General features: G+C 66.2%; 42 protein-coding genes. 28 read left to right on the forward strand and 14 right to left on the reverse strand.

Features of this window, described 5'->3' with window-relative positions; genetic code table 11:
- Positions 1-126, forward strand: a 126-nt coding sequence (locus EG854_RS02855) for an integrase core domain-containing protein (RefSeq protein ID WP_164461734.1), incomplete at its 5' end; no start/stop codon positions are given.
- On the opposite strand, the gene EG854_RS02860 is transcribed toward EG854_RS02855, so the two are convergent.
- From EG854_RS02860 to EG854_RS02885, 6 genes are read right to left on the reverse strand one after another with little or no spacing between them, the layout of a single operon-like run.
- On the reverse strand, positions 123-299 hold the full coding sequence (locus tag EG854_RS02860) for a Flp family type IVb pilin (RefSeq protein ID WP_123286230.1): 177 nt from the start codon (positions 297-299) through the stop codon (positions 123-125). The genes EG854_RS02855 and EG854_RS02860 overlap by 4 nt on opposite strands.
- 18 nt (positions 300-317) lie before the next feature.
- Positions 318-722 carry a (deoxy)nucleoside triphosphate pyrophosphohydrolase gene (locus EG854_RS02865; RefSeq protein WP_123286231.1) on the reverse strand — a complete coding sequence of 135 codons (405 nt, stop codon included), beginning with the start codon at positions 720-722 and terminating at the stop codon, positions 318-320.
- Positions 719-970, reverse strand: a complete 252-nt coding sequence (locus tag EG854_RS02870) for a hypothetical protein (RefSeq protein WP_183211117.1) — start codon at positions 968-970, stop codon at positions 719-721. Before EG854_RS02870 ends, EG854_RS02865 begins: the two co-directional genes overlap by 4 nt.
- A gap of 43 nt (positions 971-1,013) precedes the next feature.
- A complete protein-coding gene (locus EG854_RS02875) occupies positions 1,014-1,280 on the reverse strand; it encodes a ribbon-helix-helix domain-containing protein (RefSeq protein WP_123286233.1) in 267 nt (88 codons plus the stop codon).
- 18 nt (positions 1,281-1,298) lie between these two features.
- Entirely contained in the window at positions 1,299-2,684 is a 1,386-nt protein-coding gene (gene argJ / locus EG854_RS02880) for a bifunctional glutamate N-acetyltransferase/amino-acid acetyltransferase ArgJ (protein WP_123286234.1), read from the reverse strand.
- Positions 2,681-3,592, reverse strand: a complete 912-nt coding sequence (locus EG854_RS02885) for a peptidylprolyl isomerase (protein ID WP_123286235.1) — start codon at positions 3,590-3,592, stop codon at positions 2,681-2,683. Before EG854_RS02885 ends, argJ begins: the two co-directional genes overlap by 4 nt.
- A 293-nt stretch (positions 3,593-3,885) precedes the next feature.
- Here EG854_RS02885 and secA point away from each other — a divergent pair, with 293 nt between their 5' ends.
- Both secA and EG854_RS02895 read left to right on the forward strand, forming a co-directional pair.
- Positions 3,886-6,735: a preprotein translocase subunit SecA gene (gene secA, locus EG854_RS02890; protein WP_123286236.1), complete on the forward strand. Its 2,850-nt coding sequence runs from the start codon at positions 3,886-3,888 to the stop codon at positions 6,733-6,735.
- Between the two features lie 169 nt (positions 6,736-6,904).
- Positions 6,905-8,095 (forward strand): aminotransferase class V-fold PLP-dependent enzyme, encoded by a 1,191-nt coding sequence (locus EG854_RS02895; RefSeq protein ID WP_123286237.1) that lies wholly within the window; start codon positions 6,905-6,907, stop codon positions 8,093-8,095.
- Here the strand turns inward: EG854_RS02895 and EG854_RS02900 are convergent.
- From EG854_RS02900 to EG854_RS02915, 4 genes are all read right to left on the reverse strand, one after another.
- Positions 8,092-8,970 carry a hypothetical protein gene (locus EG854_RS02900; RefSeq protein ID WP_123286238.1) on the reverse strand — a complete coding sequence of 293 codons (879 nt, stop codon included), beginning with the start codon at positions 8,968-8,970 and terminating at the stop codon, positions 8,092-8,094. The two genes, EG854_RS02895 and EG854_RS02900, sit on opposite strands and share 4 nt — an antisense overlap.
- Before the next feature lie 115 nt (positions 8,971-9,085).
- Positions 9,086-10,588, reverse strand: coding sequence for a CoA-acylating methylmalonate-semialdehyde dehydrogenase (locus EG854_RS02905; RefSeq protein WP_123286239.1), 1,503 nt, complete (start codon positions 10,586-10,588; stop codon positions 9,086-9,088).
- Between the two features lie 46 nt (positions 10,589-10,634).
- Positions 10,635-11,507 carry an alpha/beta hydrolase gene (locus EG854_RS02910; RefSeq protein WP_241153102.1) on the reverse strand — a complete coding sequence of 291 codons (873 nt, stop codon included), beginning with the start codon at positions 11,505-11,507 and terminating at the stop codon, positions 10,635-10,637.
- Positions 11,508-11,530: 23 nt separating this feature from the next.
- Complete coding sequence (locus EG854_RS02915) at positions 11,531-12,022, reverse strand: Fur family transcriptional regulator (RefSeq protein ID WP_123286241.1); 492 nt, start codon at positions 12,020-12,022, stop codon at positions 11,531-11,533.
- A gap of 116 nt (positions 12,023-12,138) precedes the next feature.
- On the opposite strand from EG854_RS02915, the gene EG854_RS02920 reads away from it, so the two are divergent.
- The 6 genes from EG854_RS02920 (at position 12,139) to EG854_RS02945 (ending at position 19,298) form a co-directional block, all read left to right on the forward strand.
- Positions 12,139-14,211 carry a TonB-dependent receptor gene (locus EG854_RS02920; RefSeq protein WP_123286267.1) on the forward strand — a complete coding sequence of 691 codons (2,073 nt, stop codon included), beginning with the start codon at positions 12,139-12,141 and terminating at the stop codon, positions 14,209-14,211.
- A 90-nt stretch (positions 14,212-14,301) separates the two neighbouring features.
- Complete coding sequence (locus EG854_RS02925; protein WP_123286242.1) at positions 14,302-15,105, forward strand: SapC family protein; 804 nt, start codon at positions 14,302-14,304, stop codon at positions 15,103-15,105.
- A 148-nt stretch (positions 15,106-15,253) separates the two neighbouring features.
- On the forward strand, positions 15,254-16,438 hold the full coding sequence (locus EG854_RS02930; RefSeq protein ID WP_123286243.1) for an acyl-CoA dehydrogenase family protein: 1,185 nt from the start codon (positions 15,254-15,256) through the stop codon (positions 16,436-16,438).
- Positions 16,439-16,441: 3 nt separating this feature from the next.
- Positions 16,442-17,563 carry an acyl-CoA dehydrogenase family protein gene (locus EG854_RS02935; protein ID WP_123286244.1) on the forward strand — a complete coding sequence of 374 codons (1,122 nt, stop codon included), beginning with the start codon at positions 16,442-16,444 and terminating at the stop codon, positions 17,561-17,563.
- Positions 17,564-17,633: 70 nt separating this feature from the next.
- The gene (gene hmgA, locus EG854_RS02940; RefSeq protein WP_183211119.1) at positions 17,634-18,926 is read left to right on the forward strand and encodes a homogentisate 1,2-dioxygenase; all 1,293 of its coding nucleotides are present in this window, start codon (positions 17,634-17,636) and stop codon (positions 18,924-18,926) included.
- A gap of 18 nt (positions 18,927-18,944) precedes the next feature.
- Entirely contained in the window at positions 18,945-19,298 is a 354-nt protein-coding gene (locus EG854_RS02945) for a hypothetical protein (RefSeq protein WP_123286246.1), read from the forward strand.
- A 110-nt stretch (positions 19,299-19,408) separates the two neighbouring features.
- On the opposite strand, the gene EG854_RS02950 is transcribed toward EG854_RS02945, so the two are convergent.
- Entirely contained in the window at positions 19,409-21,991 is a 2,583-nt protein-coding gene (locus tag EG854_RS02950; RefSeq protein ID WP_123286268.1) for a TonB-dependent receptor, read from the reverse strand.
- Between the two features lie 426 nt (positions 21,992-22,417).
- On the opposite strand from EG854_RS02950, the gene EG854_RS02955 reads away from it, so the two are divergent.
- From EG854_RS02955 to EG854_RS02990, 8 genes are all read left to right on the forward strand, one after another.
- On the forward strand, positions 22,418-25,282 hold the full coding sequence (locus EG854_RS02955; RefSeq protein WP_206423370.1) for a monovalent cation/H+ antiporter subunit A: 2,865 nt from the start codon (positions 22,418-22,420) through the stop codon (positions 25,280-25,282).
- Positions 25,279-25,626: a Na+/H+ antiporter subunit C gene (locus EG854_RS02960; protein ID WP_277424043.1), complete on the forward strand. Its 348-nt coding sequence runs from the start codon at positions 25,279-25,281 to the stop codon at positions 25,624-25,626. Before EG854_RS02955 ends, EG854_RS02960 begins: the two co-directional genes overlap by 4 nt.
- Complete coding sequence (locus tag EG854_RS02965) at positions 25,623-27,164, forward strand: monovalent cation/H+ antiporter subunit D (protein WP_123286249.1); 1,542 nt, start codon at positions 25,623-25,625, stop codon at positions 27,162-27,164. The genes EG854_RS02960 and EG854_RS02965 overlap by 4 nt, the downstream gene beginning before the upstream one ends.
- Positions 27,161-27,652 carry a Na+/H+ antiporter subunit E gene (locus tag EG854_RS02970; protein WP_123286250.1) on the forward strand — a complete coding sequence of 164 codons (492 nt, stop codon included), beginning with the start codon at positions 27,161-27,163 and terminating at the stop codon, positions 27,650-27,652. Before EG854_RS02965 ends, EG854_RS02970 begins: the two co-directional genes overlap by 4 nt.
- The gene (locus EG854_RS02975) at positions 27,649-27,930 is read left to right on the forward strand and encodes a K+/H+ antiporter subunit F (RefSeq protein ID WP_123286251.1); all 282 of its coding nucleotides are present in this window, start codon (positions 27,649-27,651) and stop codon (positions 27,928-27,930) included. Before EG854_RS02970 ends, EG854_RS02975 begins: the two co-directional genes overlap by 4 nt.
- Positions 27,927-28,328 (forward strand): Na+/H+ antiporter subunit G, encoded by a 402-nt coding sequence (locus tag EG854_RS02980; protein ID WP_123286252.1) that lies wholly within the window; start codon positions 27,927-27,929, stop codon positions 28,326-28,328. Before EG854_RS02975 ends, EG854_RS02980 begins: the two co-directional genes overlap by 4 nt.
- A gap of 45 nt (positions 28,329-28,373) precedes the next feature.
- A complete protein-coding gene (locus EG854_RS02985) occupies positions 28,374-29,783 on the forward strand; it encodes a protein adenylyltransferase SelO (RefSeq protein WP_123286253.1) in 1,410 nt (469 codons plus the stop codon).
- A 184-nt stretch (positions 29,784-29,967) separates the two neighbouring features.
- Positions 29,968-30,399 (forward strand): DoxX family protein, encoded by a 432-nt coding sequence (locus EG854_RS02990; RefSeq protein WP_241153103.1) that lies wholly within the window; start codon positions 29,968-29,970, stop codon positions 30,397-30,399.
- Here the strand turns inward: EG854_RS02990 and EG854_RS02995 are convergent.
- Positions 30,396-30,557, reverse strand: coding sequence for a DUF2256 domain-containing protein (locus EG854_RS02995; protein WP_123286255.1), 162 nt, complete (start codon positions 30,555-30,557; stop codon positions 30,396-30,398). The two genes, EG854_RS02990 and EG854_RS02995, sit on opposite strands and share 4 nt — an antisense overlap.
- A gap of 44 nt (positions 30,558-30,601) precedes the next feature.
- On the opposite strand from EG854_RS02995, the gene EG854_RS03000 reads away from it, so the two are divergent.
- The 5 genes from EG854_RS03000 (at position 30,602) to EG854_RS03020 (ending at position 34,824) form a co-directional block, all read left to right on the forward strand.
- Positions 30,602-31,123 carry a MerR family transcriptional regulator gene (locus EG854_RS03000; protein WP_123286256.1) on the forward strand — a complete coding sequence of 174 codons (522 nt, stop codon included), beginning with the start codon at positions 30,602-30,604 and terminating at the stop codon, positions 31,121-31,123.
- A gap of 3 nt (positions 31,124-31,126) precedes the next feature.
- The gene (locus tag EG854_RS03005; protein WP_123286257.1) at positions 31,127-32,911 is read left to right on the forward strand and encodes an acyl-CoA dehydrogenase C-terminal domain-containing protein; all 1,785 of its coding nucleotides are present in this window, start codon (positions 31,127-31,129) and stop codon (positions 32,909-32,911) included.
- Positions 32,912-33,055: 144 nt separating this feature from the next.
- On the forward strand, positions 33,056-34,222 hold the full coding sequence (locus EG854_RS03010; RefSeq protein ID WP_123286258.1) for an acyl-CoA dehydrogenase family protein: 1,167 nt from the start codon (positions 33,056-33,058) through the stop codon (positions 34,220-34,222).
- Positions 34,223-34,267: 45 nt separating this feature from the next.
- Entirely contained in the window at positions 34,268-34,495 is a 228-nt protein-coding gene (locus tag EG854_RS03015) for a DUF433 domain-containing protein (protein WP_206423371.1), read from the forward strand.
- Complete coding sequence (locus EG854_RS03020) at positions 34,492-34,824, forward strand: DUF5615 family PIN-like protein (protein ID WP_123286259.1); 333 nt, start codon at positions 34,492-34,494, stop codon at positions 34,822-34,824. The genes EG854_RS03015 and EG854_RS03020 overlap by 4 nt, the downstream gene beginning before the upstream one ends.
- Before the next feature lie 6 nt (positions 34,825-34,830).
- Here EG854_RS03020 and ppk2 read toward each other — a convergent pair whose 3' ends face one another.
- Entirely contained in the window at positions 34,831-35,589 is a 759-nt protein-coding gene (ppk2, locus tag EG854_RS03025) for a polyphosphate kinase 2 (protein WP_375782310.1), read from the reverse strand.
- A 69-nt stretch (positions 35,590-35,658) separates the two neighbouring features.
- Here ppk2 and EG854_RS03030 point away from each other — a divergent pair, with 69 nt between their 5' ends.
- From EG854_RS03030 to EG854_RS03055, 6 genes are all read left to right on the forward strand, one after another.
- On the forward strand, positions 35,659-36,378 hold the full coding sequence (locus tag EG854_RS03030) for a 16S rRNA (uracil(1498)-N(3))-methyltransferase (protein WP_123286261.1): 720 nt from the start codon (positions 35,659-35,661) through the stop codon (positions 36,376-36,378).
- Positions 36,379-36,438: 60 nt separating this feature from the next.
- Positions 36,439-37,800, forward strand: a complete 1,362-nt coding sequence (locus EG854_RS03035) for a glutamate--cysteine ligase (protein WP_123286262.1) — start codon at positions 36,439-36,441, stop codon at positions 37,798-37,800.
- 57 nt (positions 37,801-37,857) lie between these two features.
- A complete protein-coding gene (locus tag EG854_RS03040) occupies positions 37,858-38,205 on the forward strand; it encodes a hypothetical protein (protein ID WP_123286263.1) in 348 nt (115 codons plus the stop codon).
- Between the two features lie 74 nt (positions 38,206-38,279).
- Positions 38,280-39,029 (forward strand): DUF72 domain-containing protein, encoded by a 750-nt coding sequence (locus EG854_RS03045; RefSeq protein ID WP_241153104.1) that lies wholly within the window; start codon positions 38,280-38,282, stop codon positions 39,027-39,029.
- Positions 39,026-39,400, forward strand: a complete 375-nt coding sequence (locus EG854_RS13060; protein WP_164461799.1) for a GFA family protein — start codon at positions 39,026-39,028, stop codon at positions 39,398-39,400. The genes EG854_RS03045 and EG854_RS13060 overlap by 4 nt, the downstream gene beginning before the upstream one ends.
- Positions 39,401-39,460: 60 nt before the next feature.
- The gene (locus tag EG854_RS03055) at positions 39,461-40,519 is read left to right on the forward strand and encodes an NAD(P)-dependent alcohol dehydrogenase (protein ID WP_123286266.1); all 1,059 of its coding nucleotides are present in this window, start codon (positions 39,461-39,463) and stop codon (positions 40,517-40,519) included.
- Between the two features lie 10 nt (positions 40,520-40,529).
- On the opposite strand, the gene EG854_RS03060 is transcribed toward EG854_RS03055, so the two are convergent.
- Positions 40,530-40,714 (reverse strand): integrase core domain-containing protein (locus EG854_RS03060; RefSeq protein ID WP_164461801.1); only part of this gene is annotated, 185 nt, incomplete at its 5' end.

Raw genomic sequence — 40,714 nt, forward strand, 5'->3', positions numbered from 1 at the left:
TCGGACGAGCGCGCCGCAGCCATCAAACCCTGGACCGAAAACTACAACCTGCGCCGACCACACTCCGGAATCAAAGGCCTCACCCCTTGGTCAAGGGTGAACAACCTTCTTGGAAACGACACCTAGCCGCCGATCGCGGTCTTGAGGCTATTCATGGCGGTGTTGAAAATGCCGGAGCCGGTCCCGCCGAAAGCGGTCAGCGCCGACAGGATCACCAGAAAGATCAGCGAGATGATCAGGCCGTACTCCAGCGAGGTGGCCCCGGACTCATCAGTGAGGAAGCGGCGGAGTGTCGTCACGGCCCCCTCCCTCGGTGGCTAGAGCAGGTCGCGCAGCCAGGCGACCAGGGGTTCATCGGCGGGCGGCATGGGCCAGTCTGACAACTGGTTCGGCCGGACCCATTTGAGCGCGGCATGCTCGTGCGCCACGACCGTGCCCTCCCAGCGACGGCACAGATACAGTGGCATCAACAGGTGAAAGCTTTCGTAAGCGTGGCTGGCGAAGACAAAGGGGGCCAGACAGGCCTCTTTCGTTTCGATGCCCAGTTCCTCGCGCAGTTCGCGGATCAGGGCCGCCTCGGGGCGCTCGCCCGGCTCGACCTTGCCGCCCGGAAACTCCCACAGACCGGCCATCTGCTTGCCCTCGGGCCGCTGCGCGATCAACACCCGCCCGTCGGCATCGATCAGGGCCACGGCGACGACGAGGACGGTGGGGAGGGTCATGAGAGGCTGTCTCGTACGGCATCAAGGTCCTGGCGTGCGTAGAGGACGCGAAGGACGATCAGGCGATGGCTGTCGAAGGTGTAGAGCACAGCTGCTATGCGGCGGATGGTCAGGATACGCAGTGTGGGTCGATCAATGTCGAACAGGGGTGCGCTTTCCGGGAAGACGTATACGCGGTCTATCGACCGGTCCATGGCAGCCTCGACAGCACGAGCTCCCTGCGGGCTTTCCAGGGCAATGCCCGTCAACAGGGCAATGCGTTCCGAGAGCGCTCTGCGACGATAGACGATCTCACGCGCCACGTTTGGCGGCGGCCCCGTTGATCGCTTCATCTGACAGGGTGCGGACGGTCGGGAGGTCCACGAGGTCACCCATGTCGGCGAGGGCTTCGTCGGCAATGGCGTTCAGATACGAAACGGCGCGATGGCGCGTGTCCAGCGCGCGAACGGCATGACCGAGCGCCTCTTCGGTCGAAGTGAAACGGCCGGAGGCGACGGCGTTGTCCAGAATGGAGGCGGTCTCGGGGTCGACCGCCACGGTGCGAGGCTTTGCGCTCATGGCCTGATCCTACTCCAATCAGCTCCGATAGTCGCCGTTGATCTCGATGTAGCGTTTGGTCAGGTCGCAGGTCCAGACGGTGGCGGAGGCGCGGCCGGCACCGACGTCGACGGTGATGTCGATCTCGGCATTCTTCATATAGGCGCTCATCCTCGCCTCGTCGTAGGACGGGGACGGCGCGCCATCGACGGCGGCGACATGGGGGCCGAACCGGATCGCCAGCCGGTCGCGGTCGACGGGCTCCTCGGTCTTGCCGACGGCCATGACCACCCGTCCCCAGTTGGCGTCCTCACCGGCAAGCGCAGTCTTGACCAGCGGGCTGTCGGCGATCGACTTGGCCAGCTTGCGGGCCGAGGCGGGCGAGGCTGCACCGTCCACGGTGACCTTGACGAATTTGGTCGCGCCCTCGCCGTCACGGACCAGCTGATGGGCGAGGTCGAGCATGACGCCGTCGAGGGCGCGGGAAAAGTCCTTGAGCCGACGATCACCGACCCGGCCTATGCGCGGCGCGCCCGAAGCCCCGGTCGCAAACAGCAGGCAGGTGTCATTGGTCGAGGTGTCTCCGTCGACCGTCACCGAATTGAAGGTGGTCCGCACATGCAGGCCCAGCATAGCGCGAAGCACGTTCGGGTGGATGTCGGCGTCGGTGACGATGAAGGCCAGCATGGTCGCCATGTCGGGCGCGATCATACCCGAGCCCTTGGCGATCCCGGCGATGCGGACGGTGTGGCCCTCGATCCTGCATTCCGCGTACGACCCCTTGGGGAAGGTGTCGGTGGTCATGATGCCGCGCGCGGCGGCGGTCCACTGGTCGGACGCAGGGGTGTCGGCGTCGAGCCGGGTCTCGACCTCGCCGAGGCGGGTGGCGATCTTGCGGTCGTCGAGGGTGACGCCGATCACCCCGGTCGAGGCCAGCATGACATCGCGCTGGCGACAGCCGAAGCGTTTGGCGACTTCGGAGGCCGTGCGCCGGGCGGCATCCGCGCCGGGCTTGCCCGTAAAGGCGTTGGCGCAGCCGGCATTGACGACCAGGGCGCGGACGTCCTTGCCGCCCTCGTCACCGTCCAGATGGCGGCGGCACCAGTCGACCGGGGCCGAGCCGATCTTGTGGCGCGTAAAGACCCCCGCGCAGCTGGTGCCCCGGGCAAAGCGGAAGACCACCAGATCGTCGCGCTGGTGTTTGTAGAAGCCGGCCCGGGCGGTGGCGATCTCGACCCCGCCAACGGTGCCGATGACCGGGAAGGGGACGGCCAGCGGCGAGATTTCCAGCCCTGGCTTGCCCGGTGCTGCGGGCGCAGGGGTCGGGTCGGCCGGTTTGGCGCCGCGCTTCAGGGCGGCGGTGAAGGGATCAAAGGCCTTTTCCAGCGAGGAGCGGCCGGTGGATTTCGGCTTGGGTGGCTTCATTCGCCGGTCCCTGCGGACGGGGGCGCAGAGGCAGGCTCTTCGACCGTCGACTCCGGCTCGGCGCCGAGCAGGAATTCGACATCGGCCCGGCCGCGCAGCCCCTCCAGCAGCTGGCGCACGCCCTCATAGGTCAGATAGCGGACGATCTGGGGGCGGGCCTGTTCCAGTGTGGGCGGGGTCTCGCGCCGGCGATCCTCGACCCGGACGACAGCCCAGCCACCTTCGGTCTGGAACGGGCCAACGGTCGAGCCCGCGGGCTTGTCACGCAAGGCGTTGGCGAAGGCTTCGGGCAGGACGTCGAGGGTGCGATAGCCCAGATCGCCGCCCGAGAAGCGGGTGGCCTCATCGATCGAGCTTTCGGCGGCCACGGCCTCGAAGGCGGCACCGGTGCCCAGCACGCCCATGACGGTCTCGGCCTCCTCGCGGGTGCGGGACAGGATCAGGCGGATGCGGACTTCTTCGGACGACCGGGCCAGCCGGAGCTGTTCCTGATAGAGCGCCTCGACGGCCTGGTCGGTGATGGTGCCGTTGACCACCGCCTCGACCAGAACATCGCCGAGGATGCGGTCGCGGGTGACCTCCAGACGGCGCTGCACCAGAGGGCTCTCGTCCAGACCCCGGCGTTCGGCCTCGCGGGCCAGCAGTTTCTGGTCGATGACCTCGTCCAGAACGCGGCGGAACAGGCTGGAGGTGACGTCCAGGGGCTCGCCCTCGCCGATCAGGCCCTGGGCCACGGCCTCGCGCTTGACGTCCGAGGCCCAGATGGTTTCGCCCGCGACCCGGGCCACGGCCTGGTCACCCGGTTCCGGCGGGCGGTCGCTGCCCCGATCCCCGCTACAGGCCGCAAGGGTGAGAGCCAGCATCAGGGCGGTCAAAAGAAACACAAACGGATTGGACGACAGTCGCATGCGGCGCTCCTCGGCCCGGGCGAAGGGAATACGGCCTTTGGGGCGTGTCCGGGAGTGCCCGGCTGAATGCCCCTCGCGTTGACAGGGATAAGGCCGGTGCTTAAGTCCCGCCTGCGCCCAAGTCGAGGGGTTTCCACCGTTCGCGTGGCCGGGTTTCGGGGTTTTTGCCCTTCCGGCGCCGGATGATGCGAAGGCCCCCGCCGGGATGGCGTGTATCGCTGCTCGCCCAAGCCCCCACAGACAGGGCCCCACAGACTGAGCCTGTCCGCTCACCGTAGTTTTCCGGATCCTCCATGCTCGGCTTTGCCAAGAAATTTATCGGTTCCTCGAACGACCGCAAGGTCAAGGGCTTCATGGCCCAGGTTCAGAAGATCAACGCCCTGGAGGACAAGTTCGCCGCCCTGTCCGATGGTGAGCTTCGGATGATGACCGACGCCTTCCGGGACCGGCTGGCCAAGGGCGAGTCGCTGGACAAGCTGCTCAACGAAGCCTTCGCCGTCGTGCGCGAAGCGTCCAAGCGGGTGCTGGGCCAGCGCCAGTATGATGTGCAGCTGACCGGCGGCATGATCCTGCACGAAGGCGGGATCGCCGAGATGCGCACCGGCGAGGGCAAGACGCTGGTGGCCGTGGCGCCGGTGTATCTGAATGCGCTGGCGGGTAAGGGCGTGCACGTCATCACCGTCAACGACTATCTGGCCAAGCGTGACGCCGAATGGATGGGCCGGGTCTATCGCTTCCTCGGCATGGAAGTGGGTGTGATCGTCAACGGCCTGTCGGGCGGACAGCGCCAGGCCGCCTATGCCGCCGACATCACCTACGGCACCAACAACGAATTCGGCTTCGACTATCTGCGCGACAATCTGGTCTATGACCGGCGCGAGATGGTCCAGCGCGGCCACCACTTCGTCATCGTCGACGAGGTCGACTCCATCCTGATCGATGAGGCGCGCACGCCGCTGATCATCTCCGGCCCGACCGAAGATCGCTCGGACCTGTATGTGACGCTGGACGGCATCATCAAGGAGCTGATCCAGGACCCCGCCAATTTCGAGGTCGACGAGAAGCAGCGCCAGGTGCTGCTGACCGAAGAGGGCTCGGAGGCCATCGAGGCCATTCTGGAAGAGCGCGGCCTGTTCGCCGAGGACACAACCGGCCTGTATGACGCCGCCAACATCAGCCTGGTGCACCACGCCAATCAGGCCCTGCGTGCCAATACGCTGTACCAGCGCGACAAGGACTACATCATCCGGTCCGACGAGGTGATGCTGATTGACGAGTTCACCGGCCGGATGATGCAGGGCCGCCGTCTGTCCGAGGGCCTGCACCAGGCGCTGGAAGCCAAGGAAGGCGTCAAGATCCAGCCCGAGAACCAGACCCTGGCCTCGGTGACCATCCAGAACTATTTCCGCCTGTATTCCAAGCTGTCCGGCATGACCGGCACGGCTGCGACCGAGGCCCAGGAATTCCTCGACATCTACAAGATGGATGTCATGGAGATCCCGACCAACCGGCCGATCAAGCGCATCGACTATGACGACGAGGTCTATCGCACCTCGCGCGAGAAGAATGAGGCCATCGCCAAACTGATCGCCGAACGCCATCTGGCGGGGCAGCCCATTCTGGTGGGCACGGTGTCGATCGAGAAGTCAGAGACCCTGTCGAAGCTGCTGCAGACCTATGAGTACAAGGTCGAGGTGGATCGCACCCTGAAGTCCGAGTTCAAGGGCCGCGAGAAGGAGGCCCAGAAGGCCGGCGATGCGGCCTATGACATCCGCTATGAGACCCGGCTGAAGGGCATTCCTCACAGCGTGCTGAACGCGCGTCAGCACGAGCAGGAAGCCTTCATCGTCGCCGAGGCGGGCCTGCCGGGCGCAGTGACCATCGCCACCAACATGGCCGGCCGCGGGACCGACATCCAGCTGGGCGGTAACCTGGAGATGCGCCTGCAGCGCTGGCGTCAGGACCAGCGCAATATGGGCGTCGAGGTCACGCCCGAGAGCGAGGCCGCCCAGGAGGCGCAGTTCAAGACCGAGATTGCCGAGCAGCGCGCCATCGCGCTGGAGGCCGGGGGTCTGTTCGTGCTGGGCACGGAACGCCACGAAAGCCGCCGGATCGACAACCAGCTGCGCGGCCGGACCGGCCGTCAGGGCGACCCGGGTACGTCGAAATTCTATCTGTCGTGCGAAGACGACCTGCTGCGGATCTTTGCCGGCGACCGGCTGGATTCGATCATGAAGACCTTCGGCGTTGCCGAGGGCGAGGCCATCACCCACCCGTGGCTGAACAAGGCCATCGAACAGGCCCAGAAGAAGGTCGAGCAGCGCAACTACGACATCCGCAAGAACCTTCTGAAGTACGATGACGTCGTCAACGACCAGCGCAAGGCGGTGTTCGAACAGCGTCAGGAATTCATGGACGCAACCGACATGTCGGAGCTTGTCGGTGAGTTCCGGCACGATGTGATCAATGATCTGGTCGAACGCTATATGCCGCCCAAGGCCTATGCCGAGCAGTGGGATATCGACGGGCTGGACGAAAAGGTCCGCTCGACCCTGGGTCTGGAGCTGCCGCTCAAGGAATGGGCCGCCGAGGAAGGCGTGTCGAACGAGGAGTTCGAGGAGCGCCTGCTGGCCGCGTCGGACGCGCGCGCCGAGGAACGGCTGAAGCTGATCGGCGACGACCGTATGCGGGGGCTGGAGAAGCAGTTCCTGATGCAGATGATCGACATGCAGTGGCGCGAGCATCTGGTGCATCTGGACCATCTGCGCGGCGTCATCGGCCTGCGCGGCTATGGCCAGCGTGACCCTCTGAACGAATACAAGACCGAGGCCTTCGCCCTGTTCGAAAGCCTGCTGTACGACCTGCGGCACAATGTGACCCGCTGGCTGATGACGGTCGAGTTCCGCTTCGAGCCGCCGCCCCAGATGCCCGAGTTCGAGGAAATCCACCTCAATCCCGGCACTGGCGAGAACGAGATGGCCAACCCCAATGCCCAGCTGCCGGAAGGCCGTCTGGACGGGGACGACCGGTCGCGCATGCCGGTCGAGATGCTGCCGGAAGGCTGGCAACGCACGGGCCGCAACTCGCTGTGCCCCTGTGGGTCGGGCCGCAAGTTCAAGCACTGCCACGGGGCTTTGGTTTAGAGCGCTAACACTCGCGACGCGGTCGCTCGCTGCTTGAGCGCGAGGGGGTGTGTGCTCTACCCGTCACCCTCGGACTTGATCCGAGGGTCGGTCCGGGCAGACGGATAGCGTCGAGGGCGACACCGATCCTCGGGTCAAGCCCGAGGATGACGGCTCAGGAGGTTGACGCATGACGACGGCGCGCAAGGATCTGTTCAAACGGGCGCTGGCGGCGGCGCCGGGTCGGCTGCATTTCGCGGCGCACAGCCATCATCTTTGGCCGGACGCCAGCTTCGATGGTCAGGTCGAGGCCTGGAATGACGGGGTGCGGCTGGCCGACAAGAAGTGGGACCGGGTGTTCGGCGAGGTCGTGCCTGAGTCACAGGGCCATGTGGCCAGCGAGCTGTCACTGCCCGATCCTGAGACCGTGGTGTTCGCCCTCAACACCCACGACTTCCTGATCCGGATCGTCTCGGGCATGCAGGGGCGATCCGTCCGTATTCTGACGACCGGTGGCGAATTCCATGCCTTCCGGCGTCAGGCCGAGCGCTGGGAAGAATCCGGACAAGCGGTGGTGACCCGGGTGTCCCCCGATCCGGTCGAGACGCTGGGCGAGCGCTATCTGGAAGCGGCCCGCTCGGGCGACTTCGACCTGTTCGTCATCAGCCAGATCTTTTTCCGCACCGGCCAGGTGTTCGACGGCCTGGAAGCGCTGGGGGACCTGTGCCGTCCGGAAGGCCCGTGGGGCATTATCGACGGCTATCACGGCTTCATGGCGACGCCGACGGACCTGTCAGCAGTGGCGGACCGGCTGTTCTATGTCACCGGCGGCTATAAATATGTGATGGCGGGCGAGGGGGCAGGGATCCTGCACGCGCCGCCGGGCTATTGCGAGCGACCCGAGATCACCGGCTGGTTCGCCGAGTTCGGCAATCTGATGGGCCCGCCCGAGGGCGTGCGCTATCGCGGCGATGCCGGGCGGTTCTGGGGCGCGACCTTTGATCCGACGCCGCTCTACCGCTTCAATGCGGTGCGCCGGATGCTGGCGGCCGAGGGACTGACCACGCCGGTCATCACTTGGTATGCGCTGGCCCGGCTGGCGCAGTTCCAGACCGCCATCGGCGAGGGACGCTGTGGCCTGCTGGGCTCGGCCGAGCTGGTCAATCCGATCGCGGGGACGCCCGGCAATGACCTGCCGACGCGGGCGCGGTTCCTGGCGATCCGCCATCCGGACGCGCAGGCCTGGCGCGCGCGCCTGCTGGACGCCGATATCGTCACCGATGTGCGCGACGACATCATCCGCTTCGGCTTTGGCCTCTATCAGGACGAAGACGACGTCGAGCAGCTGATTGCCGGCTGTGCCCGGGTGCTGGCCGCCTAGTAGAAGGTGGTGTCGTCCTGACGCTGCGCCTTCGGTGCCGGAGGCGGCGTGGTGGGCCGTTTGGGCGCCGACGGGTTGGCCGAGGGGCGCGCGGCCTCGTCTCCCGCGTCAGCCGGGGCGGTCTCGCCGTCGGGGATCGGCGGCAGATCGGGATAGTCCAGCGGCGGAGTGCCCTCGGGCTGTGTCTCGGGCTCCAGCCCCAGTTCGACCGGCACATCGGAGTCAATGCGGTCCGGTGCGCCCAGATCGTCGCGGATGAACACCCAGGAGCGCGGATCGGTACAGGCGCAGGCCTTGAGGAAGCCCTGCTGGTCGCGCCACAGGATCAGCGGATAGCGGGGCTGCAGGCCGGAATTGCGCAGATAGCCGGTCAGGTCGGTGACGAATTTCTGCCCGGCGTCGACCACAGCGCTCCGGGCCAGATTGTCGTCGGCGGCAGGAATGCCGGCCGCAGTCCAGCTGGCGGTCGGGGTGGCGGTCCAGCGCTCATAGAGAGACCAGTCGCGGGTCAGCCACAGCTCGGCGACCGTGGCGCGCTCGGCGGCGGTCGATTGCTGCATGCCCTCGCGGTCGGGGCGGGCGAACAGGATGAAACGCACCTCGGCCCCGGCGGCCTTCAGCTTGGGCACTTCCTCGCGCTCATAGCGCTGCATGGCGGCACTGTCGCGATAGCCGACGATATAGACGGGCGAGCCGCCGCCCCCGGCCGAGATCCAGCCGGCCTCGTCCAGCAGGGTCTGGATCGACTCCTGGTCGCGCGAGACGGTGACCGGCTGGAAACGGGCGTAATAGGTCCAGTAGGCCCAGTAACCGCCACCGGCGATCAACAGGCCCACAAGGGCGGCCAGGGCGGACCAGACGAAGAAACGACGCATGCGGGGGAGCGCTCCGTGGACGTTAAGGCGAGTACCCTAGCACCGTTCTGTCGGCATTTCGAAGACGGTCAAGCGGTTTCGCCCGGCGTGAGGCACCGAGTCCACGCCCCGTCCGTCACCCCATCGTCGGGATGACGAAGGAGCTGTCGGCATGTTCGAGGTCCGAGTCGGGCCAGCGGGCGGTGACGGTCTTGACCTTGGTCCAGAACTTCACGCCTTCCATGCCGTGCTGGTTGGTGTCGCCGAAGGCCGAGCGCTTCCAGCCGCCGAAGGTGTGATAGGCGACCGGCACCGGAATGGGGACGTTGATCCCGACCATGCCGACATTGACCCGGGCGGCAAAGTCACGCGCCGCGCGGCCGTTCTGGGTGAAGATGGCGACGCCGTTGCCGTACTGGTGCTTCGACGGCAGGGCCAGCGCCTCCTCGAAATTCGCGGCCCGGACGATCTGCAGCACCGGGCCGAAGATCTCTTCCTTGTAGGACTCCATGTCCGGCGTGACGTGGTCGAACAGCGAGGGGCCGACGAAATAGCCGTCCTCGTGGCCCTGAAGGCTGAAACCGCGACCGTCGACGACCAGTTCGGCGCCGTCCTTGACGCCCTGGTCGATCCAGCCCTCGACCCGGGCCTTGTGGGCACCGGTGACGACCGGGCCGTAGTGGGCGCCGGCGTCGGTCGAGATGCCGACCCGCAGGCTTTCGATCTCGGCCACCATGCGCTCGCGCAGGATGTCGGCGGTCTTGTCGCCGACGGGGACTACGACCGGCAGGGCCATGCAGCGTTCCCCGGCCGAACCGAAGGCGGCCCCGGACAGGTCCTTGACCACCTGGTCCATGTCGGCGTCGGGCAGGACGATGCCGTGGTTCTTGGCGCCACCCATGGCCTGGACCCGCTTGCCGTGGCGCGCGCCGGTTTCATAGACATAGTTGGCGATATCAGAGCTGCCGACGAAGCTGATGGCGTGGACCTGGGGGTGTGTCAGGATAGCGTCGACCGCGGTCTTGTCTCCGTGCACCACGTTCAGGACACCTGCGGGTGCACCCGCCTCCATCATCAGCTCGGCCAGACGAACGGGCACGGACGGATCGCGCTCTGACGGCTTGAGGATGAAGGTGTTGCCCACCGCGATGGCGACGCCGAACATCCACATCGGGATCATGGCCGGGAAGTTGAACGGCGTGATACCCGCGACCACGCCCAGCGGCTGGCGCATGGAATAGACGTCGATGCCGGGGCCGGCGCCCCAGGTGTATTCGCCCTTGACCGCATGGGGGATGCCGCAGGCGAATTCGATAACCTCGAGCCCGCGCTGAACGTCGCCCTTGGAGTCGGCGATGACCTTGCCGTGCTCGGCGCTGAGCATTTCGGCCAGCTGGTCCATATTGGCTTCGACCAGCCGCTTGAACTCGAACATCACCCGCGCGCGGCGCTGGGGATTGACGGTCGACCAGCTTTCAAAGGCAGTCTGGGCGGCCTGGACGGCGCGGTCCAGTTCGGCCTCGGTGGCCAGTTGCACGCGGGCCTGCACCTCACCGGTGTTCGGATTGAAAACGTCACCGAAGCGGCCCGAGGCGCCGGTGAAGCTCTGGCCGTTGATGAAGTGGTGGATGTCGCGCATGGACGTCTCTCTCCTGGAAGGGGCAGTCTTTGTGATTGCGGGCGGTTTACCGTGCGGAACCGGGCGAGGCCACCCCATCGCTGTCGAGTGCCGCCATAAGGGTATGCCGCACGGCATCAGGGTTCAGCATCGGCAGGAAATGGGTCGAGCCCGGCACCCTGCGGCTGCGCACATGAGACAGGCCGGGGGGTCGGTCGGGGACGTGGCAGGTTGAGCCGGTCTGAGCCCGGAGAATTTGAATGGGGCCCCGGAAGCGGGTCATGGCGCCCCACGGATTGTGCGCCTGGGCGGCATAGCCGGACGCCTCCCAGTCCGGTCGACAGGCGAGGGTCAGGCCGTTGTCGGAGGGCTTGAGCCCGGTTTCAAGAAAGGCGTCGAGCACATCGTCGGGCCAGCCGGCAAAGGCGCCGCGTCCGCGATAAGCCTTTCGGGCGGCCTCCAAGTCGGGAAAGTCGGCGCGGCGCTTGCGGGAATTGCGGACCAGCGGGATGCGCCCGGCAAAGCGCGACATGCCCGGCAGATTGAAAGCCAGGGTGGTGAGGGGCAGCAAGATGACTGGGTCCAGCAGCACCAGACTGCGCACCCGCTCCGGCCGTTTGGCGGCGGCCAACAGGCTGACGGTGCCGCCCATGGAATGACCGGCCAGCACGGGTCGGCCCTCCAGCGTGTCGATGACGGCCAGCAGGTCGCCGCGCAAATCCTGCCAGCCGCGACGACCGTCGGGATCGGCCGGCAGATCGGTCAGGCCGTGGCCGCGCTGGTCGATGGCCCAGATGCGCCGGCCCCCGGCCAGCGGCGCCAGCAGGGGCCGGTAGGTCGTGGCATTGAAGCCGTTGGCGTGCAGGAAGATCAGGTCAACCGGCCCGTCCGCCCGGCCCAGTTCAAGCACGAACAGGCTGCCGTCAGCCCCGATCGGCACGGAGAGGCGGCGCCCGGATGATGTCACGCGGGGCAGGCGGGGCAGCGGCCGTGGGCCTCGATGGTCGTGTGGCTGATGACATAGCCGGCGGCGGCCGCGGCGCGTGTCAGGCTGAGCGCCTGTTCGCCGGTTACCTCCTGTGTCGCCCCGCAGCAGTCGCAGATCAGAAAGGCGGCGGCGTGCAGGGGATCGCCGTCAGACCCGGGCTCGGCACAGGCGACATAGGCGCTGATCGAGGCGATGCGGTGGGCCAGGCCCCGGCGTTCGAGAAATTCGAGGGCGCGATAGACGGTGGGCGGCTTGGCGGCCTGTCCGTCCTCGCCGAAGCGGGCGATCAGGTCATAGGCCTTCATGGGCTCGCCGGCTTCGATCAGCAGTTCCAGCACCCGGCGACGCGGCGCGGTCAGCCGCTCGCCATCGGCCTGGCAGCGGGCCTCTGCCTCGCTGATGCGCTGGCGTACCGAGACCGCGTCGAGCGCGGTCGTGTCGTGATCGTGGTCGCAGGCGTGTCCCATGGTCCTCAACAGCTAGCGATGCGAGGGCCCTGCCGCAACTGCGCTTGACGTCGTGTGATGTTATCTCATAACACATGCGCCTGTATCGCTTCCCGTCGTCCCCCCGAGGTTTTTTTATGTCCCATCGCTCGTTCCGCCTTGCCGGTGCTGCCCGTGTGGCCTTGCTCAGCGCCCTGATCCTGCCGGTGGCAACGCCGGTGCTGGCGCAGTCGGCGGGGCAGGACCCGGAGCCCGAGGCCCGCACGACCCAACTGGACGACATCATCGTCACGGGCGCGCCGTTCGGCATCAGCGCCGAGGCCAGCCTGATCGCCGTCGATGTGCTGGACGCCGAAGCTCTGTCGACCGCGCCCTCGGGCACGCTGGGCGATGTGCTGAGCGGTCTGCCGGGCGTGCGCTCGACCGCCTTCTCGCCGGGCGCCAGTCGTCCCGTGATCCGCGGTCTGGCGGGGCCGCGGGTGCAGGTGCTGACCAATGGCATGGGGTTGATTGACGCCAGTTCGCTGTCACCCGACCATCAGGTAGCAGCCGATCCGGGTGAAGCCGTACGGATTGAGGTGCTGCGCGGCCCCCAGACCCTGGCCTATGGCGGTTCGGCCATCGGCGGGGTGGTCAATGTCATCGACGGACGGATCCCGGAAGAGGCCCCCTATGACGGCTTTGACGGGCGGGTCACCGCCCAAGCGTCAAGCGTCGACGGCGGACGCTCGGTCGGCGCTGGTGTGACCATCGGGCAGGGCCCCTGGGTGCTGACGCTGGACGGTCTGGATCGCCGCAGCGACGACTATGACATTCCGGTACCGGCGGAATCGCGCCGTCAGGTCGAGGATGAGGGCGAAGAGTATGAGGACACCGGCAGCTCGACGGTCGAGAACAGCGCCTCGCGCGTTCGGGCCTTCGGCAGCGGACTGAGCTACATCGGCGAGCAGGGCTTCATCGGCCTGTCGGTCAAGCGGACCGAGAGCGACTATGGCGTGCCCGGCCATGCCCACGAGGACCATGGCGGGGGCGGCGCTCCTGATGAGGAAGAAGACGTCACCATCGGTCTGGAGCAGACCCGCTATGACCTGCGCGGTGAATGGCGGTTTGACGATGCGCCGGTCGACCGGATCCGTCTGTCGGCGGGCTATGCCGACTATACTCACACCGAGTTCGAAGGCGATGAGGTCGGCACGGTCTTCACCTCCGAAGGTCTGGAAGGGCGGCTGGAGATCGTCATGCCGCGCCGTGGAGGCTGGAACTCGGCCTATGGTCTGCAGGGCCTGAGCCGCGACTTCGATGCGGTCGGCGACGAGGCTTATGTGCCCCCGGTCGAAATCACCGAACTGGGCGTCTACACCCTGCACCGCTACGACATGGACAGCTGGGGTCTGGAAGGCGGATTGCGGTTCGATACGCGCGATCTGGACAGCCCCGTCGGCGGCCAGCGGGACTTCTCGAACGCCTCGGCGTCGGCGGGGGTGTATTTCAAGCCGGTCGAGCCCCTGTTCCTCGGCCTGTCCATTTCGCGGAACGGTCGCGCCCCCACCGAAGCGGAACTGTTCGCCGAAGGTCCGCACATCGCGACCCGTGCGTTCGAGGTCGGAAACCCCGATCTGGACTCCGAGACGGTGACCTCGATCGAAGCGACCGTGCACTGGGAGCAGGGGCCGTGGACCGCCGACATGCACCTGTTCCGGGCCGACTATGACGGTTTCATCGACCTGCGCCCGACCGGGGCCGAGGAGGATGAGCTGCCGGTCTTCGCCTATGTCCAGACGGATGCGGAGTTCCACGGCCTGGAAGCCCGGCTGGACTATCAGGCCTGGCAGTCGGGCGAGGATGGCCTGACGCTGGGGCTGGGCTATGACTATGTGCGCGGCGACACCGATCTGGGGCCGCCCGCCCGCATCCCGCCGTGGTCGCTGAACGCCCGTGCCGAGCTGGATCTTGGTCCCTGGACCACCCGCCTGACCGTGCGTCGGGTCGGCGAACAGAACCGGGTCACCGACTTTGAACTGCCGACCGACGCCTATACGACCGCCGACCTGTATCTGGGCTGGAGCCCGGACCGCGAGTCGGGCCTGACCCTCTATGTCGAGGGCCGCAATCTGGGTGACGCCGAGGTGCGCGAGCACACTTCCTTCCTGAAGGATCTGACGCCGCTGCCGGGCCGCAACCTGCGCGCGGGCATGGCCTGGCGGTTCTGAATTCCCGTCCGGGGCGGGCCGGTTTGCCGCCCGCTCCGGCATGGGCTAGAAGGCGCGACCTTCCTTCACTTCATCAGTCCCCGAGCCTTCATGACCGACACGACCTCCATGCAAACCGGCGACATGTCCGGCCAACTCGCCGGCACCGTCCTGTTCTACGGCAAGCCCGAACCCCTTTCGGCCGAGGCCCACGGCAATCTGGGGATCAATCCGTCGGACAAGCCCTATGCGTTTGTCGCCCAATCGAACATCGTGCCGCTGACGGTCACGGAATTTGCGCCGGCGGCCCTGTCGTTCCCGGTGATCTTCGTCGGTGACAACCGCCAGCCGGTCGCGGTGCTGGGCCTGCGCCAGGGCGACAATCTGTTTGTCGAAGACGGCGTGTTCCGCTCGGACGCCTACATCCCGGCCTATGTGCGCCGCTATCCGTTCGTGTTCGCCAATGACGAGGCGCAAAAGCGCCTGATCATGTGCGTGGACCGTCAGGCGCCCTTCCTGGTCGAAGGCGGCAAGCAGCCGCTGTTCAAGGACGGCCAGCCCAGCGAGTTCACCCAGCAGGCCATGGAGTTCTGCAACAATTTCGAGCAGGAGCGCCTGCGCACCGAATCGTTCGTCAAGCTGATCCAGGACCTGGACCTGCTGGACGTGCGCGAGGCCGTCTTCACGCCGCGCGGTCCGAACGGTGAAGCCGGTGAGCCGCAGAAGCTCGCCGAATACTATGCCGTGTCGGAAGACAAGCTGAAGGCCCTGCCGGCCGACAAGCTGGTCGAACTGCGCGACAATGGCGCCCTGGGCCAGATCTACAGCCACCTGACGTCGCTGCTGGGCTGGGATCGTCTGATCGCCCTGACCTTCCAGCGCGCCGCCACCCAGCCGGCCGCTGCCAACGCCTGATTTTCAGGTCTGTTCTGATCGACGCCCGTCCCGCAGCGCGCGGGGCGGGCGTTTGTCTGTCCTGCGACGAAAATCCTGCCCGGGCTGACGCAGCGTCATCTCCGGAAGCCTGCTAGCTTTCGGCCAAATCAAACGAAGCGGGGAGCGCATGCGCGATCTGGAAGATTTTCGGGCCGAGGTCCGGGCCTGGCTTGAGACCCATTGTCCGCCCGAGGTCCGGGGACCGGCGGACAGCGAGGACGCCTCCATTTGGGGCGGTCGCAAGGCCGTCTTTGCCACGCCGGTGCACAAGGCGTGGATGGAGGCCATGGGGGCGAAGGGCTGGACCGCGCCCGAATGGCCGAGCGAATACGGCGGCGGGGGCCTGTCGCGCGAGGAAGCCAAGGTGCTGGCCTCCGAGCTGCGCCGCATCAACGCCCAGCCTGCGCTGCTGAGCTTCGGCATCTGGATGCTGGGCCCGGCCCTGCTGAAATTCGGCACCGAGGAACAGAAGAAGCGCTTCCTGCCCGAGATCGTCCGCGGGGAGATCCGCTGGTGTCAGGGCTATTCCGAGCCGGGCGCGGGTTCGGATCTGGCCGGGCTGCAGACGCGGGCCGTCGATCAGGGCGACCACTGGATCGTCAATGGCCAGAAGGTCTGGACCTCCTATGCCGACAAGGCCGACTGGATATTCTGTCTGGTGCGCACGGATGCCGAGGCGCCCAAGCATCTGGGCATTTCCTTTGTGCTGTTCGACATGGAGACGCCCGGCGTCTCGACCCGGCCGATCACGCTGATTTCCGGCAAGTCACCCTTCTGCGAGACCTTCTTTGACGATGTGCGGGTCGAGAAGGCCAATCTGGTCGGCACGCTGAACCGCGGCTGGGATGTGGCCAAATATCTGCTGGCGCATGAGCGCACCATGATCGGCGCCATGGGCGAGATCGGCGGCGGCCGTCCGCTGGGCCAGGTCGCGACCGGATCGATCGGCACGGACGAAGAGGGGCGGCTGGACGACACCATGCTGCGCGCCCGCATCGCCGAGCTGGAGGTGGATGCGGCGGCCTTCCGGCTGGCGCTGGAACGGACCGGCGACCAGATGAAGGCCGGACAGGCCCACCCGGCCATCGCCTCCATGCTGAAATACTATGGGTCGGAGCTGAACAAGCGCCGCCACGAACTGCTGATGGCGGCGGGCGGCATCGATGCCCTGGAGTGGGAGGGCGAGCGGTCGCATGAGGGCGCTGCAGCCCGCGACTGGCTGCGGACCAAGGCCAATTCCATTGAGGGCGGGACCAGCGAGATCCAGCTGAACATCATCGCCAAACACCTGCTCCAGCTGCCGGGAGCCTGAGCCATGCCGCTGATCCTGACCGAAGAACAGACCATGCTGAAGGAGGCCGCTGACGGGTTCCTGAATGAAAATGCCCCGCTGGCGCACCTGCGCAAGCTGCGCGACAGTCGCGATGCCGACGGTGTGTCGCGCGAGCTGTGGCGCGCCTTTGGCGAAATGGGGCTTGCCGGGGTGATCATTCCGGAAGCGCATGGTGGTGCCGGACTTGGCGCCGTCGAGGCTGGGGTGGTGGCCGAGAGTCTGGGCCGCACCCTGACCCCTTCGCCCTTCATGGGATCGGCCGTGCTGTCGGCGCGGGTTCTGGTCGAGGGCGGGTCAGAGGCGCAACAGGCCGCCTGGCTGCCGAAGATTGCGGCGGGCGAGGCGATCGTCTCACTGGCCGTCGACGAAGGCGCCAAACATGCGCCGGGAAAGATCACGACGACGGCCGAGCGGTCAGGCAATGGCTTCCGGCTGAACGGATCCAAGGCCATGGTGCTGGACGGCCATGTGGCCGATGCCGTGATCGTCGTGGCCCTGACCGAGAACGGGCTGACCCTGTTCCTGGTCGATCCGAAGACGGCGGGGATGGAGGTCGAGCGGACCATGATGGTCGACGCCCACAATGCCGCGCGCATCACCCTGAGCGATGTCCAGGTCGATGCGGATGCGGTGATCGGCACAGTCGACGGCTGCGAGGGTCTGCTCGAGGGGGCGCTCAATCTGGGCCGGGCCTGCGCGGCGTCCAGCCTGACGGGGGCCGGGGATCAGGCCTTCCTGATCACGATGGAGTATCTGAAGACCCGCAAACAGTTCGGCCGGGCCATCGGCGAGTTCCAGGCCCTGCAGCACCGCGCGGCCCATCTGTTCAGCGAGATCGAGATCGCCCGGGCGGCGACGCTGGGTGCCCTGCAGAAACTGGACGCGGGCGATGCAGCCGCGCCGCTGGCCGTAGCTGTCGCCAAGGCCAAGGCCGGGCGGGTCGCCGAACTGGCGGTGCAGGAGTCGGTGCAGATGCACGGCGGTGTCGGCATGACCGATGAGTATGACGTCGGCCTGTTCATGAAGCGGGTGCGGGTGCTGAACGAACTGCTCGGCGATGCCGGTTTCCACCAGGATGCGGTGGCGCGCACGCAGGGGTTCTGATCCGATTGCCGCACGGGGTAGCGGGGTCGTCCCAGCGGGGCTAAATCTCCTGCACAGGGAGACACGCACCATGACGCGATCCAACGCGCCCGCCTATATGCCCGGCTTTGGCAACCACTTCTCGACCGAGGCGGTGGCCGGTGCCCTGCCGGTCGGTCGGAATTCGCCGCAGAAGACGCCGCTGGGCCTGTATGCCGAGCAGCTGTCGGGTACGGCCTTTACCGCCCCGCGCACCGAGAACCGCCGCAGCTGGCTGTATCGCCTGCGGCCGTCGGCCCAGCATCCGGCCTATCAACCGATGGATGGGGGACTGGTCCGGTCCGGACCGTTCGACGAGGTGCCGCCCAACCCCAATCGCATGCGCTGGAACCCCCTGCCGGTGCCGGAGGCGCCGACCGACTGGGTCGAGGGGCTGGTCACATATGCCGGCAACGGCGACGCCGATGCCGACGCCGGTGTGGGCATACACCTGTATGCCGCCAACCGGTCGATGACTGACCGGGTCTTCTACTCCGCTGATGGCGAGCTGCTGATCGTGCCGCAGCAGGGCGCACACCGGTTTGTGACCGAGTTCGGGGTGCTAGAAGCCCAGCCGGGTCACATCGTGCTGATCCCGCGTGGGGTGCGGTTCCGGGTCGAGGTGGACGGTCCGTCACGGGGCTATGTCTGCGAGAACTATGGCGCGGCCTTCCGCATTCCAGATCTGGGGCCGATCGGGGCCAATGGCCTGGCCAATCCGCGCGACTTCGAGACGCCGGTGGCGACCTTTGAGGATGTCGATCGGCCGACCGAGTGCATCCAGAAATACGGGGGCCAGCTGTGGACCACGACCTTTGATCACAGCCCGCTGGATGTGGTGGCCTGGCACGGCAACTACGCCCCCTGCCGCTACGACACGGCCCGGTTCAACACGATCAATACGGTCAGTTTCGACCACCCCGATCCTTCGATCTTCACCGTCCTGACCAGCCCGTCGGACACGCCGGGTGTGGCCAACTGCGACTTTGTCATCTTCCCGCCGCGCTGGATGGTGGCCGAGGACACTTTCCGCCCGCCGTGGTTCCACCGGAACGTGATGAGCGAGTTCATGGGGCTGGTCACGGGCGCCTATGACGCCAAGGCCGATGGCTTTGCGCCGGGTGGGGCGTCGCTGCACAACCGGATGAGTGGCCACGGCCCGGATCAGGCCACCTATGACGCCGCGATCAAGGCTGAGCTGAAGCCACACAGGATCGAGGGAACCCTGGCCTTCATGTTCGAGACCCGCGCCCCCATTAGGGTCACGAAATGGGCTCAAACCACGCCTTTGATGCAACTCGACTATGATGACTGCTGGTCCGGCTTCGACAAGGGCCGGGTCTGACACCAAGGGAGAGTGAGCATGATCCGCGTGGCTTCGATGATGGGAGCGCTGATGCTGGGAATGGGGCTGTCGTCCTGTTTCGGAGGCGGGGTCACCCCTGAACAGCGGGCGGAGGCCGACTGTTCAGCGCAGGGCGGCAAGATGCAGCGGGTCGGGCGGATGCAGAGCCTGCAATGCGTGATCCCGTATTCTGACGCGGGCCAGACCTGCACCGATGCCGCCCAGTGTCAGGGCGAGTGCCGCGTGCCTGGCAGCGTGATCGTCGAGGACGGTCGCGCCGTCGAGGGCCAGTGCACGGCCGATTCCAACCGCTTTGGCTGCTATACCCGGGTCGAGAACGGGCGAGCGACGGCGGCCATCTGCGTCGACTGATCACGCCGCACTTTCGCACATAAGAAAACCGGCCGGAGATCGCTCTCCGGCCGGTTCCTTATTGGGATCCACGAGGGACCGTCGGGGGCCTCCGAAGAGGCCCCGTCAGATCAATAGCGGACGCGCAGGGTCAGACCATAGGTGCGCGGTGCACCCAGGAAGGCATCGATTGTCTGGGTGTCCAGGGCGGGGTTGTAGAAAGTCCCGTTGGGCTGGACGGTCGACTGGAACGCAGAGCCTTGCAGCGGAGCGTTATAGGCCACCTGGATGTATTCCTCGTCGGTCAGGTTCTGGGCCCAGATGTCCAGCATCCAGCGCTCGTCTTCCGTGCCGATCGAGATCCGGCCGTTCACCATGGTGAAGGCGTCCTGCTGCTTGGAAGGCAGCAGATCCGAACCGGTGTTGTACTCGCTCATATATTTGGCCGACAGGGCGAAGCCGCCGCGCAGACCGTTGCCGAGGCTGCGGTCGAAGTTCAGCGAGGCCGAGCCCGACCATTCCGGAGCAAACGAGGCCGTGGCGCCCGGCAGCAGGGACAGCTGCGGGAAGTTCGCCGGGTTGGCCAGGTCGGCGGCGACGAAGTTGCCATACTCGGCTTCGGTGTAGGTCACGCCGCCCGACAGGCTGAGGCCCTCGATCGGGGTGAACCACAGGAAGTCGGCGTCGACACCGCGCGAGGTCAGCTCGGGGATCGACTCCACCACGAAGGCGGTGCCGAGGAAGGTGTTGAGCTGGAAGTCCTCGAACGTCTGGTCGAAGTAGGTGGCGTTCAGCAGCAGCGAGCGGTTCAGCAGGGTCATCTTGACGCCGGCTTCATAGCTGTCGACCACTTCCGACGGAAACAACAGGCTGGCCGTCGGCGTGATGCCCGACTGCACGCGGTCCAGGTTGTAGCCGAAGCTCTTGTAGCCGCGGGCGTACGACACATAGGTCATGACCGAGTCGTTCAGGCGGTAGGAGGCCTTGATCGTGCCGCTCAGCTCGCTGTCGTCGAAGGATTCCGACACCGACCGGTTGTTGAACGCCGAGTTCGACCAGGGCAGGCAGAAGTTGCCAAGGATGGCCGGCGCGCTGGCGCCGAGCAAGCCGCCGATGGCCGCGGCGTTGGCGAGCGCTGCGTTACAGGTGTTGCCGTTGCCGTTGACGTTCATCTGCTGACCGACGACGGACTTTTCGTCCATCGTGTAGCGCAGGCCCAGGGTGATATCGAACTGGTCGGTGACGCGGAAGGTGTTGTTGGTGAACAGGGCGATCGAGGTCGATTCCTGCTCGTAGGTGTCGGCATAACCCGCGCCAAGCGTAAAGCCGATGCCGCCGCCGTTAGCCGCGCCGCCGGTGGTCAGGCAGTTGTTCAGGCCGGGGACCGTCTGGCCGACACGAGTGAAGCAGCCAATGCTTCCGGGGCTGATAGCCCAGGCGGGGTTGGCGCCGTTTAGGCGGGCGGTGAGCAGGAAGGACAGGAAGGGCGTGTAGTCGGCGCCATAGTTCCAGGCGTCGTTCCGCGAAATGTCTTCCTGGGTGGCGAAGAAGCCGACCAGCCAGTCGAGACGGTCGGTCGCGCCGGCCAGGCGGAATTCCTGGGTCAGGTTCTCGACGCCATAGCCGTATTCGCCGTTGTCGAAGCGATAGGCGATGTCGGCGCCAGTGTAGTCGATGTCCTGGCCCTGGTCGCCGGTCCAGTTCCGCCACGACGTCAGCGACGTCAGGGTGGCGTTCATCGACGGCATGTCGAAATTGGCTTCCAGCGAGACGCCGCGATCCTCGATGCGCTGGCCGGTGCCACGGTTGGAATAGGCGAGGCGCGAGAACGGCACGGGACCAAAGCCGGTCGCCGGCGGGGCCTGACCCGTTCCGGTCGAGAGGCCGTCCACGAACGGGAAGGTCGGGCCGACGCGGGTTTGCACGCCGACGCAGCAGTACTCATCACGCTTGGTGTAGTCGGCGATGAAGCGGAACGACGCCGTGTCGCTGGGCAGCCACAGCAGCTGGCCCCGGACGGTCCAGTAGTTCTTGTTGGCGTCGTCGGTCTGGGTGCGCGGGCCGTCGCCGGTGTCGACGTCATAGAGACCATCGCGCTCGCTGATGCCGGCGTACAGACGCATGGCCAGGGTGTCGCTGAGCGGTCCGGTGACTGATCCGTTCAGCGCGACAGCGCCGTAGTTGCCGACGGTCACCTCGGCATTATAGCCGGGCGTGAACGAGGGTTGCTCGGTGATGATGTTGATGACGCCGGCCGAGGTGTTCTTGCCGAACAGGGTGCCTTGCGGGCCCTTCAGCACTTCGATCCGCTGCAGTTCGCCCAGATCGCCGAAGCCGACCGAGTTCCGCGAGCGATAGACGCCGTCGATCACGACGCCGACCGAGCTTTCCAGGCCGGGGTTGTCACCGACCGTGCCGACGCCGCGGATACGGGCGGTGGTCGAGGTTTCCGACGACGTCGAGGTGACCGTCATGCCGGGGGTCAGGATCTGCAGATCCTTGATGTCGCTGACGCCCGCGTCCTGCAGGGTTTCCTGCGAGAGGGTCGTGACCACGATCGGCACGTCCTGCAGGTTCTGCTCGCGCTTCTGGGCCGTGACGATGATGTCGTCGACCGAGGTTTCCTGGGCCGAGGCGATTCCGGCAAAGCCGAAGGTCACGGCACCGACAACAGCGGCGGACGCGGTGGTACGAAGAAGGGTAGTGAGTCGCATGATGGCTCCCGGCTTGATGCTCGACAGCACTGTTTGGCCGCCGAGCCGTTTCCTGATCCCGTGGACCTGCCCTTCTGTCGGGGCGTGGATCCTCCAGCACTTGGCGTAATCCAAGCACGGGCCAGTCACAAGCAGCGGGCCCCGTCAGGGCCTGAATTCAGGCCCGTGGTGGACTGAACTGTGACGCAAAAGCGACAGAAAGGGATGACGTTACGTCAATATTCGTCCAATCGTCGACAGTATCCGGTGCTGCGCGGGGCAAAATCCTGCGCCCCGGCCCGGATCGCCCTCAGTGGCGGGCACCCCGAGTGCGGCGCAGATGCGGCCGGGGTGCGACATTTTTTTGCAGCGGGGGAGAAATTCGGACGGCCAGCCTCTACAAGGACGGCCCGCGCCCCGCCTGACCCCCGCTTCCGAGGCCGATCCTTGCTGTTTCTGCTCGCCCTTCTGCCCCTGTTGGGGGCCCTGGCACCCGCCCTGGCCATCCGGTTCGGCCGGAATGCCTGCGCCCTTGCCGCCGGGGCGGTCACCCTGTCCGCCCTGATCGTATTGGGCAGCATGGTTCCCGGCGTCATGAGGGGTGAGGTGTTCACGGCGAGCGTTCCGTGGATTCCCGCCCTCGGCCTGAACGCCAGCCTGTTCCTCGATCCGCTGGGGCTGATGTTCGCGGGCATGATCCTCGGCATCGGCCTGCTGATCATCATCTATGCGCGCTTCTATCTCGCGGCGGCTGACCCGATGGGCCGGTTCTTCACCTATCTGCTGCTGTTCCAGGGGGCGATGCTGGGCATTGTCCTGTCGGACAATGTGCTGCTGCTGCTGATCTTCTGGGAGCTGACCAGCCTGTCCTCCTTCCTGCTGATTGGCTTCTGGCGGCATTCGGCCGAGGCCCGTCAGGGTGCGCGGATGGCGCTGTTCGTCACCGGGGGTGGCGGTCTGGCCCTGATCGGCGGCTTGCTGATCCTCGGCAGTATTGCCGGTTCCTACGACCTGACCGTGATCCTGCAGCAAAAGGATGTGATCCAGGCCTCGCCGCTGTATCTGCCGGCCCTGCTGCTGATCCTCGGGGGTTGTTTCACCAAGTCGGCGCAATTCCCGTTCCATTTCTGGCTGCCGCACGCCATGGCGGCCCCGACGCCGGTCAGCGCCTATCTGCATTCGGCGACCATGGTGAAGGCCGGGGTCTTCATGCTGGCGCGGCTGTGGCCGGTGCTGGCCGGGACCGATGCCTGGTTCCTGATCGTGGCGACCACGGGTCTGGTGACCATGGTGTTTGCCGCCTGCGTGGCCCTGTTCAAGGACGATCTGAAGGGGCTGCTGGCCTATTCGACCATCAGCCACCTGGGCTTTCTGACCATGCTGTTCGGGATCGGCACGCCCATGGCGGCGCTGGTCGGGGTGTTCCACATCATCAATCACGCGACCTTCAAGGCTGCGCTGTTCCTGAACGCCGGCATCGTCGACCACGAGGCCGGGACGCGCGACATCAAGCGGCTGGGCGGGCTGTTTGGCCTGATGCCGATCGCCGGGACGCTGGCGTTGGTTGCTGGCCTGTCGATGGCGGGGGTGCCGCCGCTGAACGGCTTCATCTCCAAGGAAATGATGCTGTACGAGGCCGCCGATACCGTCTGGCTGGGTCAGGCCTGGGTGTTTCCGGTGCTGGCGACGCTGGGGGCGACCCTCTCGGTGGCCTATTCGCTGCGCTACATCGTGCATGTCTATTTAGGAAAGCGGCGCGACGATTATCCGAAGTCGCCGCATGACCCGGGCATCGGCCTGTGGGGTCCGCCCGCCGTGCTGGTGGCGCTGGTCATCGCGATCGGGCTGGCCCCCGCCCTCGTTGCCGGGCCGTTGGTCAATCTGGTAGCGGGTGCGGTGACCAATGGTGCGGCCGAGCCGGAGCATCTGGCCCTGTGGCATGGCGTGACCCCGGCGCTGTTCATGAGCGCCATCGCGATCGCGCTCGGGGCCGCCCTGCTGATGGGGCACCGGCGGCTGGACCGCCTGTGGCAGGGCGCGGGGCTGCCCGAGGCCAAGGCCATGTTTGACGCCTCGGTCCGCGGCGCCGTCCGGATAGCCCGCCGGGGTACGGACCTTTTGCAGAACGGCTCGTTGCAACGGGGCATGGCGGCGCTCATAGGTACCGCCGTGGTGGTGGGGTTCGCCGGCTTCCTTTCGGCCGGCTACGTCCCGGGTGAACGGCCCGGCGTTCCCGCTTCACCGGCCGCCGTGGTCGGCTGGATCGCCCTGGTCGCGGCGACTGCCATGGTCGTCCTGACCCACAAGGCCCGCTACATCTCGCTGATCTACATCGGCATCGTCGGACTGATCATCTCGCTGGCCTTTGTCCATCTGTCGGCCCCCGATCTGGCCCTGACCCAGATCTCGGTCGAGGTGGTGACCATCCTGCTGATGCTGCTGGCGCTGAACCTGTTGCCCAAACAGACGCCGGTCGAAAGCCGGCCGTGGCGCAAGATCCGCGACGGCGGGGTGGCAGTGGCCGCCGGTCTGGGCGTCGGCGGGGCCGCCTGGGCCATCATGACCCGGCCCTTGGACAGCATCTCGGGCTATTTCTGGGAGAATGCCTATTCCGGCGGAGGCGGCACTAATGTCGTCAACGTCATTCTGGTCGACTTCCGCGGGTTTGACACCTTCGGCGAGATCATCGTGCTGGGCATCGCCGCGCTGGGCATCTTCGCCCTGCTGGAGCGGGTCGAGACCGGGGCCAGTGGCAAGCGCCTGGCGGCATGGAAGCCCGACACCGTGCGCTCGCCCGAACACCACCCGATGATGCTGGTGGTGGCCACCCGGCTGGTGTTGCCGCTGGCGGTGATGGTGGCGCTCTACATCTTCCTGCGCGGGCACAATCAGCCCGGCGGGGGCTTCATCGCCGGCCTGGTCGTCGCGGTGGCCATACTGATGCAGTACATGGCTTCGGGCTTTGCCTTTGCCGACCAGAGGCTACATGCCGACCACCACTCGATGATCGGGGCAGGGGTGCTGGTCGCAGCCCTGACCGGTCTGGGGTCGCTGGCGTTCGGCGCGCCCTTCCTGACCAGCGCCTTTGACTATTTCAGCCTGCCCCTGATCGGCGAGTTTGAACTGGCCACCGCCATATTGTTCGACATCGGGGTGGCGCTGACGGTGATCGGCGCGGTCATGCTGGCGCTGGCCCAGCTGTCGCAGGTCGCCGAGCGCGCCGAGAAGGAGCCGCAGCCCGAGACCGAGACCGCCATGGACATCAACCCCGGCCGCGATGATGCGGCCGCCGCGACGAAGGCCGACCAATGACGATGGAACTGCTCGTCGCCTCGGCCATCGCCGTGCTGACTGCCGCCGGGGTCTATCTGGTGCTGCGGGGCCGGACCTTCCCGGTCGTGCTGGGACTGGCCTTCCTGTCCTATGCGATCAACCTGTTCCTGTTCGCCATGGGGCGGCTGGTGATCGACCAGCCCCCCATCTACGACAAGGCGGCCGAGGCCTATACCGACCCGCTGCCCCAGGCCCTGGTGCTGACGGCCATCGTCATCGCCTTTGGCATGACGGCCTTTGTCGTCATCCTCGCGCTCCGGACCTATCTCGAGACCGGCACCGATCAGGTCGATGGCCACAAAGACGGGGAGGCGCAGCCGTGAGCGCCCACGTCCCCCATCTGATCGTTGCTGCCCTGATCCTGCCCGCCGTGCTGGGGTCGCTGACTCTGCTGTTGCTCCGGCATCGGCTGGACGCTTCGCGTCTGGTGTCGCTGGGATCCTGCCTGGCGCTGGTCGGCATTGCTGCCAGCCTGACGATGCACGCTTCGAGCGGCGCGGTGGAAAGCTATGCCTTGGGCAATTGGCGCGCGCCATTCGGGATCGTTCTGGTTCTGGACCGGTTGTCGGCGATGATGTTGCTGCTGACGTCCGTTCTGGCGCTGGCGGTGATAAGCTATGCCGTGGTGACCGGCGCGGATCGCAAGGGCTGGCATTTCCACCCGCTGTTCCAATTCCAGCTGCTGGGTCTGAACGGGGCCTTCCTGACGGGCGACCTGTTCAACCTGTTCGTCTTCTTCGAAGTGCTGCTGATCGCCTCCTATGGTCTCTTGCTGCACGGGCAGGGCGCCGCGCGGCTGAAGGCCGGGGTGCAGTATGTGGTGATCAATCTGGTCGGCTCGACGCTGTTTCTGATGGGCGTCGGCCTGCTGTACGGCGTCACCGGCACGCTCAACATGGCCGATATGGCGGTCCGGGTGTCTGAGGCCTCGCCCGGTGATCAGGGACTGATCGCGGCCGCAGCGCTTGTGCTGACGGTGGTGTTCGCCCTGAAGGCTGCGCTGGTGCCGCTGCATTTCTGGCTGCCCGGAGCCTATGCAGCGACAACCGCCACCGTGGCCGCCCTGTTCGCCATCATGACCAAGGTCGGGGCCTATGCCCTGATCCGCACGGGCACACTAATCTTTGGCGAGGACGCCGGCACGCTGGCCTGGCTGACCGGAGACTGGATGCTGCCCGCGGCCATCGTCACCACCGCCATCGGCTTCATCGGCCTGTTCGCGGCCCGCACCCTGCGCGACATGGCCGCCTGGTCGGTGGGCGGATCGATGGGGGTGCTGCTGAGCGCGGTCTCGGTCTTCCGGGTCGAAGCCATGGGGCCGGCCCTCTATTATGCGGTGCATTCGACGCTCGCGGGGGCCGCCCTGTTCCTGGTGGTCGACATGATCGCCAAACGGCGCGGCGCGCACGGCGACGCCCTGACCGTCGCCCCGCGCTTCTGCCAGTCGGAGCTTCTGTCGGGGCTGTTCTTCCTGTCGGCTATCGGCATCGTCGGCCTGCCGCCGCTCTCGGGCTTCATCGGCAAGCTGCTGATCCTCGACGGGGTGCGGGCGGCGCCGGAAGCGGCCTGGATCTGGGCGACAATCCTGATCACCACCCTGATCGGCGTGCTGGCCTTTGCCCGCGCGGGCAGCCGCATCTTCTGGAAGAGCGCCTCGGTCGAGGGGACCATCCCCGTGCGCGCCCTCCGGGGCCGGTGGGGCGGCGCAGGCGTGGCCGGCGGCCTGCTGGCTTTGCTGGCAGCGCTGACTGTGCTCGGCGGCCCGGTGACGGCCTATACCGGGGCGACCGCCGCCCAGCTGTTCGACCCGCAGCAATATATTGATGCCGTGCTTGGCCCGACGGCGGGAGGTCGCCGATGATCCGCCGTCTGTTGCCCCACCCGGCGCTCAGCGTCCTGCTGGTGATCGTCTGGATGTTGCTGGTGAACGAGCTTGGGTTTGGCGCCCTGTTCCTCGCGCTGGTGTTCGGTGTCGTGGTGCCGCTGGTCACCAGCCGCTTCTGGCCGGAACGGCCGAAGGTTCGCTTCGGCCGCGATGCCCTGGCCTATCTGCTGATCGTCATCTTCGACGTCATCGTCGCCAATTTCGAGATCGCTTGGATCATCCTGACGCGCCGCAACCGCGACCTGCGCTCTTGCTGGCTGGTGATCCCGACCGAGCTGCGCTCGGCCGAGGCCATCACCGTTCTGGCGGGCACCATCAGCCTGACGCCCGGGACGGTCAGCAGTGACATCTCGTCCGATGGCCGGGCCCTGCTGGTGCATGCGCTGGACGTGGCCGATCCGGCCGCCGAGGTCGCGCGCATCAAGCAACGCTATGAGACCCGTCTGATGAAGGTGTTCCGATGACCGGTTCGATCCTGCCCTGGGCCCTGGGGTTCGCCCTCGCCTGCGTCAGCCTGGCGATGCTGCTCAGCCTTTTCCGGCTGCTGCGCGGGCCGACGCTGGGCGACCGCATCCTGTCGGTCGACACCCTGACCATCAATGTCATCGCCCTGATCGTGGTGTTCGGCGTGGCCGAGGCGACCCAGACCTATTTCGAGGCCGCCCTGCTGCTGGCCATGGTCGCCTTCGTCGGCACGGTCGCCTACTGCAAATTCCTGCTGCGGGGGGACATCGTCGAATGAATCCGGTCGCGGAAATCGCCATCGCCATCCTGCTGGTCATGGGCGGGATCTTCATTCTGGTCGGGTCGTGGGGTCTGGCGCGGCTGCCGTCTTTGATGACCCGGCTGCACGGACCGACCAAGGCCAGTACGCTGGGCGTCGGCGCCTGCCTGATCGCCTCGATGATCTATTTCCCGGCGTCGGGCCAGCCCTGGTCGGCGCATGAGATGCTGATCACCATCTTCCTGCTGCTGACCGCCCCGATCTCGGCCAATATGATCGCCAAGGCCCATCTGCATCGTCAGGGGCATTCCATCGACCCCAACCCCGCGGACGGCATTCCGGAGGGGCTGCCCGCCCCGCCGACGGGGGACGACTGGGCGACCTTCCGCGGCGCCGAGTCCTCACGCGACGACTAGACATTCACCATTGCAGGCGCGCCCCCGAGTGCGCATCTGTCGCCGATGCCGACGTCCCCCACCTACCGCCCCGAACCCCGCTTCTTCGATCTCGGGGAGGACTATGGCGACGCCGTCCTGCCCGCCGATTTTCCCGAGACCCGGCTGAGGGTCCGCAATGACCGGGCGGCCGCGACGGTCGGGCTGGACACACTGACCGACGCCGAATGGATCGCCCATTTCGGCCGCTTCGAGCCGCTGCCGGGACAGCCCGGGCCCGTGGCGATGCGCTATCACGGGCACCAGTTCCGGACCTACAATCCGGACCTCGGCGACGGTCGGGGGTTTCTGGCGGCGCAGCTTCGCGACGACCAGGGACGGCTGCTTGATCTTGGCACGAAAGGTTCCGGCCAGACGCCTTGGTCTCGGGGGGCGGACGGACGGTTGACGCTGAAGGGCGGGGTGCGCGAGGTGCTGGCGGCGGCCATGCTGGAGGCCCAGGGCGTGCCGACCAGCCGTGCCCTGTCGCTGATCGAGACCGGCGAGGCGCTGGAGCGGGGCGATGAGCCGTCGCCGACCCGTTCAGCGGTGCTGGTACGGCTGTCGCACAGCCACGTCCGGTTCGGCACCTTCCAGCGGACGGCGTATCTTGAGCGGCCTGACCTCACGGCGGCCCTGGCCGAGCATGCGCGGGCGCTCTACCACCCGTCGGTCGCAGTGGGAGATGTGCCCGGGCTGATGGCGGCGATTGTCGCGGCCTCGGCCCGGCTGACGGCCCGCTGGGTGGCGGCGGGCTTTGTCCACGGGGTGCTGAACACCGACAACCTGAATGTGACGGGCGAGAGCTTCGACTATGGCCCCTGGCGCTTCCTGCCCCACTATGAGCCCGGCTTTACCGCCGCCTATTTCGACCAGTTCGGCCTCTATGCCTTTGCCCGCCAGCCCGAGGCCGTGTTCTGGGCCCTGACGCAGCTGGGCGGAGCGTTGAAGCCGATCGCCGACGTCGGCGCCCTCACCGAAGCCCTGAACGGCTTCGGGCCCCGCTATATCACCGAACTGCGCGCGGCGTTTCTGGAGCGGCTGGGGGTGAGATCGCTGGGTGAGGCGGCGGATCAGAGGCTGGTCGACACCACCCTGGCCCTTCTGCGGGAAAGCGGCGAGGCGCTGCGTTGGGAGCCCCTGTTCCACGACTGGTTCGGCGGCTTCTCCTCGTCCGAGCGGGCGCTTCGGGGGCCGCGGGCGCGGCTCTATCAGGGTGAGACCTTCGACGCCTTCCGCTTTGCCCTGTTCGAGCATGAACCGGACCGGCCCGAGCGGCTGGAGCATCCCGTCTTTGCGGGGGTGGAGCCCGAAGAAATGCTGATCGACGAGGTCGAGACTATCTGGGCCGCGATTGACCGCGCCGACGACTGGGCCCCCTTCCACGCCAAGCTGGAACGGCTGGCGGCAGTGCGGGACGCGCGCCAACAGGTTTAACGGGCCATAAAGCCTGCCGGGGTTACACATCCGTATGGATACGGCCACGCTTTGGCCGTGGACCCGGCGCAGAAGGCGATCACGGATGGTTACGCTCACGCTTCGTACCCTTGCGGGACAGGCTCGCCGTTCCGACATCGCCACTGTTACCAATAAAACGAAGCCCCTCCCCGGGTCCCACACCGTGCACTCCCAGACCCATCCCACCGCCCGCGCGCGCCTTAACGCCAGCTATCTGAACCTGACCCTGTGGACGCTGCAGGGCTGGGTGGCGATGTTCTTCATCGCTGCGGGCTATGCCAAGCTGACCGAGCCGGTCTCGACCCTGACCGCCCTGATGGGCTGGCCGCAACATGTGCCGGTCGATCTGGTGCGCGGCGTCGGCCTGGCCGAGATCGTGCTGGCCGTCATGCTGCTCACACCCCTGATCAGCTGGAAGATCGGCCGTCCGCTGCTGATCGTGGCGGCCGCCGGCCTGCTGGTGTTGCAGACCGTCATGCTGGGCGTGCATGCGGTGAGCGGCGACATCGGCCATTCGGTCGTCAATCTGGCGCTGCTGGCGGTGACCGCCCCGGTGCTGTGGTTCCGCCTGCGCGAGGCCTGCCTGCGCCGCTAACCACCCTTCGCCCGGCAATTGTTCGAGCAGTATTTCACCTGATCCCAGTCGCGCGCCCACTTGCGGCGCCAACTGAAGGGCCGTGCACAGGCGGGGCAGATCTTTTGCGGAAGGTCGCCTTTCGCCGTGCCCCGGTCGTTGACATGACGTCGCGTCATCAAAAAAGCTTCCCTTTACGTGCGCGTCAAGTTATGACGGACGCATGGCCAGTGCTGACGATCATCGCACCTATTCCATCCGCCAGCTGTGCCGCGAATTCGGGGCGACGGCGCGGGCCCTGCGCTTCTATGAAGACAAGGGCCTGCTGACCCCCGCGCGCAAGGGCCAGACCCGCGTCTATTCGGCGCGCGACCGGGCGCGGTTGAAGCTGATCCTGCGGGGACGCCGCATCGGCTTCTCGCTGCAGGAGATCCAGGAGATGCTGGATCTGTACGACCACAATGATCACAACGTCCACCAGATGGCCGTGGCCCTGCGCCGCCATCGGGCCCAGATCGAGGCGCTGAAGCTTCAGCGACAGGATCTGGACGACGCCATCGCCACGGCGGAAGAAGCCTGTCGCGTCATGGAGCAGCGGCTGGGTCAGCACCGGCCGGACCTGCTGCCCGGTGCCGAAGAGTATGCCGACCTGCTGAAGGCGCGGCTCAATCCGGATCATGGGCATGCGCCGCCGGTGCACGTCCTGCATTCCCCCCTGTCCCATTCCCAGAAGTCGAGAGTCTGACCCATGGCCTACAAGGCACCTGTCCGCGACCTGACCTTTATTCTGAACGAAGTGCTGGAGATCGACCGCTATTCCAACCAGCCCGGCTTTGCCGAGGTCAGCTCGGATCTGGTGCAGCAGATTCTGGAAGAGGGCGCCAAATTCGCCGAGGAAGTCATCGCTCCGCTGAACAAGGTGGGCGATCAGGAAGGCTGCAAATGGGACAACGGCAAGGTCACCGGCCCGACCGGCTGGAAAGAGGCCTATCAGCAGATGGTCGAGGCCGGCTGGCCCGGTCTCAGCTCCGACCCCGCGCACGGCGGTCAGGGCATGCCGGCCATCGTTGGCATGGCGTTCGGCCAGTTCACGGCCGCGGCCTCGCCGGCCTTCTCCATGTATCCGGGCCTGACCCACGGCTGTTACGAGGCGCTGCACGCCAATGCCTCGGATGAGCTGAAGGCAATCTATTGTCCCAAGCTGGCGACCGGCGAATGGGGCGGCACCATGAACCTGACCGAGCCCCAGTGCGGCACGGATCTGGGCCTGATCCGCACCAAGGCGGTGCCGAACGGCGACGGCAGCTACAACATCACCGGCCAGAAGATCTGGATCTCGTCGGGCGAGCACGACTTTACCGACAACATCATCCATCTGGTGCTGGCCCGTATCGAGGGCGCCCCGGCGGGCATCAAGGGCATCAGCCTGTTCGTCGTGCCCAAGGTGTTCGTCAACGAAGACGGCTCGCTGGGTGACCGCAACGAGGGCGCCCAGTGCGCGGGCCTCGAGCACAAGATGGGCATTCACGGCAATGCCACCTGCGTCATGTCGTATGAGAATGCGAAGGGCTGGCTGGTCGGGACCGAGAACAAGGGCATGGCGGCCATGTTCGTCATGATGAACGAGGCGCGTCTGGGCACCGGCCTGCAGGGCCATTCGATCGGCACCGCCGCCTATCAGGCCGCCGTCGAGTTCGCCAGGGACCGCCTGCAGGGCCGCTCCTTGACTGGGCCCAAGAACGCCGACGGCCCGGCCGATCCGATCATCGTCCACCCCGATGTGCGGCGCATGCTGCTGGAGTCCAAAGCCTATGTCGAAGGCGGCCAGGCCTTCATCCTGTGGACCGCGCTGCAGGCCGACCTGCAGAAGTCGGATGATGAGGCGACGGCGCAAAAAGCCCGCGACTACATGGGCCTGATCACCCCGGTGGTGAAGGCCTTCCTGACCGACCGCGGCTTCCACGTGGCCTCGCTGGCCATGCAGGTCCACGGCGGCTCGGGCTATACCGAACACTTCCCCGCCAGCCAGTATCTGCGCGATGCGCGCATTACCCTGATCTATGAGGGCACCAACGGCGTCCAGGCGCTGGATCTGGTCGGACGCAAACTGCCGGCCAACGGCGGCCGGGCCATCATGAGCTGGTTCGCCGACATCGACGCCTTCGTCTCGGACAATAGCGGCAATGAGGCTATCAAGCCCTTCATCGACGGCCTGTCGGACTCCAAGAAGAAGCTGCAGGAGGCCACCATGTGGCTGATGCAGAACGGCATGCAGAACCCGGACAATGCCGGTGCGGCCTCGACCGACTATCTGCACATCTTCGGCCTGACGGCCATGGCCTATGTCTGGGCGCAGATGGCGATCGCCGCGCAAAAGGCCATCGATGGTGGCTCGGAGGATCCCTTCTATGTCACCAAGCTGCAGACCGGCCGTTATTTCGTCGAGCGCATCCTGCCGGACGCCGGTTCGCACCTGGCCAAGCTGAAGACGGGCGCCGACGTGCTGATGGCCATGCCGGCGGAGGCGTTCTGATCCATAGTCTCCCTCCCCTTCATGGGGAGGGATGCCCGGCATTGATGCCGGGCAGGGTGGGGCTGAGCGCCACACCCCCATTCCCCACCCGGTCGCTTCGCGACCACCCTCCCCATCAAGGGGAGGGAGACAGGTAAGTGGCCCATGACATCCCCCCTCAACGCCCCCGACCCCGATTTCATGCAGGACGAGGAGATCACCCTCTTCTCCGACTCCGTCGGCAAGTGGATCGACGAGCATGCGCCGCCGGAGAAGGTGCAGGAGTGGATCGCCAACTCCTCGGTCCCGCGCGAGCTGTGGACCCAGGCGGGGGAGGCGGGTCTGCTGGGTCTGTCGATGCCGGAAGAAGACGGCGGCATGGGTGGCGACTATCGCCACGAGGTTGTGCTGATGCGCCAGCTGGGCTGGAAGGGCGCGGACCATTTCGGCATCTCGCTGCACAACGCCATCGTCGCCCCCTACATCTGGCACTATGGCACCGACGAGCAAAAGGCCCGCTGGCTGCCCAAGTTGCAGTCCGGTGAGTTGGTCGGCGCCATCGCCATGACCGAGCCGGGCGCAGGCTCTGACCTGCAGGGGATCAAGACCACCGCCATCAAGCAGGGCAACCAGTATGTGGTGAACGGCTCCAAGACCTTCATCACCAACGGCCAGCTGGCGAACTTCATCATCGTGGTGGCTAAGACCGATCCGGCCGAGGGTGCCAAGGGCACCAGCCTGATCATCGTCGAGACCGACGGGGCCGAGGGCTTTGAGCGCGGCCGGAACCTCCACAAGATCGGCATGGAGGGGAACGACACCTCCGAGCTGTTCTTCAATGACGTCAAGGTTCCCGGCGAGAACATCATCGGCGGTGTCGAAGGGCAGGGCTTTGTCCAGCTGATGCAGCAGCTGCCGCAGGAGCGTCTGAACATCGCCGTCCAGGGCGTGGCCGCAGCCGAGCGCGGGTTGTCGGAGACCATCGCCTACGTCAAGGAGCGCAAGGCCTTCGGCAAGCGGGTCATCGACTTCCAGAACACCCAGTTCAAGCTGGCCGAGGTCAAGACCAAGCTGACGGTCGCCAAGGTGTTCGTCGACCACTGCATGGGCCTGCACCTCAAGGGCAAGCTGGATGCCGCGACCGCCTCCATGGCCAAATACTGGGTGACCGACATCCAGGGCGAGACCATCGACGAGATGCTGCAGCTGCACGGCGGCTATGGCTATATGAACGAATATCCGATCGCCCAGCTGTACAAGGACGCCCGCGTCCAGCGCATCTATGGCGGGACCAACGAGATCATGAAGCTGCTGATCGCCCGGACGCTGTAGGGGGCGCCCCTACCGCGTCGTCAGAGCCCGTGGTAGATTGTTCCCATGATCGACTGGCGCGACCGTATCACGATTGAGCCTGGCAAGCGGGGCGGGCGTCCCTGCGTGCGGGGCATGCGTATCGCGGCTGAAGATGTTCTGGGCTGGCTGGCCGAGGGCATGACCCATGCTCAGATTATCGCCGACTTCCCCGAGTTGACCGAAGAAGACATCCGGGCCGTGCTCGCCTATGCCGCCGACCGTCAACGTCGGACCGCCATAGCTGCGGCGTGAGGCTGCTGTTCGATCAGAACCTGAGCCATCGGCTGCCTTCAGCGCTTTTGGACATCTTCCCCGGTTCCAGCCAGGTCCGACTGGTGGGTCTTGATCAGTCTGACGACACCATGATCTGGGAATACGCCGGCAAAGACGGGTTCTGCATCGTCACTCTGGACGCCGACTTTGCGGAACTGTCGGCGTTGAAGGGCTCTCCACCAAAGGTCGTGTGGCTTCGATGCGGCAATCGCCCGACAGCCTACGTCGAGAACCTCATCCGCAACCATGTGCTGCCGATAAGGACCATGGGCCTGGGCGATGATATCGATTGCCTCGAGGTCGGCTGACCGCCCCTACCGCGCCATACGGCCGTCGATCAGGGCCTCGGGCTCGAACATGAAGGCGATGTCCGGGTCGATCGCACGGGTGTCAACGCTGAGGTTCCGGACCGCCAGCCGCTCCACCAGATGACGCATGACGTTCAGGCGGGCCTGTTTCTTGTTGTCGGTGGCCACGATCAGCCAGGGGGCGTGCGTGCTGTGGCTGCGCAGCAGCATGCTGTCGCGCGCCTCCGTATAGGCGTGCCAGCGCTTCTGGGCCTCCCCGTCCAGCGGTGAGGTCTTGAAGTGTTTCAGCGGGTCCTCGACCCGGGCCTCGAGCCTGCGGGCCTGTTCCTCCTTGGAGATATCCAGCCAGATCTTGATCGGGACGATGCCGGCCTCGGTCAGCATGGCCTCGAACGCCGGGACGTCGCGGATGAAGTCGGACTGTTCCTCAAGGGACGAGAAGCCCATCACCACCTCGACCCCGGCCCGATTATACCAGGACCGGTTGAAGATCACGATCTCACCGGCCGCCGGCAGGTGGGCGACATAGCGCTGGAAATACCACTGGCTCAGCTCGCGGTCGCTGGGCTTGGGCAGGGAGATGACCCGGGTATGGCGGGGGGCCATATATTCGGTGACGCGCTTGATCGACCCGTCCTTGCCCGCCGTGTCGCGGCCCTCGAACAGGATCAGGACCTTGCGACCTTGAGCGATCAGCCGGGCCTGGCTCTCGACCAGGGCGATCTGGAGGGTGTGAAGCTCTGCCTTGTAGGCCTTTTTAGATATTGCCATGCATCCAGTGGACCCAGGTGGCAGAGGGATGCAAGTCCATGCGGCTTCTGGCATCGTTCCTCCATGATCCGATTGTATATCCCCCAGCCTCTGGCCGCCGGCGCTGCGGTTGCTCCGACGCTGGACCAGTCACGCTATCTGACCCAGGTCATGCGGCTGAAAGCGGGCGACGACCTGCTCGTCTTCAATGGCCGCGATGGCGAGTGGCGCTGTTCGGTGGCCGAGGTGCTGAAGCGCGGGTGCCTGCTGAAGGCCGATGAACGGGTGCGCGACCAGATACTGCCACCCGATGTCGAGCTGATCCTGGCTGTGGTGAAAAAGAGCCCGCTGGAGTTTGCGGTCGAGAAAGCCACCGAACTGGGCGTGCGGCGCATCCGGCTGGTCCGCACGGCGCGCACCCAGCCGCAAACGATCCGGTTGGACCGGCTGGACACCATCGCGGTCGAATCCGCCGAGCAGACCGGGCGAATGGATGTGCCGGAGATCGTCGTGTCCGAGCCCCTGGACGCCCTGCTGGATGGGTGGGACCCGGACCGCCGCCTGATGTTCTGTGACGAGACGGGCGGCCCGCCGGCGTTGACGGCCCTGCCAAAGGCGGGCGGAGCGGGCTGGGGGATTCTGATCGGGCCAGAAGGCGGGTTTTCGCCAGACGAGCGCGAGCGACTATTAGCCCTGCCGTATGCCACCGCCGTGTCGCTGGGGCCCCGGGTGCTGCGGGCCGACACTGCCGCAGTCACAGCGCTGGCCCTGTGGCAGGCGACCCTGGGCGACTGGGAGCGGTGAGGCCACTTGTGCCCGTCCCCCGGACTGCCCAATTGGCCAGACGAACAAGGGGCCCCTTCGATGTCTGACGCTGCACCGCTGACCCGCGAGGCCCTGGTCGGGGCGCTGTCGAAAGGGATCAAGCCGAAAGACCAGTGGCGGATCGGCACCGAGCACGAGAAGTTCGGCTTCGACAAGGGCAGTCTGCGGCGCCCCGCCTATGACGGGCCGTCCGGCATCCGCGCCATGCTGGAGGGGCTGCAGCGGTTCGGCTGGAGCCCGGTCGAGGAGGCCGGTCACGTCATCGCCCTCGAGCGTAAGAATGCCGAGGGCTTTACGGCCTCCATCAGTCTGGAACCCGGCGGCCAGTTCGAGCTGTCGGGGGCGCCGCTGAAGGACATTCACGACATCTGTTCCGAGACCGGCCAGCATCTGGTCGAGGTCAAGATGGTGGCCGACGAACTGGGGCTGGGCTTTCTCGGATCGGGCTTTGATCCGCTGTGGTCGCGCGAGGATGTGCCGATCATGCCCAAGGGCCGTTATGACATCATGCGCGCCTATATGCCGAAGCGGGGTCAGTTGGGCCTCGACATGATGCTGCGCACCTGCACCATCCAGGCCAATCTGGACTTCGACTCCGAAGCCGACATGGTGATGAAGTTCCGCACCTCCCTGGCGCTGCAGCCGGTGGCCACCGCCCTGTTCGCCAACTCTCCGTTCACGGAAGGTCGTCCCAACGGCTTTCTGACCGCGCGGGCCAATGTCTGGACCGACACCGATCCCGACCGCACCGGCATGCTGGATTTTGTCTTTGCCGATGGCTTCGGCTTTGAGACCTATGTCGACTATGCGCTGGATGTGCCGATGTATTTCGCCAAGCGGGGCGAGCGCTATGTCGACCTGTCGGGCCAGTCGTTCCGGGCCTTCGCCGACGGCAAACTGGACGCGCTGCCGGGCGACCGGGCGACGGCCAAGGACTGGGCCGATCATCTGACCACCCTGTTTCCCGAGGTGCGGTTGAAACAGTATCTGGAGATGCGCGGCGCCGACGGCGGTCCGTGGAGCCGCATCTGTGCCCTGCCGGCGCTATGGGCGGGCATCTTCTATGACGCACCGTCGCTGGCCGCCGCCTGGGACCTCTGCAAGGACTGGCAGATCGAGGATCACGAGCGACTGCGCCGCGAGGTGACGCGGCTGGGCCTGCGGGCCGAGATCGGCGGGCGGTCCCTGCGCGACGTCGCCGTCGACATGGTCGCCATCGCCCGTCAGGGCCTGAAGAACCGCGCGCGCTTCTCGGGCGGCATGGTCGATGAGCGCGGCTATCTGTCGGAGCTGGAAGACACGGCCGACAGCGGCATCACCCCGGCCGAGCGCCTGCTGGACCTGTACCATGGGCCCTGGGGCGGTGATGTCCGGCGGCTCTATTCGGACTACGCCTACTGAGGTTGCGGCAGGCCGTCGCGGCGCGGAACAACGGTGGCGCTTGCGGGTTCCTCTCGCATGAACACCGAAAACCGTCCCCCCGAAGAACCCACCGATGTCCGCCCCGGCGAAGAGCCCTCTGACGCCGACGCCCGCGAGTCCGATGGCCCCGTCGTCGATGCCCAGCGAACCAAACAGGGTCGCAGCGGCCTTCGGATCGTGGTCGTGCTGGTGGTCTCGATCACCCTCATCCTGATCATCTATGCCATCATGGTCATGGTCATGGCCAGCCAGCCGGGCCTGGATGCCGTCGAGGATCAGGCTGAGGGCCGTCCGGTGCCTGCCGAACTTCAGCCCGTGCCCGAAGCCTCGCCGGGCGGCTCGCCCGCCGCCACCCCGGAGACGGATCAAGCGCCCGCGCAGTAGGGGCGTCGACGTTTCGGCTTGCTCCTTGTCCGCCGAGGATGTCTCATCTCGGCAATGGCAAGCAGGGAATGGGCATGACCGGCAATATCCACATCGGCATCGGCGGCTGGACCTATGAGCCGTGGCGCGGGGTCTTTTATCCCGAGGGCCTGGTCCAGAAGCGCGAGCTGGAATATGCGGCCGGCAAGCTGACCTCCATCGAGATCAACGGCACCTACTATTCCACCTTCAAGCCCGACAGCTGGATGAAGTGGCGCGATGAGACGCCGGACGGGTTCGTCTTTGCCGTCAAGGCCAGTCGCTATTGCACCAATCGCAAGGTGCTCAGCGAGGGCAAGGACAGCTTTGACCGGTTCCTCGATCAGGGCCTGACGGCGCTGGGGGACAAGCTGGGGCCGATCAACTGGCAGTTCATGGCCACCAAGAAGTTCGATCCGGTCGATTTCGAAGGCTTCCTCAAGCTGCTGCCGAAGGAAAAGGACGGGGTTCGGCTGCGTCACGCGCTGGAGGTTCGCAACCCGACCTTCGACACGCAAAAATTCTACGACCTCGCGGCGAAATACGGCTGTGCCATCGTCTATGCCGAGGATGACGAGGCGCCGGAATGGCCGCGTATCGACCAGCCCACCGCCGACTTTGCCTACGCCCGCCTGATGTCGAGTCGCGAGGATGAGCCGACCGGCATGTCGGATGCCGAGCTGAATGCCACCGCCGACCGCCTGCGCGGCTGGGCCAAACGCGGCGATGTGTTCGCCTATATGATCGCGGGCGCCAAGGTGAGGAATCCGGCGGCGGCCATGGCCCTGATCGAGTGGGTGGGATGACAGCGCCTCAACTGAAGGGAAGCTGTCACTGCGGGGCGCAGCGGTTTACGGCACCCGCACCGGACTCTGTCACCGACTGCACCTGCACCACCTGCACCAAGCGGGGCACGCAGGCCGCCTACTACGCTCCGGGCGTGGTCGATCTGGAACTGACGCCCGGAACCCTGACCGCCTACGAATGGGGCGACCGGATGATGACCTTTTACCACTGCGCGACCTGTGGCTGCGCTGTCCATTCCGAGGCCCCGGCCTGGACGACCGACGCCGGCGAGGCCCGCCCCGTCCGCGTGGTCCTGAATGCCCGCCTGTTCGAAGGGCTGGATCTGGCCGCCGTGCCGGTCCGTCATGTCGATGGTCGAAACGAGTGGTAACCTTGCGCTTGCCGCCCGTCATACGCACCTGCATCTGATACTCTTTGAAGGATACGCCCGATGCCCATCGCCACCCGCGCCTTTGCCGCCGTCGCCGCCGACAAGCCGCTGGAGCCGTACGGCTTTGACCGGCGCGATCCGGGCCCGGACGATGTGGCCATCGAGATCAAATACTGCGGCGTCTGCCACTCGGATCTGCACATCGCCCACAATGACCTGGGCAACACCCGCTATCCGATCGTGCCGGGTCACGAGATTGCCGGGGTGGTGACCGCGGTCGGATCGAACGTCTCGCGCTTCAAGGAAGGCGACCGGGTCGGTGTCGGCTGCATGGTCGACAGCTGCCGGCAGTGCCAGCCCTGCCTCGACGGCGAGGAACAGTATTGCGTGCCCGGCATGACCCAGACCTATGGCTCGCCGGATCCCAAGGGCGCCGAGGTCGGGCAAAAGGTCACCCAGGGCGGCTATTCCGACCGGATCACAGTCGATCAGAACTATGTCGTGACCATCCCCGACAGCATCCCGCTGGACGCCGCAGCACCCTTGCTGTGCGCCGGCATCACGACCTATTCGCCGCTGCGCCACTGGAAGGTCGGGCCCGGTTCGAAGGTGGCTGTGATCGGCCTCGGTGGTCTTGGCCATATGGCGGTCAAACAGGCGGCGGCGATGGGGGCGGAGGTCACCGTCCTGTCGACCTCGGACCGCAAGAAGGCCGACGCCGAACGCATGGGCGCCAAACATTTCCTGATCAACTCCGACAAGGCGGCAATGGCGGCCGCGGCCGAAAAGTTCGACCTGATTATCAATACGGTCTCGGCCACGCATGAGATCGCCAGCCACGTTCAGCTGCTGGCCCGGGACGGGACCATGGTCATGCTGGGCCTGACCACCGAGGGCCTGCCGGTTTACGCCATGGGTCTGTTGTGGCGCCGTCGCTCCGTGGCCGGATCGTTGATCGGCGGCATCCGCGAGACGCAGGAGATGCTGGACTTCTGCGCCGAGCACGGGCTGGCCTGCGACATCGAGGTGATCGCCCCGTCACAGATCAACGAAGCCTATGCCCGGATGGAGAAGTCAGACGTACGCTACCGCTTCGTGCTGGACATGGCGCAGCTGTGAAGACAGCGGCCTAGCTGTCGTTTCCAAGAAGGTTGTTCACCCTTGACCAAGGGGTGAGGCCTTTGATGCCGGAGTGTGGTCGGCGCAGGTTGTAGTTTTCGGTCCAGGGTTTGATGGCTGCGGCGCGCTCGTCCGATGAGCCATAGGGTCTGGCGTAAGCCCATTCACGCAGCGTGGTCTGGATGAAGCGCTCGG

The sequence above is a fragment of the Brevundimonas halotolerans genome (genome assembly GCF_003730275.1).
GTDB classification, from domain to species: domain Bacteria; phylum Pseudomonadota; class Alphaproteobacteria; order Caulobacterales; family Caulobacteraceae; genus Brevundimonas; species Brevundimonas halotolerans.

What these genes read in the sequence shown, in the direction of transcription:
- EG854_RS02865 (WP_123286231.1), bottom strand. Translation starts at nt 722, where the DNA reads ATGACCCTCCCCACCGTCCTCGTCGTCGCCGTGGCCCTGATCGATGCC.
- EG854_RS02875 (WP_123286233.1), bottom strand. Translation starts at nt 1,280, where the DNA reads ATGAGCGCAAAGCCTCGCACCGTGGCGGTCGACCCCGAGACCGCCTCC.
- argJ (WP_123286234.1), bottom strand. Translation starts at nt 2,684, where the DNA reads ATGAAGCCACCCAAGCCGAAATCCACCGGCCGCTCCTCGCTGGAAAAG.
- EG854_RS02885 (WP_123286235.1), bottom strand. Translation starts at nt 3,592, where the DNA reads ATGCGACTGTCGTCCAATCCGTTTGTGTTTCTTTTGACCGCCCTGATG.
- secA (WP_123286236.1), top strand. Translation starts at nt 3,886, where the DNA reads ATGCTCGGCTTTGCCAAGAAATTTATCGGTTCCTCGAACGACCGCAAG.
- EG854_RS02895 (WP_123286237.1), top strand. Translation starts at nt 6,905, where the DNA reads ATGACGACGGCGCGCAAGGATCTGTTCAAACGGGCGCTGGCGGCGGCG.
- EG854_RS02900 (WP_123286238.1), bottom strand. Translation starts at nt 8,970, where the DNA reads ATGCGTCGTTTCTTCGTCTGGTCCGCCCTGGCCGCCCTTGTGGGCCTG.
- EG854_RS02905 (WP_123286239.1), bottom strand. Translation starts at nt 10,588, where the DNA reads ATGCGCGACATCCACCACTTCATCAACGGCCAGAGCTTCACCGGCGCC.
- EG854_RS02915 (WP_123286241.1), bottom strand. Translation starts at nt 12,022, where the DNA reads ATGGGACACGCCTGCGACCACGATCACGACACGACCGCGCTCGACGCG.
- EG854_RS02920 (WP_123286267.1), top strand. Translation starts at nt 12,139, where the DNA reads ATGTCCCATCGCTCGTTCCGCCTTGCCGGTGCTGCCCGTGTGGCCTTG.
- EG854_RS02925 (WP_123286242.1), top strand. Translation starts at nt 14,302, where the DNA reads ATGACCGACACGACCTCCATGCAAACCGGCGACATGTCCGGCCAACTC.
- EG854_RS02930 (WP_123286243.1), top strand. Translation starts at nt 15,254, where the DNA reads ATGCGCGATCTGGAAGATTTTCGGGCCGAGGTCCGGGCCTGGCTTGAG.
- EG854_RS02935 (WP_123286244.1), top strand. Translation starts at nt 16,442, where the DNA reads ATGCCGCTGATCCTGACCGAAGAACAGACCATGCTGAAGGAGGCCGCT.
- hmgA (WP_183211119.1), top strand. Translation starts at nt 17,634, where the DNA reads ATGACGCGATCCAACGCGCCCGCCTATATGCCCGGCTTTGGCAACCAC.
- EG854_RS02945 (WP_123286246.1), top strand. Translation starts at nt 18,945, where the DNA reads ATGATCCGCGTGGCTTCGATGATGGGAGCGCTGATGCTGGGAATGGGG.
- EG854_RS02950 (WP_123286268.1), bottom strand. Translation starts at nt 21,991, where the DNA reads ATGCGACTCACTACCCTTCTTCGTACCACCGCGTCCGCCGCTGTTGTC.
- EG854_RS02960 (WP_277424043.1), top strand. Translation starts at nt 25,279, where the DNA reads ATGACGATGGAACTGCTCGTCGCCTCGGCCATCGCCGTGCTGACTGCC.
- EG854_RS02970 (WP_123286250.1), top strand. Translation starts at nt 27,161, where the DNA reads ATGATCCGCCGTCTGTTGCCCCACCCGGCGCTCAGCGTCCTGCTGGTG.
- EG854_RS02975 (WP_123286251.1), top strand. Translation starts at nt 27,649, where the DNA reads ATGACCGGTTCGATCCTGCCCTGGGCCCTGGGGTTCGCCCTCGCCTGC.
- EG854_RS02980 (WP_123286252.1), top strand. Translation starts at nt 27,927, where the DNA reads ATGAATCCGGTCGCGGAAATCGCCATCGCCATCCTGCTGGTCATGGGC.
- EG854_RS02985 (WP_123286253.1), top strand. Translation starts at nt 28,374, where the DNA reads ATGCCGACGTCCCCCACCTACCGCCCCGAACCCCGCTTCTTCGATCTC.
- EG854_RS02995 (WP_123286255.1), bottom strand. Translation starts at nt 30,557, where the DNA reads ATGACGCGACGTCATGTCAACGACCGGGGCACGGCGAAAGGCGACCTT.
- EG854_RS03000 (WP_123286256.1), top strand. Translation starts at nt 30,602, where the DNA reads ATGGCCAGTGCTGACGATCATCGCACCTATTCCATCCGCCAGCTGTGC.
- EG854_RS03005 (WP_123286257.1), top strand. Translation starts at nt 31,127, where the DNA reads ATGGCCTACAAGGCACCTGTCCGCGACCTGACCTTTATTCTGAACGAA.
- EG854_RS03010 (WP_123286258.1), top strand. Translation starts at nt 33,056, where the DNA reads ATGACATCCCCCCTCAACGCCCCCGACCCCGATTTCATGCAGGACGAG.
- EG854_RS03015 (WP_206423371.1), top strand. Translation starts at nt 34,268, where the DNA reads ATGATCGACTGGCGCGACCGTATCACGATTGAGCCTGGCAAGCGGGGC.
- EG854_RS03030 (WP_123286261.1), top strand. Translation starts at nt 35,659, where the DNA reads ATGATCCGATTGTATATCCCCCAGCCTCTGGCCGCCGGCGCTGCGGTT.
- EG854_RS03035 (WP_123286262.1), top strand. Translation starts at nt 36,439, where the DNA reads ATGTCTGACGCTGCACCGCTGACCCGCGAGGCCCTGGTCGGGGCGCTG.
- EG854_RS03040 (WP_123286263.1), top strand. Translation starts at nt 37,858, where the DNA reads ATGAACACCGAAAACCGTCCCCCCGAAGAACCCACCGATGTCCGCCCC.
- EG854_RS03045 (WP_241153104.1), top strand. Translation starts at nt 38,280, where the DNA reads ATGACCGGCAATATCCACATCGGCATCGGCGGCTGGACCTATGAGCCG.
- EG854_RS13060 (WP_164461799.1), top strand. Translation starts at nt 39,026, where the DNA reads ATGACAGCGCCTCAACTGAAGGGAAGCTGTCACTGCGGGGCGCAGCGG.
- EG854_RS03055 (WP_123286266.1), top strand. Translation starts at nt 39,461, where the DNA reads ATGCCCATCGCCACCCGCGCCTTTGCCGCCGTCGCCGCCGACAAGCCG.